General features: G+C 50.1%; 60 protein-coding genes and 1 riboswitch (2 of these 61 running past the window's edge). Of the genes, 57 read left to right on the top strand and 3 right to left on the bottom strand.

Annotation, left to right across the window (positions count from 1 at the left end; all coding sequences use genetic code 11):
- Positions 1–40, top strand: partial view of a hypothetical protein gene (locus MKY48_RS00065; RefSeq protein ID WP_339292085.1) — the 3' portion only. The gene continues 398 nt to the left of window position 1, outside the view; only the last 40 of its 438 coding nucleotides appear in the window; its start codon lies off the left edge, out of view; the stop codon is at positions 38–40.
- Positions 41–136: 96 nt separating this feature from the next.
- On the opposite strand, the gene MKY48_RS00070 is transcribed toward MKY48_RS00065, so the two are convergent.
- Positions 137–658, bottom strand: a complete 522-nt coding sequence (locus MKY48_RS00070) for a hypothetical protein (RefSeq protein WP_339292086.1) — start codon at positions 656–658, stop codon at positions 137–139.
- Positions 659–890: 232 nt separating this feature from the next.
- Between MKY48_RS00070 and MKY48_RS00075 the strand changes: the two genes are divergently transcribed.
- From MKY48_RS00075 to rsmI, 10 genes are all read left to right on the top strand, one after another.
- On the top strand, positions 891–1076 hold the full coding sequence (locus tag MKY48_RS00075; protein WP_339292087.1) for a sigma factor G inhibitor Gin: 186 nt from the start codon (positions 891–893) through the stop codon (positions 1074–1076).
- A gap of 139 nt (positions 1077–1215) precedes the next feature.
- Positions 1216–2883 carry an aminotransferase class I/II-fold pyridoxal phosphate-dependent enzyme gene (locus tag MKY48_RS00080; RefSeq protein WP_339292088.1) on the top strand — a complete coding sequence of 556 codons (1668 nt, stop codon included), beginning with the start codon at positions 1216–1218 and terminating at the stop codon, positions 2881–2883.
- An 89-nt stretch (positions 2884–2972) separates the two neighbouring features.
- Positions 2973–3617: a dTMP kinase gene (tmk, locus tag MKY48_RS00085; RefSeq protein WP_339292089.1), complete on the top strand. Its 645-nt coding sequence runs from the start codon at positions 2973–2975 to the stop codon at positions 3615–3617.
- A 64-nt stretch (positions 3618–3681) separates the two neighbouring features.
- Positions 3682–4011: a cyclic-di-AMP receptor gene (locus tag MKY48_RS00090; RefSeq protein ID WP_006207400.1), complete on the top strand. Its 330-nt coding sequence runs from the start codon at positions 3682–3684 to the stop codon at positions 4009–4011.
- A gap of 335 nt (positions 4012–4346) precedes the next feature.
- Positions 4347–4790 (top strand): YaaR family protein, encoded by a 444-nt coding sequence (locus tag MKY48_RS00095; protein ID WP_076326561.1) that lies wholly within the window; start codon positions 4347–4349, stop codon positions 4788–4790.
- Between the two features lie 81 nt (positions 4791–4871).
- On the top strand, positions 4872–5858 hold the full coding sequence (gene holB, locus MKY48_RS00100; RefSeq protein WP_076326557.1) for a DNA polymerase III subunit delta': 987 nt from the start codon (positions 4872–4874) through the stop codon (positions 5856–5858).
- A 56-nt stretch (positions 5859–5914) separates the two neighbouring features.
- Positions 5915–6715 (top strand): stage 0 sporulation family protein, encoded by an 801-nt coding sequence (locus MKY48_RS00105; protein WP_076326556.1) that lies wholly within the window; start codon positions 5915–5917, stop codon positions 6713–6715.
- A gap of 32 nt (positions 6716–6747) precedes the next feature.
- On the top strand, positions 6748–7116 hold the full coding sequence (gene yabA, locus MKY48_RS00110; protein ID WP_076326555.1) for a DNA replication initiation control protein YabA: 369 nt from the start codon (positions 6748–6750) through the stop codon (positions 7114–7116).
- A 200-nt stretch (positions 7117–7316) separates the two neighbouring features.
- Positions 7317–8084 carry a tRNA1(Val) (adenine(37)-N6)-methyltransferase gene (locus tag MKY48_RS00115; protein WP_339292090.1) on the top strand — a complete coding sequence of 256 codons (768 nt, stop codon included), beginning with the start codon at positions 7317–7319 and terminating at the stop codon, positions 8082–8084.
- Entirely contained in the window at positions 8081–8971 is an 891-nt protein-coding gene (rsmI, locus tag MKY48_RS00120) for a 16S rRNA (cytidine(1402)-2'-O)-methyltransferase (protein ID WP_339292091.1), read from the top strand. The genes MKY48_RS00115 and rsmI overlap by 4 nt, the downstream gene beginning before the upstream one ends.
- 272 nt (positions 8972–9243) lie before the next feature.
- Here the strand turns inward: rsmI and MKY48_RS00125 are convergent, their stop codons facing one another.
- The gene (locus tag MKY48_RS00125; RefSeq protein ID WP_006207408.1) at positions 9244–9498 is read right to left on the bottom strand and encodes an AbrB/MazE/SpoVT family DNA-binding domain-containing protein; all 255 of its coding nucleotides are present in this window, start codon (positions 9496–9498) and stop codon (positions 9244–9246) included.
- Between the two features lie 322 nt (positions 9499–9820).
- Between MKY48_RS00125 and MKY48_RS00130 the strand changes: the two genes are divergently transcribed.
- The 13 genes from MKY48_RS00130 (at position 9821) to MKY48_RS00190 (ending at position 22446) form a co-directional block, all read left to right on the top strand.
- Complete coding sequence (locus tag MKY48_RS00130; protein WP_076326552.1) at positions 9821–11110, top strand: HD domain-containing protein; 1290 nt, start codon at positions 9821–9823, stop codon at positions 11108–11110.
- Positions 11111–11205: 95 nt separating this feature from the next.
- Positions 11206–11970, top strand: a complete 765-nt coding sequence (locus tag MKY48_RS00135) for a TatD family hydrolase (RefSeq protein WP_098741212.1) — start codon at positions 11206–11208, stop codon at positions 11968–11970.
- Positions 11971–12175: 205 nt separating this feature from the next.
- Positions 12176–12390, top strand: a riboswitch (cyclic di-AMP (ydaO/yuaA leader).
- A 271-nt stretch (positions 12391–12661) separates the two neighbouring features.
- Positions 12662–13849 (top strand): 3D domain-containing protein, encoded by a 1188-nt coding sequence (locus tag MKY48_RS00140; RefSeq protein WP_098741213.1) that lies wholly within the window; start codon positions 12662–12664, stop codon positions 13847–13849.
- Between the two features lie 188 nt (positions 13850–14037).
- Positions 14038–14589, top strand: coding sequence for a ribonuclease M5 (gene rnmV, locus MKY48_RS00145; protein ID WP_098741214.1), 552 nt, complete (start codon positions 14038–14040; stop codon positions 14587–14589).
- Complete coding sequence (gene rsmA, locus MKY48_RS00150) at positions 14586–15470, top strand: 16S rRNA (adenine(1518)-N(6)/adenine(1519)-N(6))-dimethyltransferase RsmA (protein ID WP_098741215.1); 885 nt, start codon at positions 14586–14588, stop codon at positions 15468–15470. The genes rnmV and rsmA overlap by 4 nt, the downstream gene beginning before the upstream one ends.
- Before the next feature lie 113 nt (positions 15471–15583).
- A complete protein-coding gene (yabG, locus tag MKY48_RS00155) occupies positions 15584–16486 on the top strand; it encodes a sporulation peptidase YabG (protein WP_339292092.1) in 903 nt (300 codons plus the stop codon).
- Positions 16487–16776: 290 nt separating this feature from the next.
- The gene (locus tag MKY48_RS00160) at positions 16777–17052 is read left to right on the top strand and encodes a Veg family protein (protein ID WP_006207415.1); all 276 of its coding nucleotides are present in this window, start codon (positions 16777–16779) and stop codon (positions 17050–17052) included.
- Positions 17053–17285: 233 nt separating this feature from the next.
- On the top strand, positions 17286–17468 hold the full coding sequence (locus MKY48_RS00165) for a small, acid-soluble spore protein, alpha/beta type (RefSeq protein ID WP_076326546.1): 183 nt from the start codon (positions 17286–17288) through the stop codon (positions 17466–17468).
- A gap of 178 nt (positions 17469–17646) precedes the next feature.
- Positions 17647–18501 carry a 4-(cytidine 5'-diphospho)-2-C-methyl-D-erythritol kinase gene (gene ispE, locus MKY48_RS00170; protein WP_339292093.1) on the top strand — a complete coding sequence of 285 codons (855 nt, stop codon included), beginning with the start codon at positions 17647–17649 and terminating at the stop codon, positions 18499–18501.
- 109 nt (positions 18502–18610) lie between these two features.
- Positions 18611–19438 (top strand): pur operon repressor, encoded by an 828-nt coding sequence (purR, locus tag MKY48_RS00175; protein ID WP_339269195.1) that lies wholly within the window; start codon positions 18611–18613, stop codon positions 19436–19438.
- A 183-nt stretch (positions 19439–19621) separates the two neighbouring features.
- Positions 19622–19906: a septation regulator SpoVG gene (gene spoVG / locus MKY48_RS00180; protein WP_006207419.1), complete on the top strand. Its 285-nt coding sequence runs from the start codon at positions 19622–19624 to the stop codon at positions 19904–19906.
- Between the two features lie 110 nt (positions 19907–20016).
- Positions 20017–21411 (top strand): bifunctional UDP-N-acetylglucosamine diphosphorylase/glucosamine-1-phosphate N-acetyltransferase GlmU, encoded by a 1395-nt coding sequence (gene glmU / locus MKY48_RS00185; protein ID WP_339269197.1) that lies wholly within the window; start codon positions 20017–20019, stop codon positions 21409–21411.
- An 81-nt stretch (positions 21412–21492) separates the two neighbouring features.
- Positions 21493–22446, top strand: coding sequence for a ribose-phosphate diphosphokinase (locus tag MKY48_RS00190; protein WP_006207421.1), 954 nt, complete (start codon positions 21493–21495; stop codon positions 22444–22446).
- A gap of 152 nt (positions 22447–22598) precedes the next feature.
- On the opposite strand, the gene MKY48_RS00195 is transcribed toward MKY48_RS00190, so the two are convergent.
- Positions 22599–22799, bottom strand: a complete 201-nt coding sequence (locus MKY48_RS00195) for a hypothetical protein (RefSeq protein WP_006207422.1) — start codon at positions 22797–22799, stop codon at positions 22599–22601.
- 106 nt (positions 22800–22905) lie between these two features.
- Between MKY48_RS00195 and pth the strand changes: the two genes are divergently transcribed.
- The 33 genes from pth to MKY48_RS00360 all read left to right on the top strand — a co-directional run.
- Positions 22906–23469 (top strand): aminoacyl-tRNA hydrolase, encoded by a 564-nt coding sequence (gene pth / locus MKY48_RS00200; RefSeq protein WP_339292094.1) that lies wholly within the window; start codon positions 22906–22908, stop codon positions 23467–23469.
- A gap of 128 nt (positions 23470–23597) precedes the next feature.
- On the top strand, positions 23598–23828 hold the full coding sequence (locus MKY48_RS00205) for an anti-sigma-F factor Fin family protein (RefSeq protein ID WP_339269200.1): 231 nt from the start codon (positions 23598–23600) through the stop codon (positions 23826–23828).
- A gap of 186 nt (positions 23829–24014) precedes the next feature.
- Positions 24015–27542: a transcription-repair coupling factor gene (mfd, locus tag MKY48_RS00210; RefSeq protein ID WP_339292095.1), complete on the top strand. Its 3528-nt coding sequence runs from the start codon at positions 24015–24017 to the stop codon at positions 27540–27542.
- Positions 27526–28611, top strand: a complete 1086-nt coding sequence (locus tag MKY48_RS00215; protein WP_076326540.1) for a peptidylprolyl isomerase — start codon at positions 27526–27528, stop codon at positions 28609–28611. Before mfd ends, MKY48_RS00215 begins: the two co-directional genes overlap by 17 nt.
- Before the next feature lie 327 nt (positions 28612–28938).
- Positions 28939–29481 carry a stage V sporulation protein T gene (gene spoVT / locus MKY48_RS00220; RefSeq protein WP_071221080.1) on the top strand — a complete coding sequence of 181 codons (543 nt, stop codon included), beginning with the start codon at positions 28939–28941 and terminating at the stop codon, positions 29479–29481.
- 204 nt (positions 29482–29685) lie between these two features.
- Positions 29686–31365, top strand: a complete 1680-nt coding sequence (locus MKY48_RS00225) for a polysaccharide biosynthesis protein (protein ID WP_339292096.1) — start codon at positions 29686–29688, stop codon at positions 31363–31365.
- 92 nt (positions 31366–31457) lie between these two features.
- Complete coding sequence (gene mazG, locus MKY48_RS00230) at positions 31458–32972, top strand: nucleoside triphosphate pyrophosphohydrolase (RefSeq protein ID WP_339269207.1); 1515 nt, start codon at positions 31458–31460, stop codon at positions 32970–32972.
- Between the two features lie 166 nt (positions 32973–33138).
- Positions 33139–33411 (top strand): HU family DNA-binding protein, encoded by a 273-nt coding sequence (locus MKY48_RS00235; RefSeq protein ID WP_009591918.1) that lies wholly within the window; start codon positions 33139–33141, stop codon positions 33409–33411.
- Positions 33411–33689 carry an RNA-binding S4 domain-containing protein gene (locus MKY48_RS00240; RefSeq protein WP_076326537.1) on the top strand — a complete coding sequence of 93 codons (279 nt, stop codon included), beginning with the start codon at positions 33411–33413 and terminating at the stop codon, positions 33687–33689. Before MKY48_RS00235 ends, MKY48_RS00240 begins: the two co-directional genes overlap by 1 nt.
- A 218-nt stretch (positions 33690–33907) precedes the next feature.
- Positions 33908–34189 carry a sporulation protein YabP gene (yabP, locus tag MKY48_RS00245; RefSeq protein WP_009591926.1) on the top strand — a complete coding sequence of 94 codons (282 nt, stop codon included), beginning with the start codon at positions 33908–33910 and terminating at the stop codon, positions 34187–34189.
- Complete coding sequence (gene yabQ, locus MKY48_RS00250) at positions 34186–34755, top strand: spore cortex biosynthesis protein YabQ (protein WP_098741226.1); 570 nt, start codon at positions 34186–34188, stop codon at positions 34753–34755. Before yabP ends, yabQ begins: the two co-directional genes overlap by 4 nt.
- Before the next feature lie 11 nt (positions 34756–34766).
- On the top strand, positions 34767–35117 hold the full coding sequence (locus MKY48_RS00255; RefSeq protein WP_098741227.1) for a septum formation initiator family protein: 351 nt from the start codon (positions 34767–34769) through the stop codon (positions 35115–35117).
- A 114-nt stretch (positions 35118–35231) separates the two neighbouring features.
- Positions 35232–35720 (top strand): S1 domain-containing RNA-binding protein, encoded by a 489-nt coding sequence (locus MKY48_RS00260; RefSeq protein WP_009591896.1) that lies wholly within the window; start codon positions 35232–35234, stop codon positions 35718–35720.
- Positions 35721–36065: 345 nt separating this feature from the next.
- Complete coding sequence (gene spoIIE / locus MKY48_RS00265) at positions 36066–38576, top strand: stage II sporulation protein E (RefSeq protein ID WP_339269213.1); 2511 nt, start codon at positions 36066–36068, stop codon at positions 38574–38576.
- A gap of 167 nt (positions 38577–38743) precedes the next feature.
- Positions 38744–39484 (top strand): vWA domain-containing protein, encoded by a 741-nt coding sequence (locus MKY48_RS00270; RefSeq protein ID WP_076326532.1) that lies wholly within the window; start codon positions 38744–38746, stop codon positions 39482–39484.
- Positions 39468–40388: a serine/threonine protein kinase gene (locus MKY48_RS00275; protein ID WP_339269215.1), complete on the top strand. Its 921-nt coding sequence runs from the start codon at positions 39468–39470 to the stop codon at positions 40386–40388. The genes MKY48_RS00270 and MKY48_RS00275 overlap by 17 nt, the downstream gene beginning before the upstream one ends.
- Positions 40389–40436: 48 nt before the next feature.
- Positions 40437–41867, top strand: a complete 1431-nt coding sequence (gene tilS, locus MKY48_RS00280; RefSeq protein ID WP_339269217.1) for a tRNA lysidine(34) synthetase TilS — start codon at positions 40437–40439, stop codon at positions 41865–41867.
- A 68-nt stretch (positions 41868–41935) separates the two neighbouring features.
- Complete coding sequence (gene hpt, locus MKY48_RS00285) at positions 41936–42475, top strand: hypoxanthine phosphoribosyltransferase (RefSeq protein ID WP_076326696.1); 540 nt, start codon at positions 41936–41938, stop codon at positions 42473–42475.
- Positions 42476–42574: 99 nt separating this feature from the next.
- On the top strand, positions 42575–44650 hold the full coding sequence (ftsH, locus tag MKY48_RS00290; RefSeq protein ID WP_076326695.1) for an ATP-dependent zinc metalloprotease FtsH: 2076 nt from the start codon (positions 42575–42577) through the stop codon (positions 44648–44650).
- Positions 44651–44879: 229 nt separating this feature from the next.
- The gene (gene nadA / locus MKY48_RS00295) at positions 44880–45818 is read left to right on the top strand and encodes a quinolinate synthase NadA (RefSeq protein WP_098741232.1); all 939 of its coding nucleotides are present in this window, start codon (positions 44880–44882) and stop codon (positions 45816–45818) included.
- 38 nt (positions 45819–45856) lie between these two features.
- Positions 45857–47473 carry an L-aspartate oxidase gene (nadB, locus tag MKY48_RS00300; RefSeq protein WP_339269221.1) on the top strand — a complete coding sequence of 539 codons (1617 nt, stop codon included), beginning with the start codon at positions 45857–45859 and terminating at the stop codon, positions 47471–47473.
- Positions 47463–48338 carry a carboxylating nicotinate-nucleotide diphosphorylase gene (gene nadC, locus MKY48_RS00305; protein WP_339269223.1) on the top strand — a complete coding sequence of 292 codons (876 nt, stop codon included), beginning with the start codon at positions 47463–47465 and terminating at the stop codon, positions 48336–48338. Before nadB ends, nadC begins: the two co-directional genes overlap by 11 nt.
- Complete coding sequence (locus tag MKY48_RS00310; RefSeq protein WP_339269225.1) at positions 48335–49099, top strand: type III pantothenate kinase; 765 nt, start codon at positions 48335–48337, stop codon at positions 49097–49099. The genes nadC and MKY48_RS00310 overlap by 4 nt, the downstream gene beginning before the upstream one ends.
- A 57-nt stretch (positions 49100–49156) precedes the next feature.
- Positions 49157–50041, top strand: coding sequence for an Hsp33 family molecular chaperone HslO (hslO, locus tag MKY48_RS00315; RefSeq protein WP_339269227.1), 885 nt, complete (start codon positions 49157–49159; stop codon positions 50039–50041).
- Positions 50042–50061: 20 nt separating this feature from the next.
- Positions 50062–50997, top strand: coding sequence for a peptidyl-prolyl cis-trans isomerase (locus MKY48_RS00320; protein WP_339273342.1), 936 nt, complete (start codon positions 50062–50064; stop codon positions 50995–50997).
- A 427-nt stretch (positions 50998–51424) separates the two neighbouring features.
- The gene (gene cysK / locus MKY48_RS00325) at positions 51425–52360 is read left to right on the top strand and encodes a cysteine synthase A (RefSeq protein ID WP_339269229.1); all 936 of its coding nucleotides are present in this window, start codon (positions 51425–51427) and stop codon (positions 52358–52360) included.
- A 271-nt stretch (positions 52361–52631) separates the two neighbouring features.
- Positions 52632–54296, top strand: a complete 1665-nt coding sequence (locus MKY48_RS00330; RefSeq protein ID WP_339269231.1) for an anthranilate synthase component I family protein — start codon at positions 52632–52634, stop codon at positions 54294–54296.
- 1 nt (position 54297) lies between these two features.
- Positions 54298–54879, top strand: a complete 582-nt coding sequence (gene pabA, locus MKY48_RS00335; RefSeq protein ID WP_098741239.1) for an aminodeoxychorismate/anthranilate synthase component II — start codon at positions 54298–54300, stop codon at positions 54877–54879.
- A complete protein-coding gene (locus MKY48_RS00340) occupies positions 54876–55763 on the top strand; it encodes an aminotransferase class IV (protein WP_339269234.1) in 888 nt (295 codons plus the stop codon). Before pabA ends, MKY48_RS00340 begins: the two co-directional genes overlap by 4 nt.
- The gene (folP, locus tag MKY48_RS00345; RefSeq protein WP_339269236.1) at positions 55760–56620 is read left to right on the top strand and encodes a dihydropteroate synthase; all 861 of its coding nucleotides are present in this window, start codon (positions 55760–55762) and stop codon (positions 56618–56620) included. The genes MKY48_RS00340 and folP overlap by 4 nt, the downstream gene beginning before the upstream one ends.
- Before the next feature lie 39 nt (positions 56621–56659).
- The gene (gene folB / locus MKY48_RS00350; protein ID WP_006207454.1) at positions 56660–57022 is read left to right on the top strand and encodes a dihydroneopterin aldolase; all 363 of its coding nucleotides are present in this window, start codon (positions 56660–56662) and stop codon (positions 57020–57022) included.
- A 7-nt stretch (positions 57023–57029) separates the two neighbouring features.
- The gene (gene folK / locus MKY48_RS00355) at positions 57030–57578 is read left to right on the top strand and encodes a 2-amino-4-hydroxy-6-hydroxymethyldihydropteridine diphosphokinase (RefSeq protein WP_076326683.1); all 549 of its coding nucleotides are present in this window, start codon (positions 57030–57032) and stop codon (positions 57576–57578) included.
- Positions 57530–57671, top strand: partial view of a helix-turn-helix transcriptional regulator gene (locus MKY48_RS00360; protein WP_076326682.1) — the 5' portion only. 65 nt of this gene lie beyond the right edge of the window; only the first 142 of its 207 coding nucleotides appear in the window; its start codon is at positions 57530–57532; the stop codon falls past the right edge of the window. The genes folK and MKY48_RS00360 overlap by 49 nt, the downstream gene beginning before the upstream one ends.

Below are 57671 nucleotides of genomic sequence, written 5' to 3' on the forward strand. Positions count from 1 at the left end.
AGCCATACAAGGATTGGAAAGCAATAAAGCCAATGAATAAAGACCTCTTCCTGACTTCGGAATGAGGTCTTTATTCATTGATGAACGAAAAATAGGGTTTATAGCGCTATGTAGTGATGGACGCAGAACTCTAATATTATTGCTGGTAGTAGGAGATGTCCTGCTCATTCATTTTCAACATGCCATCTTTACGCTGGCCGCTTAGACGCAGCATGGTATAGCCGCGCGGGAGAAGGAACCACAGATGCCAGACCAGAAGCGCGATGGCAAAAGGCAGCGGTGACCAGAAGGCCATGATAGCGCTTAAGACAATCCCTACCCAACAGGTATAGAACTGCACTAAATTAAATACGCGACGGCTGACGTGTTGATCCGGTATATAACCAAGCCAAGGCAACCTCAGACGGAAGCGCCAACGTTTCCGGTAGCTTGTTCCCAATAGGACGAGCACGGTATGCCCGACGACATATTGGATCCATAACATAAGCGGAAAGGCGATTAGCAGATAGAGCAGGAAATACGGTGACACCCAAAATGTCCCTGCAGCCGCAGCAAGCCAAGGCAGAGTTAAGTAGAGGATGAGCAAGCTTTTGGAAAGTTGGATTTTCTTAATTAATCGATAGTGATAAAAGGTGGCTTGACCATGTGGATCTGCCATTGGGCTATACTGTCCCCCTTTAAGTAGAAGTAAATTACGATAGACGGGAAATTTAAGTCTTTTATGTTTTTATCGGACAAAATCATATTTTTATTAAGCTGAAAAAAAAGGTACAGACACAAGGCCACCAAGGGGTACATATATATAAAGCGTAGACCGATATCCTATGAAAAGGTTTAAAATAATAGAAACTGTGTCATACTAATAGGAAAAGGATCAAGGTGGGATGGTTATGGAAGAATTGACCGAACACGAGTGTATCATATGCAATCAGACGAAGACAGAGGGGATTACCATTGTTTCGCAATTCGTATGTGAGGAATGTGAATCCGAAATCGTTCATACCAGCGCGGAAGATGCCAAATATCATTTTTTCATCCGTCAATTAAAACAAATTGCCATGCCGAAAAATGCATAGGCGCGGGTACACGCGTCAAATGGGCCTGAATAAAAGGCCTTTTTTTGTTTAGAGGGGACTTTCCGTGCTTGGAGACGTAGGCGTAGGTTTCAAATTGCGTTAAAATAGGTTAGAGAATGTAATCCGAAGGGATATATCAATGACTACACATAGAGAGCGTGCCCCACTAGCAGAGGCTATAATGTTGTATCGTGAACGTGGGGCTTCATCTTTTCATGTACCTGGTCATAAAAATGGCAGGGCATATGCGGGAGAAGGTAAGACTACGGAGATGCTGCGAGAGGCCATGCGGATTGATGTGACGGAAATTACCGGAACCGATGATTTATTTCATCCTGAAGGCGTTATTCAGGAAGCGCAGGAACTGGCCGCAGATTGTTTTGGTGCAGAGGAAAGCTTCTTCCTAGTGGGCGGGAGTACAGCCGGCAATTTGGCATTAGTTCTGACGGTTTGCCGTGAACCGGGCGATATCGTGCTTGTACAGCGGAACGTACATAAGTCCGTGTTGAACGGATTGATGCTGGCCGGTGCAAGGGCGGTGTTTCTTCAACCGGAGCTGGACAAGCAGAGCGGTTTAGCCGTTGCTCCCTCTGCAGCTACACTCGTAGCGGCTCTTGAGGCTTATCCAGAGGCCCGGGGGGCGATCATCACGATGCCGAACTACTACGGGATGGGGAGCGACTTAAAGCCGCTAGCGAAAGCTTGCCATGAGTTCGGCATTCCACTACTCGTGGATGAAGCGCATGGAGCTCATTACGGACAGCACCCCCAGTTGCCTATGAACGCTTTGTCATGCGGCGCGGATGGTGTGGTTCAATCCACACACAAGATGTTAGCCGCCATGACGATGGGAGCCATGCTGCATGTACAGGGCGGGCTGCTCGACCGCAGCCTGCTGCGCCAGCGGCTGGCTATGGTGCAGAGCTCCAGCCCCTCGTACCCGCTTATGGCTTCGCTGGACTTGGCGCGGCGCCTGCTGCACACACAGGGCGCAGACGCCTTCACGGCTGGCCTGGCCGCCGTGAAGGCCTTCCGGCGCGGCCTCGCGAAGCTGCCGCGGTTCGGGCTGCTGCAGCCGCCGCAGCCCAGGGGCCACGCCGCGGGCACAGCCGCAGCGGCGTATACCCGCCAGGACCCGTTCAAGGCGGTCATATATGACCGCACCAGGTCCCTGAGCGGGTATGCACTCCAGCGCGAGCTCGAGGCGCGCGGCTGTGTGCCGGAGATGAGCGACGAGTTGCACGTCGTCTTATTGTTTACGCTGGGATCCACTCGGGAAGATGCGAATCACGTCTTATGGGCTCTTGTGCATATTGTAGAGCAGGGGGAGAAGACAGAAGGGATCGGAACCGAATCAGGCACTACGGCAGAGAGCACGGAATTACTGATCCGGACATTGCGGGATCAGGGGGATTTCGTGAATTATGAGCCGCGAGTAGACCACAAGAAAATGGATTCTATCCATTTCGATGTCGATGCTAACTTGTTAACTGAAGCAAGACCAGTCTCCGATGTTTCCACGTGGAACAATTTGCCCTCGGAGATTCCTTATTCGGCCCCAATTCCTTTCTCACTGAAGCCGATTGACAGGGAGAGGTTAGAATCGGTGCCGTTAGAGAAGAGTGCTGGGCGTAAGGCAGCGGAGATGGTTATTCCCTATCCGCCAGGTATACCGATCTTATACCCAGGTGAAGAAATCTCAGCGGGAATGAAACAGAGGCTCCTGGCATTAAGGAATGCAGGGGCGAAATGCCAGGGGATATCCGATCCAGCGCTGCAAACCATTGTCGTTTATAAGGAAACGTGAAGGAAGAGACTCCACTATACGTTGGTAAATATACCGGAGCGTATAATATCGAGCTCCACGATCAACAAATGATGAAAGCAGGATACGCTATGAATAATCGCAGACCACTATTTATTACCATCGAAGGAGGAGACGGATCCGGTAAAACGACTATGATGGGCAGACTCGCCGCTTTTATGCAGAATCATTCGATCCCGTATCTGATTACACGCGAGCCCGGCGGCATTGAGATTGCGGAGAAGATCCGCTCTATTATTCTCGATCCGCAGCATACCGCGATGGATGCACGTACTGAAGCATTGTTGTATGCGGCTGCCCGCCGCCAGCATCTTGTGGAGAAGGTGGAGCCAGCTTTGAGTCAGGGCTTGACTGTGCTGTGTGACCGATTCGTGGACAGCAGTCTGGTTTACCAGGGATATGCACGCGGACTGGGCATGGAGGAAGTATGGAACATCAATCAATTTGCGATCGATACCCGCATGCCGGATCTAACGCTGTTGTTCGATGTGGAGCCGAAGATTGGCATGGCACGGATCACGGCGAATGCAGAACGGGAATTAAATCGGCTGGATATGGAGAACATGGCATTTCACGAGAAGGTTAGGGAAGGCTATCTATTGGTAGCAGAGCGTAATCCGGATCGAATTCGCATTGTAGATGCTTCCAAGACGCCGGCTCAGGTGGAAAGAGAAATGATTCGTTACTTGGAAGACGCGATATTAAAGGATTTTTGAGGTTGTTTGTCAAATAAGTAGTGTTAAGGACATATGATGTCCAAATAAACAAGGAGGGTTTACCATGAAATTGATTGTTGCGATTGTCCAGGATAAAGATAGCAACCGTCTCTCCGCCGCATTGGTCAAAGCTAATTTTCGGGCAACAAAGCTTGCAAGTACTGGCGGCTTCTTGAAGGCGGGGAACACCACCTTTATGATCGGGGTAGACGATTCACAGGTTGAAAGTGTGCTCAGCGTCATTCGCACAAGCTGTAAGGTTCGTGAACAGCTGGTCACTCCGGTAACCCCAATGAGTGGTACAACCGATTCCTACTTGCCGCTTCCGGTCGAAGTACAGGTTGGTGGCGCAACGGTGTTTGTCCTCCCTGTAGAACGATTCGAGCATTTCTAAATTCATTTTCTGGATCTGCGATAGATACGTAACGGATGTTTTTATTGGGATATTTGACGGCTGTGTTCTCCTGTAACCCAAGTCTTCTGAAGCACTTCTGTATCATAATAAAAATAGTTACCGTAGATCGCTGCACTCGGGAGATGCTTTTAATAGATGGATGATCTCGATGGATTCCGGAAAATCACCCAATTCATCGATAATTATCGATGAATCGCTTGACAAGCAAACCATTTCAAGGTACGTTCACGTGAGGCATAGGTTTGTTCGATATGAACGTACCAGGTGCCTCCGTTTTATTAGATGCAAAGAATACGCAACAGGCGGTGGATCAGATGAAAATCAATCCGGGCTTTCGGCCCATGAAAAGTGAACTCACGGTGCCGGATGGCAACGCCAGACCGATTCAGCAGCGATCGTTCTCGGATATGATGCAGCAGCAGGGAGAACGCGCGACCCATGAAGAGTTGAGTCGTCAAATGCGTGAAATTGCAATGCAAGGCGATCGTTTGGCAAAAGTGATGACCGTTCGGGAGCTAAAAGCGTATAAATTGATGGTTCGCCGATTTCTGGAGGAAACGGTTCGTCGCGGTGTGAAAATGAAGGAAACGCGCGGCTGGGACCGCCGGGGACGCGGCAAGCGTTATAATGTAATTGATGAAGTCGATTCTGCGCTGCTCGCGATGGCGGATGAACTGCTGGATACGGAGCAGGGGAGAATTGATCTATTGAACAAGGTTGGAGAAATTCGAGGCATGCTGATCAATCTTGTATTCTAATCGCAAGAAGCAAGGAAGCGGATCGTGATTCATGACTGCTAAGTCTGGAGGATCATGAGGATTGATAGAAAGTGAGGACTTATGTCTTTTAATGATATCGTAGGTCAAGAGACTGCGAAGCAACTGCTGCAAAATGCCTTGCGCCGTAATGCGGTCAGTCATGCCTATCTGTTTAGCGGCCCCCATGGTGCCGGACAGATGCAGACGGCGCTTACGTTTGCCAAGGCATTGTTTTGTACGGAACTTGAAGACGATGCCTGCGGGCAGTGTTTGGAATGCCGCAAGGTAGATCATGGCAATCATCCCGATCTGACGTTGGTTGAGCCTGATGGAGCCAGCATTAAGATCGATCAGATCCGTGATCTTCAGCGTATATTCTCCTATCGATCGGAGAATCGAAATCCCAAAGTCTATATTATTGACCGGGCGGAGAAGATGACCACGCAGGCAGCCAACAGTCTGTTGAAATTTCTGGAGGAACCCCAGGCGCCGGCTGTAGCTATTCTGATTGCCGAGAATGGACAAGCCCTTCTGCCTACCATTCAATCGAGATCCCAGCAGGTTCCGTTCCGGGCTTTGGATCCGCAGATGATGGAGAAGGTTCTTGTAGGGGAAGGTTATCCTGCCGCACTTGTACGCTGCGCAGTTCATCTTTCGTCAGGACTTGATGAGTGCAGGAAAATATTGAGTGAGAATTGGTTTGCAGAAATTAGAAACCTAGTGTTACAATTAGGTAAGGAGTCTTTGAACCGCAGTGGCTCAGCAATTATCACAGCGAGTCAAAAAGTGTTCAAAACCGAGCTCTCTGATCATCTGGACCTATTGTTCAGTATGTTTCATTTATGGTTTAAGGACATGATCCATGTCCAGTATGGAAGGAAAGAGTCTCTCGTTTTCATAGATCAGGCAGAGTATATCTCTGGTCATGCATCAGCCCGCAGCACAGCACAGTGGGTGTCATACATGGATTTGGCCGCAGAGTGTCAGAAGAAGTTACGCTATAATGTCAATGGACAGCTCAGTTTAGAGCAGTTATTGATGGGTTTGGGCGGTAACACTCCGGCGTGAGCACACCCCCAGGCCCGCAGAATGGCCATTATGTACAGGCACAAGGGGGTTTATTTTTGTACAGTGTAGTAGGTGTCCGCTTTAAGAAAGCGGGCAAAATATATTACTTTGATCCGCTCGACCTGCCCGTGGAGAAGGAACAATCCGTCATTGTGGAAACCGCGAGAGGCATTGAGTATGGTCAAGTTGTGATAGGAAAGAAGGAGGTCGGTGAATCGGACGTTGTCCTTCCACTCAAGAAGGTCATTCGGATCGCTGGTGATTCTGATGCCCGTGTGGTTGAAGAGAACAAACAAGCGGCCAAGGATGCATTCACCACCTGTTTAAATAAAATTCGGGATCACGAACTGAAAATGAAGCTGGTTGATGTGGAATTTACGTTTGACCGCAACAAAATCATTTTCTACTTCACGGCCGAAGGCCGTGTGGATTTCCGTGAACTGGTCAAGGATCTGGCCAGTATATTCCGTACAAGAATCGAACTTCGCCAGATTGGAGTTCGTGATGAAGCGAAAATGCTCGGCGGTCTTGGACCTTGCGGACGCGTACTGTGCTGTTCCTCATGGCTTGGTGATTTTGAGCCGGTATCGATCAAGATGGCAAAGGATCAAAGCCTATCGCTCAATCCGACTAAAATTTCCGGGCTATGTGGAAGATTGATGTGCTGCCTGAAGTTTGAGCATGATAATTATGAAAGCGTGAAAGAAGAGCTTCCATCCGCGGGGAAATTGGTCATTACTTCGCTTGGAGAAGGCAAAGTAGTCGGACTGAATGCGGATAAGCGGACGGTTCATGTTCAGCTGTTTGAAATTGGAAAGGTTAAGGAACTTCCAATGGACGACGTTGTCATCAAATAGTCCAATAGAATGTTTATTTTCGGGGTGTAGACTTGGAGAAGAAAAACATTTTTGTGCTCATTCAAGAGTTGGAAACACAGATGGGAAATATACACAGTGAACTGGGTGGACTTAAGCTGGTCATCAAGGAACTGCTGGAAGAGAACCATCGCCTCAGTCTTGAAAATGAACAGCTCCGGAAAATTTTAAAGCGGGAAGTCAATCCGGCAGAATTGGAAAACCCAGTGGCTTTACAACCTCAGCCTCATGTGAAGGATGAGGCACATGAAGATGTAGTCGGCGAGGGGTATGATAACCTGGCTCGGCTGTATCATGAAGGCTTCCACATCTGTAATGTCTATTATGGACATCTGCGGACGGAAGGGGATTGCCTGTTCTGCTTGTCTTTTTTGAATAAATAAGAAGCCGTAGGAGAAACTGCCTACGGTTTTTTTCTAGAATGGAAAGGTTATACTGTAAGGATCGCGATTGAACAAATACCGGCTGCTTGTCATGCAATGTGGAGAGCAGCCTTTTGTGTATTTCATTTTATCAGGTACTATGTAGAGAGCCGATACACAAAAACGCGTGTTTGGAATTTTGGAGATAAAGGGTTGAAACTATGAAATTGAAAGAAGTGTTTTTGCAATCATCCGAGCGGATTGATGATCTGCTCACCCATGAGCTTGGCATCATCCAGAGTGAGGAGGTATTCAGCTTTTCCATGGACGCCGTCCTGCTCGCCAGGTTTGCCAGCATACCGCGCAGGGGCCGTATTTTGGATATGTGCACGGGAAACGGGGTTGTTCCAATCCTGCTGTCGACTCGTACTGGTGCGCTGATCGAGGGGATTGAGATTCAGCCCAGACTTTCGGACATGGCCAGACGGAGCGTCGAGATGAATAATCTCCAGGAACAGATCACGATCCATGAGGGCGATCTGCGGGAACTATACAAGGAACAAGGATATGGAGCGTACGACCTGATTACGGTCAACCCGCCTTATATGCCGATGAATGGCAGCGACTTGAAGCTGAATGAGCACCAGGCGATTGCCAGACATGAAATCCACTGTACGCTTGAGGAAGTGATTGAATCCTGTGCAAAGCTGCTTCGCCAAGGCGGAAAGATGAGCATGGTCCATAAGCCCCTACGACTAGCGGAGATCATCACCTTGATGAGCAAATACCGGATTGAGCCCAAAGTCATCCGATTTGTCCATCCGCGCGTGAATATGGAAGCAAACATGGTGCTTATCGAGGGTATTCGGGACGGGAAGCCGGAGGTTCGGCTGAAGCCCCCGCTGATCGTATATGATGAGCAAGGAAACTACGGACCAGATTTTATGGAAATTTACTATGGAACACATAAGGATGAGACGAAAGAATGAGAAATCTTGTGCAACAGAGTTATGCCGATCAGGGAGAGGGAAGCCCGGGTTCTCTGTATTTGGTGGCAACACCGATTGGTAATTTGGAGGATATGACCTATCGCGCTGTACGCATCCTCCAGGAATGCGATATTATCGCGGCAGAGGATACACGGCAGTCACGCAAGCTGCTGACCCATTTCGAAATTCCGGCTAAGCTGCTGTTTAGTTATCACGAGCATAATAAGGCGGCCAGTGGACCTGAAATTATACGTTATATAATAGAAGGAAAAAATGTGGCACTCGTCAGCGACGCCGGTCTGCCGGCGATTTCGGACCCTGGCAGTGATCTGGTTACACTTGCGATTGAAGCGGGAATTTCGGTCATTCCGATCCCGGGGGCCAATGCCGCCCTTTCCGCCTTAATCGTGTCGGGTTTGCCGACCGAACGATTCACGTTTATCGGCTTTTTGCCGCGGGAGCGTAAAGATATCATTCAGCAGCTGCAAGCTTTGCAAACGGCGCAGGGAACGCTATTATTTTATGAATCTCCGCATCGCGTGAAAAAGACGCTGGAGATCTTGCAGGAGGTACTGGGAAATCGGAAGGTGACCTTGGCTCGTGAACTGACTAAACGCTATGAGGAATTCTTGCGCGGGAGCATTTCCGAATGCCTGGACTGGCTCACGGAGCATCCGCCGCTGGGGGAATATTGTTTGGTGGTCGAAGCCGGTAGTGCAGAAGAGGAGCTGAAGGAGAAAAATGCCTGGTGGCAGGAGCTTTCGCTGGAGGAGCATGTGGAACATTATGAGCGGGAAGGACTAAGCCGCAAGGATGCCATGAAAAAAACCGCGGGTGATCGCGGTGTATCGAAGAGGGATATCTATAATGCGCTCCTGACGGAATAGTGATAATACTTAACTTGGTGCAGGGGGATAACAAAATAGCCCCACAAAGTGGAGCCTATGCTTCGATGCTTATTCCAAATACTTTGCGGGGACCCCAAAACCAATAAATGAGAATAAAGAATGGCTTTCGCTTCGCTGAAAACTTATAAATTCTTTAAGCTCAAAAAAAAAGACCCTCCTGCGGCCGGGTTCATAGCCGAGGAAGGCACCAAGGAGATATGAAAAAGGTTAGAATTAACAAAATGTAATAATGCTATTATATACTAAAAATCTTAATTTGTCACAGGTGTAGGGATTTCCGAGATACATTCATGGCAAACAATTTTACCTTTGAAGTAAGTGACATTCTCAGCGTTACCACAGAAGATGCAGGCAGGCTCATATTTCTTAAGCATGATGCGTTCGCCGTCTACATAAATCTCCAATGCATCTTTCTCACCAATTCCGAGCGTACGGCGTAATTCGATCGGAATGACGACCCGTCCAAGCTCATCGACTTTCCTTACAATTCCTGTTGATTTCATCATAACTTATAAATGCCCCTCTCGCCATAATTTAAAAAAGTCATAATTCGACATAGTTCTAGTTTTTATGTTATTTATAGTACCAACGATTCCCAAAACAGTCAACCTATATTTTTGAAAAATCGGAACCTGTTTACGAAAGTATAGTGAACAAAACCCTTATATAGCAACGTAATTACCATAATCGAACCAATTATTGCTGCGTTTTTTGATTTGTCGATTTGGAAAGCGCAATTTTCCCTTATTCGACATGGTTCGACATTAGATGTCAAAAGAAGTGTTTATCGGCTAAAACCCAATCGAAACGATAAGGAGTTGAGATGGAATGTATTCACCAATTTCGGAAGAAAAAGTGTTTAAGGATCCCGTCCACAATTATATTCATGTGCAAGACGACATCATCTGGCGATTAATCGATACCCCGGAATTCCAGCGACTCCGCCGGGTTAGACAGCTTGGGACCTCTTTTCTGACCTTTCATGGGGCCGAACACAGCCGATTCTCCCATTCACTGGGAGTCTATGAAATTACGAGAAGAATCATCTCTCAATTCGAACGGAGGGGGTATTCCGATTGGCCTGCCGAGGAAAGGCAAGTTGCGCTCTGCGCGGCTCTGCTGCATGATTTGGGGCATGGCCCTTTCTCTCATTCTATAGAAGAAGCTTTTCATATGAATCACGAGGATTGGACATGCCGGATCCTGCTCGGGGATACTTGCGTCAATCAGGTACTGCGAGAGCTCGGAGCGGATTTCCCCGAGAAAGTGGCTTCCGTGATTAACAAAACCTATGATAAGCCGATTGTGATAAACCTGGTCACTAGTCCGCTGGATGCAGACCGGATGGATTATTTGCTAAGGGATGCGTATTATACGGGAGTTAATTATGGAACGATTGATATTGACCGGATCTTGCGGATGCTGCGGCCATACCGCGATCGGGTCGTTGTGAAGGAATCGGGCATGCACGCCGTGGAGGATTACCTGATGTCACGGTATCAGATGTACTGGCAGGTATATTTTCATCCCGTCACTCGAAGCTCCGAAATCATCCTGCGCCAAATCTTTCGCCGGGCAAAGGAACTGCATGACAGCGGATATGCCTTTCGGTTCATGGTCGAACCGCTTCCTGCGTTGTTTGCGGGCCATATTGACGTGAGTCAATACCTGCGTCTGGATGAAGCCCTGATCCAAACGGCCTTTCTGCAATGGACGGAGGAGGAAGACAAGCTCCTTAGCGAATTATGCGGTCGTTTCATGCACCGAAAGCTCTACAAATATGTAGAAATCGACAATATTGATCTGGAAACCATCGACCGGATACGCCAAGCATTCCGTGCCGTGGGATTACATCCGGAATATGACCTGGAGATTGATTTCCCAACCGATCTTCCTTATGATAAAGTTCATTCCGATATGCCGCTTAATGAGAAACAGATTCTGCTTCTGGATCGGCATGATGAGCTGAAGGAAATCTCGGAGGTTTCCGATATTGTACGCTCGATCAGCGGTATTCATAAAGGACGGTACCATCTTTATTATCCGGAAGAGAAAGTGACTCCGCTGCTGGCTCAGATGCCGGAGAAGATAGCCGATGTTTTCAAGCAACAACATTAACCTAGAGGAATAGTCAAAGCTGGGTACATTTGCAATTTACCCAGCTAATGGAAGATATACGACACAGAAACGACAGGAAGGAGAGTGTGGATCTTATGTTGTTCGACACGCACACTCATATGGACGCTCCCCAATTCGACGAAGACCGGGAGGAAGCAATTCAGCGGGCGCTTGAAGCCGGCGTGACCCGGATGATCAATATCGGATTTAACCGGGAGACGATCCCGACTACGATGAAACTGGCAGAGACTTATGATTTTATATATGCGGCAGTGGGCTGGCATCCTGTAGATGCGATTACCATGGAGGATCAGGACCTGGATTGGATCGCCTCTTTATGCAGTCATGAGAAAGTGGTGGCTATTGGAGAGATCGGCCTGGACTATCATTGGGATACGTCTCCGAAAGAAGTGCAGCACCGAGTGCTTCGGCGTCAGATCGGACTTGCCCGGGAACTGAACATGCCGATTGTCATTCATAATCGGGATGCGCATGAAGATATTATCAAAATTTTACGGGAGGAAAAGGCCTCCGAAGTGGGCGGTGTCATGCATTCCTTTTCCGGAAGCTGGGAAACTGCCAAAATATGTCTCGATATGGGATTCCATATTTCATTTGGCGGGCCGATTACCTTCAAGAATGCAAAGCAGCCCAAAGAGGTATTGGCGCAGGTTCCGCTGGATCGATTATTGATCGAAACGGACTCCCCTTACCTGACGCCTCATCCCTTCCGTGGGAAACGAAATGAGACCGCTTATGTGAAATTGGTGGCGGAGACCGCAGCCGAGATTAGAGGGTTGTCTTATGAGGAATTGGCCCAAATTACCACCAAAAATGCACTGGAACGATTTGGTATTTAACGAAAAAGAGAGCAAAAGCGATGAAAAAGGGAGCAATCGCGATTAATTAAAGTTTTTTAATCAGAAAAGGCGTCAATATTACAATAATTTAACCTTTTACATGAGAAAATGTGGTTGAATGTTGCTTTACAACCTGCATGTAAACAGGATATCATCTTTTCAGTGATAAGAAGCTGCGATGTGCAGATCGTAGCCGAATATTTCATGAACCGTCTCGCTTAATCTCCGAAATTCTGGAGAACGGGGGAACCGATACCGCCGTGCATACTGGTCTGAATGCACGCAGCTGTATTTGATTTCTTTTTCGGGTCTTTGGGGTGAATTTGAAGGATCTCGCCATGAGCGGGTATCCGGATCTAGGGCGTCTCTCTTACGTCCGAACCCGACAGCTAACTCCGTAAGCGAAATAAGAGGGGAAATCTCGTGCATACCATTTCCATGATTCTAATCATCAGGAAGCCACGTTAGAGCCTCTAGTACTCTTTCATTGGCTTTCTTTTATTTTTGAATAATGGAGAAGGGATCATCATACTCTTGGTAAACAAGGGGTGGTGGTAGATGGACGAAATGACGGGAATTGACGCAGGGTGTAGATAGATAGCAGGGCGCCTTGTGAGAAAAATTGCTATAGTCACGTCAAATGCATTCATGCGTTTACCTAGACGGCGGGACTATGAAGGAGGATGGAATAGTGGGCATTTTTCAACCTGAAGAAACCCATGAATCACAATCATCCAGCATGTCTTACGCATTGAGATGGAAGCATGACAATTTGCGTCAACTGATGTTGCTCGGTGCCATGGGTGCCGTTACGGTATCACTTCTCATATCGTTGGTCGTACATGATCAGGCAGGCAAGGAGGTTCAGCTTGTCGTCGATGGTCGTGTCACCACAGTAGAAACACGTGGATCATTGCTGCAGGAATTGCTGGATGAGCAAGCGATCACGTTGAGTCCTCAGGATCAGATTTCGATGCCTTTAAACGGCGCGATCCAGGATGGAGATCGGATCATCATTGAACGGGCAATTCCAGTTAAAGTTACAGTAGGCAGCACAACTAAAACCATATTTACATCCCAGGATACGGTTGATCATGTACTTAAAGAGGCTGGTATTACGATCCAGGGTGAAGATATAGTACAACCGGCACAGAACACGAAGCTGACCAGCAATATGAATATCCATGTCGTCCGCGTCACGAAACAAAAAGTTAAGGAGACGGAAGACCGGGAATTCCGTGTGATCAAAACAGCCGACCCATCGCTTGAAAGAGGGGATAACCGCGTAATTCAGCGGGGCGAGTCCGGTCTCATGGTGAACCATTATGAGAAGGTCTACCACAATGGCAAGCTGGTTTCGAAGACGAAGGTCTCCCAAAAAGTCGAGCGCAGAACGAAGGATAAAATTATTGCCGTAGGCACGAAAAAGGTGGAGAAGCCCGTCATTGTTCAGGCGGCCGCCACCGATGTGAAAGCCACACCGGCCAAATTGTCCGGCACGAAGAAAGTAACAACCGCCAAGGCTGTTGAGAACAACGTGGTTTCTCGGGCAGGCGTTGATTTTAAATACAACAAGGTATTGAACAATGTGTCGATGACGGCGTATTCTTCTGAGCAACAAGGAATCGGTACACGCACTGCATCCGGCACACGCGTTACAGAAGGGCGCACCATCGCCGTTGACCCTAATATCATCCCGATCGGATGGTGGGTCTATATCGAAGGCATTGGCTTCCGTCGTGCAGAAGATACGGGCGGCGCCATCAAAGGCAACAAAATCGATGTTTATTATGATTCACTCAAATCGGCCACGAGTTTCGGCCGGAAGAGCGGCCGCACCGTTTATGTGATCGGTCCGGTTAAACCTGAATTGAACTAGACGCATGAATTCCAATTTACAATGCCATTCTAATGCTATACTATTTAGCTTATAATATATAATGATGAAGAAGAGGGAGTATTTCCTCTTCTTTTGTTTTGTTAAGAACGGAGTATACAGAGCTAAGATGGTTGGGAATCTAAAGTTGTACAAGCGTGGCTTTGCTTGGGAAGGAAGAGAACAAACGCATGATTAAAGAAGTGATTGTTGTGGAAGGCAGAGACGATACCGTTGCCATTAAACGGGCCGTAGAAGCGGATACGATCGAAACGGGCGGATCAGCGATCAACAAGCAAATCCTGAAACGCATAGCGCTTGCTCAGGAGCGCAGAGGCGTCATTATATTAACGGATCCTGACCATGCAGGGGAGCGGATCCGCAAAATCGTGGATCAGGGCGTACCCGGCTGTAAGCATGCCTTTATCCCGGAAGCGGATGCTACCCGCAAAGGGGATATCGGCGTGGAGAATGCCTCGCCAGAGGCGATACGGCGTGCGCTGGAGCGGGTCCATACCTCCTTCGAGGGTGGAGAGAGCCTGATTAGTCTGGAGGACATGCTGGAGGCCGGATTATCGGCTCATCCGGAAGCGGCGGCAAGGCGTATGACGATGGGTAATCTGCTGGGGATCGGTTATTGCAATAGCAAGCAGTTCCATAAACGACTGGCCATGTTTCAAATATCACGTGAAGAATTTCTGGCCGCACTTGCACAGTTGGAAGAAGGGGGCGTAAGCCAATGAATCGGATCGAGGATATATCAACACCAAGACGAACGAAGGAGATCATCTCACGGCATGGATTCTCTTTCAAGAAGAGTCTGGGTCAAAACTTTCTTATTGATCAGAATATTCTGTATAAAATTGTGGAAGCTGCAGGACTGGATGAGGATAAGGGAGCCCTTGAGATCGGCCCTGGTATCGGTGCATTAACGGAGAAGCTGGCGCAGACGGCAGGGACCGTCACCGCGGTCGAAATTGATCAGCGCCTGATTCCCATCCTGAGGGAGGTCCTGGAGCCCTATGAGAATGTGAAGGTGCACCATGGAGATGTACTGAAGGTGGATCTTCATGAGCTGTTCCGTCAGGATTTTGCGGGCGTATCGAAGGTAAGTGTGGTTGCGAATCTGCCGTATTATGTGACGACACCGATTCTCATGAAACTGCTGGAGGAAAAGCTGCCGCTGGAGAATATCGTGGTGATGATTCAGAAAGAAGTGGCAGAGCGGATGGCAGCGGCGCCGGGAAGTAAGGATTATGGCAGCCTTAGCATTGCCGTTCAATATTACAGTGAGCCTAAATTGGTCTGTATTGTGCCGCATACGGTGTTTATTCCGCAGCCGAATGTCGCTTCGGCCGTGATTCGCCTGGCGGTCCGGGAACAGCCTCCTGTTAGTGTAGAAGACGAAGGATTCTTCTTCGAGGTGGTTCAGGCTTCTTTCGCACAGCGGAGGAAGACGATTGCCAACAATCTGAAGAGCCGGTTCTTTCCGGGAGAAGGCCGTGAACGGCTGGAGCAGCTGCTGCAGGAAGCGGGCATTGAGCCCTCACGGCGCGGTGAGACCCTTAGCATTGAAGAGTATGCCCGGCTCAGCAACATATTGTACAACGCGGATATTCGTTAATACAGCCATTAGAGAGCCCATAGGGCCCGCGAAGGCCTTAACGCGATAAATTGATGTTTCGCAAGAACCAATAGTCACAGTGGCCCATACCATAGGGTAGGGGTGATGTTGTGATGAACTTGGGAGACTTGGTCGTTCGTAAATCCTACGGCGGCGATGTAACGTTCCGGGTAGAAGGCATGCGGCAAAATAATAATATCGTCATCAAAGGGACAGAATTCCGGTTACTTGCCGATGCTCCCATTGATGATTTGGTCACGGTCCCGCATCCCAACTTAAGCGAACGTACAAAGCAGGCGCAGATCAAAGCCAATGAGTCGCTGGACCGTCTGCAGAAGCACAGACAGGAGCAGAGTGAGCGTCAACTGGCCAGCCTGCGCAATATTGAAGGCGGACAGCTTGCGGATAAAGGATATTTTGACGTGCCGGGCAAGGTGCTTCATTTGGATGGAGATCCCCAATACCTGAAGAAGAGTTTGGCCTTGTACAATCAGCTTCGGGTCCCAGCGGAAGGCCATTATATCAATGAGTCGGGGATGGCCGATTCATTATATCGTCTTCTTCCGCGGGTAAGACCTGATATCGTGGTAATTACAGGTCATGATGGAGTTCTGAAGAGACGACAGCCATACGATTTATATAGCCTGGACAGCTATAAGAATTCACACAACTTCGTCACGGCGATTCAGGTAGCGCGTCAATATGAGCGGAATCTGGATTCCCTGGTCATTGTGGCTGGGGCGTGCCAGTCGCATTTTGAAGCTCTGCTGCAGGCGGGAGCCAATTTTGCCAGCTCGCCAGGGCGAATCCTCATCCATGCGCTGGATCCTGTCTACGTTGCCGCTAAGGCAGCCTATACGTCAGTCAGGGATACCGTCAACATCCATGATGTCGTTCATCATACGATCAGCGGCAGTCAGGGCGTGGGCGGAATCGAGACGAGAGGCAGCTACCGGATCGGTCTGCCCAAGCTGCAGGATTTGTCCACGTTGAAGGTTACGCCTTCGGTCAGTTAGCTCATATTGCGTTCTAAAAGAGGTGTAGTAGGCCGTTGTAGAAAGAACAGAGAAGAACCCCACAAGTTGGGGTTTTTTTATTTTTTGTTTCAATTCTTTAAGAAAGTTGTCAAAAAAAATACATAAAGCTTGTCAATTTAGCGCATATTAAAGCAAATGCACACGAGAAATCCAGGGTCAAAAAAAATACGTTGACAATATATTTTTGATGCTGATATAATTAATGTTTTTGAATTGACAAATGACTGAATCTTTTGTATAATGGACAAGGAAAGAGGTGGTCGTCGACAATGGCTAAAAACGCGCTGTTGGAAATCAAACGCAGTCTCGATGCCCATTTAGGGCAAAAAATTACGCTTCGGGCTAACGGTGGCCGTCGGAAGACCGTCGAGCGTACTGGTGTTTTGGAAGAAACGTACCCTTCTGTTTTCATTGTGAAGCTGGATCAAGACCAGCAAACTTTTAAACGTGTGTCCTACAGTTATGCCGATATTCTGACCGAAACCGTGGAAATCATGGTAACCGGTGATGACAACGAGATGCGAATCACCTATATCAAGTCATAACGATATGTCATGAGAGAGCAGTCTCCACTAACAGGGAGGCTGTTTTTTGTTGCCATCGATCCGGGGAATGACAAGCGGGGGTTGAACACATACTAAGGCTGCGTGAGGCCTTCTTCATTCGTTTCATATGCGGTGAAGGAGGTTAGCTTGCAGGGGTTCGTAAAACGCCACTGCAATCGCGCCGGATGCTGTTCATGCCATACTCAATTACATTTTCCAAGGAGGCGGGATTGATGAGCAGGAGAAGACGAAGCATTATGTCCGATCAATTGAAGACCGAATTGGCTAAGGAATTGGGATTCTACGATACCGTGGAAAAAGAAGGCTGGGGAGGCATTAAGGCCAAGGATGCCGGCAACATGGTAAAGCGGGCGATTGAGCTCGCCGAGCGGGCAGCCAGCAAATCCGATCTGTAAGAGAAATACCATAATGCGGCAGGGGCTTCCGGTTAAGCGGAAGCCCCTGTTTGTTTACCCCATCAAACGGTCCCATGACTTCAAAGCCTGAGTTTGTTAATATAGAGGCATTAGATGTTTTTCCTCGAATATGTTAAGTTCAAGCATATGGGGAAAAGCTAAGGATAGGTGAACGTTCTTGAAAATATACGAAAAAGCACCGGCCAAAATCAATTTGATGCTGGATGTACTTCATAAACGTCCTGACGGCTTCCATGAGGTAGAGATGGTCATGACGATGATCGACCTCGCCGATCGGCTCGAAATGTACGAACAGAAGCGGGACACCATCATCATCACTTCACAGGCAGGGTACATACCGCTGGACGAGAAGAATTTGGCCTTTCAGGCAGCAAGACTAATTAAAGAGCGCTATGACGTGAAAAAGGGTGTGCATATTCACCTGGACAAAAAAATTCCCGTTGCCGCTGGACTCGCAGGAGGCAGCAGTGATGCAGCGGCAACACTGCGCGGCTTGAACCGCCTCTGGGGACTGGATATCCCCCAGGAGGAGCTGCTCGCGCTGGGCGCAGAGCTCGGCTCGGATGTGCCGTTCTGTGTAACCGGCGGCACCGCACTGGCTACAGGGCGCGGCGAGGTACTCACGCCGATCCCAAACCCGCCGCAGTGCTGGGTGATCGTGGCGAAGCCGCCGATCAATGTGTCGACGGCGGAAGTGTACGGCCGTTTGCGCAGCGAGCAGATTCAGCACCATCCATCGGCTGAACGCATGGTCGAGGCGCTTACGCAAGGCAGCTTCCAGCAGATGTGCCAATCGCTGGGTAATGTGCTGGAGGAGGTTACCTTGAAGATGCACCCGGAAGTTCAGCAGCTGAAGGAAGGAATGCTCAAATTGGGAGCTGACGGTGCGCTCATGTCCGGAAGCGGTCCAACGGTCTTTGGTCTCGTCTCCAAGGAATCCAAGGTAGCCCGGATTTACAATGGCCTGCGGGGATTCTGTAAGGAAGTGTATGCCGTTCGCCTACTGACTTAGAAACGGTTATGTTTGACAATTGGGGGTCGAATTTCAAACAAAGTTGTATAAATACGTACAAAGGTGTTATATTTAACATATAATATTCGGATTTAGCGAGGAACCCTAGGTGAAAAAATTAAAACGAAGCGAACGATTGGTCGATATGACCCAATATTTACTATCTAAACCGCATACACTGATTCCGCTGACAACGTTCGCTGAGCGATATGGAGCAGCCAAGTCATCCATCAGTGAGGATTTGGCAATCATTAAGGACGTGTTTGAGAGCGAGGGGCTCGGAGAGCTTCAGACGCTAGCCGGCGCAGCGGGAGGAGTCCGCCACATTCCGAAGCTGCGCAAAGATCATGCCTTGCGGTTTGCGGAGGAGCTGTGTCAGCAGCTTCAGCAATCGGATCGGATTTTGCCGGGCGGTTATTTGTACATGTCTGATCTGCTCGGACAACCTTCGCTGATGAATGAGGCGGGCAAGATCATTGCCACGGCGTTTGCCGACCGGGATATCGATGTGGTCATGACGGTGGAAACCAAAGGGATTCCGCTGGCCTATGCGACAGCGGCACAATTGAACCTGCCGGTCGTACTAGTTCGCCGGGACCATCAAGTGACGGAAGGATCGGCCGTAAGCATCAATTATGTATCGGGCTCACATAAGAGCATTCATACCATGTCATTATCCCGCCGGGCGCTCAAGGAACGCTCTCGCGTGCTGATCGTGGATGATTTTATGAAGGCAGGCGGGACCATTCAGGGAATGGTCGATCTGCTTGGTGAATTTAATGCAGAAGTCGCAGGTGTCGGTGTGCTGGTAGAGTCAGGAGCGGTGGAAACCGAGGAAAGACTTCTGGAGGACTATATTTCACTAGCCATCTTAAGCGATGTGGACTCCAAAACGAAGAGAATTACCGTAAACCCTGGCAATTACTTCGAAAAATAGAGTCGCGATATTTGTCGATATAATAGCGTTTTCATTCGAATTAGCCCGAAGTCTGTCGAAAATATCACATTCTAAAAAAAATTCCTGTTTTTAGGACATTTTGTATTAGAAAAAAGAAGGATTTATGGTTTGCTGTGTGGAATTATACACCAAGTCTCTGATGGAAAAAGGTGGTGAACACATATGCAAATTACGGATGTCAGACTCCGCCGTGTTAACTCTGAGGGGAGAATGAAGGCAATCGCATCCATTACCATCGATAATGAATTTGTCGTTCACGACATTCGCGTCATCGACGGAAACAATGGAATGTTTGTTGCAATGCCGAGCAAACGCACTCCTGATGGAGAATTCCGCGACATTGCCCATCCCATTTCTTCCGGTACTCGCGAGAAAATTCAATCGGCTGTATTGGCCGAGTATGAGCGAGCGGCTACTGAAGAAGAAGTGATTGAAGAAGGCGCTTAAGATTTACAATTGGGGTTCAAGGAAAAGAGAGCCATACCTGTGGCTCTCTTTTCTTTTTTTGTAGAATGATATATATTCAGTAGTGAGTTCAAGAGGAGGAGGCATGGCCCTTGAAAAGATTTGCTATTGTGCTCGCCGCTGGGCAGGGCAAACGTATGAAATCCAAACTATATAAAGTGCTGCATCCTGTTTGTGGCAAGCCGATGGTCGGACATGTATTGCAAACTGTACAGCAGGTAAACTGTGAACGCAGTGTTGTGGTCGTAGGCCATGGTGCGGAAACGGTTCGCGCTTATCTGCAAGACGCAGCCGAGTATGTACTGCAGGAGCAGCAGCTCGGAACGGGTCACGCTGTGAAGCAAGCCAAGGAATTACTTGGTGGTGAAGAAGGATCCACGATTGTCATTTGTGGGGATACTCCGCTGGTGACGTCCGAGACACTGGAAAATCTTTTGAAGCTTCATGAAAGCAACAATGCGGCCGCTACGGTGCTTACCGCGCATATGGATAACCCGAAAGGCTACGGCCGGGTCATTCGAGGCGAGGATGGCAGCGCACTTCGGATTGTTGAGCAGAAGGATTGCAGTCCGGAAGAGGACGCAGTCACTGAAATTAACACCGGTACCTATTGTTTTGACAATAAAAAGCTATTCGCTGCACTGGATAATGTAACCAACCAGAATGCGCAGCAGGAATATTACCTGACCGATTGCGTCGGCATTTTGAAACAAGCCGGCGAGACCGTGCTTGCTTATCAGACCGATGATTACGCGGAATCGATTGGCGTTAATGATCGCCTAGCGCTGTCGGAAGCTGAAGGCTTCATGAGAGAGCGCATCAACCGCAAGCACATGTTGAACGGTGTTACGATCATTGACCCGGCTTCAACCTATATCGGAGCTGATGTTAAGATTGGTTCAGATACAGTGCTTTATCCCGGTACCGTCCTGAAAGGGAATACAGTGATCGGTGAAGATTGCGTGATCGGACCGGATACCGATATCGAGGACTCTGTTATCGCGGATGGCGCAAGCGTCAAACATTCGGTGCTCAGCAGCGCTGAAGTTGGCACCCGGACCTCCGTAGGACCGTTTGCTTATCTTCGTCCAGGCGCCAAGCTGGGGGATGATGTAAAGGTGGGCGACTTCGTCGAAGTGAAGAACGCCACGATTGACAACGGCTCTAAAGTATCCCATCTCAGTTATGTTGGTGATGCCAAAGTCGGCAAAAACGTTAATATCGGCTGTGGTGCGATTACAGTCAACTATGATGGTTATAATAAGTCCATTACCGAAATTGAAGATGATGCATTTATCGGCAGTAATGTGAATTTGATTGCACCGGTGAAGGTGGGCAAGGGCGCATTCGTTGTTGCAGGCTCTACCATTACGCATTCCGTTTCGGACAATGATCTGGCCATCGCCAGACATCGTCAGGAGAACAAGCCAGGGTACGCAGAGAAGATCCGGGCACGCGCCATCGCCAAAAAGAACAAGAAATCGTAATTATCCCTGCTTCCTTAACCAAGATATGAAGCGGTGATCGGATACCTAATTCAACGAACCAGCACGGAGGGTTTTTATTCTATGACTTATCTTGATTCTAAATTAAAAATATTCACGTGTAATTCCAATCCTAAACTTGCCCATCAGATCGCCGATTATATCGGCATTCCGATGGGGGAATCGCATACAACCAGCTTTAGCGACGGCGAGATTCAAGTAAAGCTCTCCGAAAGCGTACGGGGCTGCCATGTTTATATTGTGCAGTCCACTTGTTTGCCGGTGAATGATAACCTGATGGAACTGCTGGTTATGGTGGATGCGCTCAAGCGGGCATCCGCGAAGAGCATCAACGTGGTTATTCCGTATTACGGATATGCCCGTCAAGACCGCAAAGCGCGTTCGCGGGATCCGATCACCGCTAAGCTGGTTGCGAACCTGATCGAAAAAGCAGGAGCTCATCGCGTCATTACGATGGACCTGCATGCGATGCAGATTCAGGGATTTTTCGATATTCCGGTGGATCATCTGCTCGGCGTACCGATTCTTGCCCAATATTTCCGTTCAAAGCAGATCGAGAACCCGGTCGTTGTATCTCCGGATCACGGCGGTGTGGTTCGCGCGAGAAAGCTTGCTGATTTCCTGAATGCGCCGCTGGCGATTATTGATAAACGCCGACCGGAGCCGAACGTCAGTGAAGTCATGAACATAATCGGGAATATCGAAGGCAAGACCGCTATTCTGATTGATGACATTATCGATACCGCCGGTACGATTGTGCTGGGTGCCAATGCGTTGATGGAAGGCGGCGTGAAGGAAGTCTACGCGTGCTGTACACATCCGGTTCTCTCGGGCCCTGCCCATGAGCGACTGGAAAACTCCCCGCTGAAGGAAGTTGTTGTAACAGACACCATTCCGATCACCAATCCGAACCCGAGCAGCAAGCTGACGGTGTTGTCGGTTGCTCCGTTGATGGGTGAAGCGATCATCCGGGTTCATGAGGAATTGTCGATTAGTAAATTGTTTGAAATAGAATAATAAACCGTGTAAAGGCAGGGTTACATCTCCTCATGAGGAGATGTAACCCTTGTCGGCTATAACGACTTTGCCGTCTTGGTTAGCAAAAGCAGAGGAACAGTCGGAAAGAAAACGTTTTCATAAGTCCAGCCTGTTAATAGAGATCAAGCTTGTTAATATCCGGGCCTAGAGATAAAAGTGAACGTACTCCGGTTGTACAGCGTTCCCTCAAGCTCGACAAAGTAGGCGTCGACTGCCGTGATCAGACCCACGTCTATGTGACAACCCAGTTCATAGACTTGAACAGGGATGCCATGCTTCATATGGTATTGAAAATGGCTGTGGTGCGTTAATTTCTGTTCGAAAGCTTTCAATGCCGATTCACCTTCTTATGAGGCATAACGCCGATAGGTTTTGTTCATATTGTACTCAGAAATGCGCAAAGAAGAAAGTATAAATCGTGAAAGGAATCAACCTGTGATGAAATGGATTGTCGGACTGGGCAACCCCGGTTCAAATTATGAGAAGACACGCCATAATGTTGGATTCATGGCGCTGGATGCACTGGCAGAGCGACACGGTATGAAGTTCAACCAGAATAAATGCAAATCGGTCATCGCCGAAGGGATGATTGGCGGCATCAAAACCGTCCTGATCAAACCGATGACGTTCATGAATCTTTCGGGCGAGGCCGTGCGTGCTTATATGGATTATTATAAAGTGAGTCTTGAGGACATGATTGTGGTCTATGATGATTTGGATACCGTGGTCGGTAAGATCCGCCTGCGGTATCAGGGCAGTGCCGGAGGACATAATGGCATTAAATCCATTATTCAGCATACCGGGACTCAGAGCTTCAACCGTGTTCGTATGGGCATATCGAGGCCTGAGCCGGGTTATGCGATTGTGGATTATGTGCTCGGTACTTTTCCGAAGAAGGAACGAGAACAGCTGCAGAGCATGGTAGAGGAGACCTGTGACGCGCTGGAATTCAGTCTGGATCATACCTTTGAACAGACGATGGCGAAGTTTAACAAGTCTTAGAAAAGCATCATAGAATGGAAGTATCCAAAGAGATGATTCCTAAGTCATAGGGCAACCGTAACATCGAAGTCTTAAACGAGGAAAATCCGGGCATACTGAAGGTATACACGACCTTCAGGAGGCATATGATGGCGATAACCTATGTTTGCAGACATTGTCGGGCGTTTCAGGGCCGCATCGATTCCAATTACGTATCCGAAGCTCGTCTCGGATTTGATTCCTTGACCCCTGAGGAACGCAAGGATATAATAGCCTATGATTTTAACGGAGAAATGATGGTCCGGGTAACTTGCGATCATTGCAGAGAAGCCCTCGAAGCCAATCCCGAACTTAGCCTTTTGGCAAATCCCCTGCAATGAGCGTATAATGGGGTACACGACGTTTTTTTGGTAGAAGACATACAGCGGCAGGCTTTGCCGCTGCTCTAGCCTTGGCAGTTTTGCTCAAGGCTTCTTTTCGGTTATAATTTTTTGGCAATCGTCTAAAATTCCATGAGAAATAGAGTCTAGGAAATTCATTTCTTTTGCATAAGAGAGGTGCCCCTTTTGTTACAAGCACTTATTGATGTATTTTCGAAGGATTCGGACTTCAAATCCATAACCGCTGGCGTCCAAGCCGGCATGAGGGAGCAATTGATCTCCGGTCTTTCTGGGTCGTCCAGGCAGATCTTAATGGCCGCATTGCACCAGGACCAGCAGCGACCGCTGCTCGTTGTCACTCATAATATGTTTTCAGCCCAGAAAATTGCAGATGATTTACAGGAAGCGCTCTCACCGGACCAAGTATTGTTATACCCGGCGAATGAACTGGTAGCGGCCGAGTCGGCCGTTTCAAGCCCCGAGACTCTGGCGCAGCGGATTGATGTACTCGTCCGTTGTGCCAGAGGCTTCCGGGGTATTGTCGTTGCGCCATTTTCCGGCGTGCGTCGTCTGCTTCCAGCTCCTGAAGTGATGTCTGATGCACGAATTGTACTTCATGACGGCGGGACACTCGTACTGGATTCCTTCCTGAACCAGATGATCGAGATGGGATATGAACGGGTGGAGCGCGTCGAGAGCCGCGGCGAGATGAGTGTCCGCGGCGGTATCATCGATTTTTATCCGATGACAACGACCATGGCGTACCGCGTCGAACTGTTTGATGAAGATATCGACTCCATTCGTACCTTCGACCCGGCAGATCAGCGCTCGATTGACAAGGTCCGGGAAGTCACCATTACACCATGCAAGGAAATTATTGCAGATTCAGAGCGGCTAAGCCGTACAGCGGATACGGTGGTCCGTCTGCTGGAGACACAGCTCGAGCGCATGAGTGATCGTCAGGCCAAGCTCCGTCTGCGGGATGAAATACACCGGGAAGTTGAGATGCTGCGCGAGCGGATATATTTCCCTGAAATCTATAAATATATCTCCCTGTTGTATCCGGAGAAGACCAATCTATATGATTACATGCCGAAGGATACGATTCTGATTATGGATGAGCCTGCTCGTCTGTTAGAAACAGCCAAGCAGCTGGAGCGGGATGAAGCGGAATGGAATTTGCATCTGATGCAGAATGGCAAATCGCTGCCGGATCTGCCGCTTTCACTGGATACGGAAGAACTGATCTATCAGCACCCCTATCAAAGTCTACTGATCTCGATCTTCCTGCGTCAGGTGCCAAGAATGCAGCCGCAGAATATCGTCAATGTGATTACGCGCGGCATGCAGGATTTCCATGGCCAGATGAATGTGCTCAAGGCTGAGATGGAGCGCTGGAAGAAGTCGGGTGTTCAGGTCATGATGCTGGCAGGCGATGCGGAGCGGATGGACCGCATGCGGCGGGTACTGCTGGACTATGGCATCGAAGAACCGGTTATGTTTGAGGGGCATCTGCAGAATGGCTTCGAGATGCCTTCGGTTCATGCTGCCATTATTACAGAGAGCGAAATGTTCTCCTCGAAGCAGCGCAAAACACGCAAAACCACAAAGAATATGGACAACGCCGAGCGCATCAAGAGCTATACGGAGCTCAAAGTCGGCGATTATGTGGTGCATCAAAACCACGGTATCGGGAAATATATGGGGATCGGGACGCTCGAAATCAACGGAATCCATAAGGACTACATGCATATTCTGTATGCCGGGGGCGATAAGCTGTCCGTTCCGATTGAGCAGATCGATCTCATCCAGAAATATGTCGGTTCGGAAGACAAGGAGCCGAAGGTTTACAAGCTGGGCGGAAATGAATGGACGCGGGTTAAGAACAAGGTTCGCTCTTCCGTTCAGGATATCGCCGACGATCTGATCAAGCTGTATGCCGAGCGTCAGACTGCGCCTGGGTACGGATTTGAGAAAGATACGTCGGAGCAGCAGGAATTCGAGGACATGTTCCCATATGATGAAACACCTGATCAGCTTCGAGCGATTACCGAAATCAAAAAAGACATGGAGCAGAACCGGCCGATGGATCGGCTGCTGTGCGGTGATGTCGGTTACGGGAAAACGGAAGTGGCCGTTCGCGCTGCGTTTAAAGCAGCGATCGAAGGGAAGCAGGTTGCGGTGCTGGTACCGACGACGATTTTGGCCCAACAGCATTACGAGACGTTTCGGGAGCGTTTTGCCAATTATCCGATCAACATTCAGGTGCTGAGCCGTTTCCGGAGCCGTAAGGAGCAGAATGAGACGATCAAGAAAGTAAAGCAGGGCTCTGTCGATATTTTGATCGGGACGCACCGATTGCTGTCGCAGGATATTGTGTTCAAGGATCTGGGACTGCTGATTGTGGATGAAGAGCAGCGGTTTGGCGTTACGCATAAGGAGAAATTGAAGAAGCTGAAGACCAATGTCGACGTACTGACGCTGACGGCAACGCCGATTCCGCGTACGCTGCATATGTCGATGCTCGGCGTTCGGGATTTGTCGGTGATCGAGACACCGCCGGAGAACCGTTTTCCAGTGCAGACTTATGTCGTAGAGCATAGCCAGACCCTGGTGCGGGAAGCCATTGAGCGAGAGCTGGCCCGGGGCGGTCAAGTTTACTATCTCTACAATCGGGTTCAGGGCATTCAGGAGATGGCAGCCCAGATATCCATGCTGGTACCGGAGGCCCGAGTGGGTGTGGGACACGGGCAAATGTCGGAAACGGAACTGGAAAAGACCATTCTCGACTTCCTGGACGGCGAACACGACGTATTGGTTAGTACGAGCATTATTGAGACAGGTGTGGATATCCCGAATGTAAATACGCTTATCGTGCATGATGCGGACAAAATGGGCCTCTCCCAGCTGTATCAGCTGCGCGGACGCGTCGGACGTTCCAACCGGATCGCTTATGCTTATTTCACGTACCAGCGGGATAAGGTGCTGACCGAAGTGGCCGAGAAGCGGCTGCAGTCCATTAAAGAATTTACGGAGCTTGGCTCCGGATTCAAGATTGCGATGCGGGACCTGTCGATTCGCGGTGCGGGCAATCTGCTCGGAGCGGAGCAGCATGGCTTTATTGCTTCCGTCGGGTTCGACCTGTATTCACAGATGCTGGCGGAGGAGATACAAAAACGCAAAGTCAGCATGCTGGGCGAGCCGCCATTGCCATCGAAGGACTGGAACACTTCCATCGATCTGGGGATTGATGCTTACTTGCCGTCAGATTACATTTATGACAGCATCCAGAAGATCGAAATTTATAAAAAAGTGGCTGTCGTTTCGTCTATCGACGAATCGGCGGAGCTTGAGGATGAACTGCTTGACCGCTTTGGCGAGCTGCCGCTTGCGGTAAGTAACCTGCTTGCTGTATCCCGCTTGAAGGTATATGGTCGTACGTACGGGATCGACTCCATTATCCAGCGCGGCGACGATGTGCTGCTGCAGTTTTATGAAGGGCAGGATAAGACGGTTGATACAGCAGGACTCGCGCAAATTGGAAATATGTTCGAAAGACGTGTACAATTTGAACAAGGGCCGACGATGGTCATTCGAATCAAAGGCAAGGGACTTTCCGATCAACAACTGTTAGAATTGCTGGAGCAATTCCTGGAGGCCGCAAAAGGGCCATTCAACCTGAAGGGAGAACTACAAAATGCCGTCAAGAAATAACAAGGCATGGAAGACGTTTATGGTATCCATCACAGCAGTGCTATCCATGTCGATGATCGCTGCGTGCGGTAACGACAAGACTAAGGGAACCGAAAATGATAATAGCAAAGTTATTGTCAAATATAAGGGTGGAGAGATTACCGAGAAGGAATTTGATCTGGAACAGCGCATGATTCAGTTCATGTCCCCGGAATACGCCCAATTTTTACAAATGGATGAATTTAAAGAGTATTTGGCGAAACAGGGGGTAGCCTATGAATACCTGTACGCCAAAGCTGACGATAAAGCGAAGGAAGCTGCCGGGAAGCAAGCGGACGATTTGCTAAAGCAGCAGAAGAGCGGAATGGGCGAGGAGCAGTTTAAAGCTGCTCTAGAATCGCAGAAATTGACGGAAGACGATCTCAAAAATTATATGCTTCGCGTCATGACCGTTATGGAATATGAGAAGAATCAGGTAACCGAAGAGAATATCAAGAAGGAATTCGAGGCGAACAAGAAGGATTACACCAACATTAGCGTTCGTCATGTCCTGATTGGTTTTAAGGATGCGGAAGGCAAGGAAAGAGCGGAAGGCGAGGCGCTCAAAATTGCCAAGGAAGTACAGTCCAAGCTGAATAAAGGCGAGGACTTTGCTGCGGTCGCTAAGAAATACTCCGAGGATCCGGGCTCCAAGAACAGCGGAGGCCTGTATGAGAACAAACCGGCAGGCACTTGGGTACCGCAGTTCAAGGAAAAGGCGCTAACGCTTGAGCTTAATAAGATCAGCGATCCGGTAGAAACTGACTACGGTTACCATGTCATGAAAGTGGAGAAGCGCGAGGAAGTGTCTTACGACAAGCTGCCTGCCGATCAGAAGGAAGGCATTCGGAATGAGCTTGCTTCGGCGAAGATCGACAACTTTATGCAGAATGAGCTCAACGACCTGATTGAGAGCATGAATCTTCCGAAGAGTGAGAACGCGGACAAGCCTGCCGAAGGCACAGGAGACCAGAAGAAAGACGGTACCACTGACAAACCTGCCGAAGGTGATCAAACACCGGATGCAGGCAAGGAAGACACGGGTAAATAAGCCCGCAGACAAGGTCCGGCAATTGATATTGTAATGCGCTGCGGGTAATGCTGGATATTACGGCTAGCGCATGATGAAATGGTGGGATCTTCGAATCCATAACGTGCGAAATCGCGCGTTATGGATTTTTTCTCCCCTGACATCCGTCTCTTTCGAATGATATTTATTTTTGGATTTCGCAACCAACAGAGGGTAGATGATGTATAAGGAATTGGGAATGGATGAATACTATGGTCAGACATTAACTCTTATATACCTGGGGACATCCTCTTCCCGAATGGAACAGTAGTTGAAAAATCTTCTTATGAAAGTGGGGCAACAAGTGACATGAAAGCTACTGGTATCGTCCGCCGTATTGATGACCTCGGGCGCGTGGTCATTCCAAAAGAAATTAGACGCACACTGCGGATTCGCGAAGGTGACCCGCTGGAAATTTTCGTTGACCGGGATGGAGAAGTCATTCTGAAGAAATATTCACCGATCGGTGAATTGGGCGATTTTGCGAAGGAATACGCAGAGTCCCTTTATGAGAGCACAGGTCACATCACGATCATATCGGACCGTGATACATTTATCGCCGTAGCAGGCGGCTCCAAGAAGGAGTATTTGGACAAGCCGATTGGCAACCTTCTGGAAAACTGCATGGAAAATCGCAAGACGGTGCTGGAAAGCAACAGTGGTACGTATGAGATCAGCAAAGACAATCCGGAAACTTTATCCGCTTTTGTCGCTGCACCTATCATTGCTGGAGGAGACCCGATTGGCAGTGTTGTGCTGCTGAACAAGGACGAATCCGTGAACATGGGTGAGATGGAAGTGAAGATGTCTGAAACCGCCGCAGGCTTCCTCGGCAAGCAAATGGAACAATAAGACAAGGACATGAATCCTTGGATGGAGACTCCCGCTGAACGTTGATCACAGGGTCAATCGGCAGCTGGGAGTTTTTGTTGTCCGGTTTCTCTTTTTTGTACCCCTCTCCCGCCCTTGGTTATAATGGAGGTACACATGGCAGCATCTGCGCAGATGTTTGTTCTGTGATACGAAAAAAAAGAAACTAGGGGATTGGAAGAGGATATGAAACCAGATCAAACAGGGGCAAGGCTTCTGCAGGGAGCGTTTATTCTCAGTGCGGCCGCGCTTCTGTCCAAGCTGATTGGCACACTGCAAAAAATACCGCTGCAAAATATGGGTGGGGATGCCGTCTTTGGCATCTACAATACGGTTTATCCGTTCTATATGATGATCATTACGATAGCGGCGGTTGGCTTCCCCGCGGCGGTCTCCAAATATGTGGCAGAATATGAGGCCGAAGGGCGCACTGAGGACGGCCATCGCCTGCTGCGCCTGTCTTCCGTCTCGTTGGTGCTGTTCGGTCTATTTCTCGGCTTCCTGATGTATGTCTGTGCTCCGTGGATCGGGATGTGGATCGGAAGCAGTCAGGTTGTGCCCGCCCTCCGCGCAGGTGCGTTGGCGCTGGCATTCGTGCCTTGGATGTCGGTCCTGCGCGGTTATTTTCAAGGGCTGCACAATATGGTGCCAACGGCAATCTCCCAGATTACGGAGCAGGTTGTCCGTGTTGGGGTCATGATTGTGCTGCTGCTCTACATGATCCGTGCCGGTGCCGATCCCGACGTAATTGCCGCCGGAGCGCTGCTCGGATCTGCTGCCGGTGGCGCCGCCGGTCTATTGGTGATGGGAATATACTGGCGCAAGCATGTCCGGTCAACTCGGGGTGAAATACAAGGAGAAGTAAGTCAAGGATTCGGAGCGGCGGGTATGAACGAAACGGGGATGCGTGCCGATGTAACTAGAGAGGGAGCAGGTGTTCTACTTGGCCGCCTGCTTGCTTATGGAATCCCCGTCTGTCTTAGTCTGCTCGCTGTTCCACTGATTGGACTGGTGGATACCTTCACGGTGCCCCGGTTATTGACATCCGGTGGACTGGGCGAAGCAACGGCCATGGCGGAGTTTGGGGTCTATAACCGCGGATTGCCGCTTGTCCAGTTGGTTACGATGCTGGCTGCTTCGTTGTCGGTTCTGTTTATCCCTGCGCTGGCGGAGGCCAAGTTCAAAGGAGAGTCCGCCCGGGTTGCAAGCCAAACCCGCATGGCCCTCCGTTGGTTTTGGCTGATTGGAATGACGGCCTCCGTAGGCCTGGCAGTGCTGGCTGAGCCGATTAACGTCATGCTGTACGAGGATGCTGCTGGGACGGTGACGATGCAGGTGATTGCCTTTACGGCTGCTGGGGGTACGCTAAGCACGATTACTGCTGCGCTGCTTCAAGGGATCGGTATGGTCAAAGCACCGGCGGTTCATCTGCTGGTTGCGGCTGGGCTCAAGCTGCTGCTCAACCTGCTGTTGGTGCCGCAGTTCGGCATTACCGGCGCAGCCATCGCCGGCGTGGCTGCGCATCTGACCGCCGCCGTGCTCAACCTTGCGCTGCTCTCGCGAAGCGCCGGCACCCGCCTTGACGTCGGCGGCATGTTCGCGAGGACGCTGCCGGTCCTAGCCGCGGTGGCACTGGCCGCCTGGGGCGCAGGTGAGGCAGCCGGCGGCATCCTGGCGGCTGCCGGCTTCGCCCCGGGCCGCCTCACCCACGCGGCTGCGAGCCTGAGCGGCGTCGCGGCTGGCTGCGGCGCCTTCCTTATCGGCGCCGCACTCACGAAGCTCCTCACCGAGGAGGAGCTTCGGATGCTGCCAAAGGTCGGAAGACCGCTGGCGGCCTTCTTGCGGGCCCTGCGCGTGCTGCGCTGACCCGGGCTGACGTGAGATGTTTGATCTTCTGTGATATAGTAGTGTACGATAATGACGTCGACAAGGCGGACGAAGACGAAAGGAAGTAGCGTATGAGTGCATCCATTACGGTGGTCGGCTTGGGTTCTGGCAACCCAGATCGATTGACGATAGGTATCATAAAAACCATGCAGCGGGCATCGAAGGTGTATGTGCGTACATTATCTCATCCCGTCATCGCTGCGTTGAATGAGTTCCAGATTCACCCGGAATCGTTTGACCATGTGTATGAAGCGCATGACACCTTTCCCGAGGTGTACGAATCCATTGCATCCGCGCTAATCAACTTGGCTAAGGCTGCTGAGGATGATCGTGAGCTTGTCTACGCGGTGCCCGGGCATCCGATGGTAGCGGAGGCAACGGTTCGGTTATTACGGGAGCGCTGCCCGGGAGAGCATGTGACGCTTACGGTGCTCGGCGGTGAGAGCTTTCTGGACGAGGCCTTCGTTCGCCTTGGTTTCGATCCCATTGAGGGCTTCCAGCTTCTCGATGCAGCTGAGCTACGTGCAAGTGTCATCCAGCCGCAGCTCCATACCCTGATCGGCCAGGTGTATGATATGTTTACCGCTTCGGAAGTTAAACTGGCGCTGATGGAACTGTATCCGGACGAATATCCGGTCATTGTCGGCCATGCGCTGGGCGTTGAGGGCGAGGAAGTGATCCAGCGCGTGCCGCTCTACGAGCTTGATCGCATCGACGGGTATGGAAATCTTTCGCTGGTCTACGTACCCCGAAGCGATGACAGCCTGCTTCGACAGCGAACGTTTGCCAGACTCCATGAGATCGTTGGCATTCTGCGCAGTCCTGAGGGCTGTCCATGGGACCGTGAGCAGACCCATGAATCCATCCGCAAAAATCTGATCGAAGAAACCTATGAGGTATTAGAGACGATTGATGAGGATGATCCTGAGCATATGCAGGAAGAACTCGGGGATCTGCTGCTGCAGATTATGCTGCATTCTCAGATGGAAGAGGAGCTCGGTACCTTTACGGTGTATGATGTCATTCAAGCGTTGAATGACAAGTTGATCTTCCGTCACCCGCATGTCTTTGGCGAGAGCAGCGCCAAAGATGCGGAATCTGCCCTGCAGAACTGGGAGCAGATGAAAGCGGAAGAGAAGCGCCGCAAAGGGCTCTCCCCAGAGAAAGCTTCGGCACTGGATGGCATTCCGCGGGATCTTCCCGCCTTGATGAAGGCGTACAAGCTCCAGAAGAAGGCATCCAAGGTTGGTTTCGATTGGGATAATATCGAGGGCGTGTTCCAGAAGATTGAAGAGGAACTCGGTGAACTGAGGCAGGCGGTGACCGAGGGCCAGTCTGATGAGGATACGGCGCTTGAGCTCGGCGATCTGCTGTTCGCGGTCTCCAATGCGGCAAGATTTATTGGGGCGGACCCGGAAGAAGCGCTTTCGAGAACGAACCGGAAGTTTGTCAGTCGCTTCAGCTACATAGAGGAGCAGCTTACCGCCCAGGGGAAAACCTTGCAGGAAAGTACCCTGGACGAGATGGAAGCCCTATGGCAGGCAGCTAAATCGGGATCGACACAAAGCGGCGGTATCGATGTGTGAAAAAGGCAACTTTTCACGTAAAAAATAAAAAAATAGGGATTTGCGGCAGGAATTCCGCAAGGCATCCAGAATAATCATTAATGGTGAAATCTTGCAGATTGCAAGGCGGTTTAACCGAATAACCGTAAAATCTTATATTTTTCTGATAATTGGGAGGATTTAATTCATGAACAAAACAGATCTGATCAACAACATTTCCGGTAAAAGTGGATTGACAAAAAAAGACGTAGAGAACGTCTTGAACGGCTTCCTTGGTGAAATTACTGAAGCTTTGGCTAATGGCGATAAAGTTCAATTGATCGGCTTTGGTACATTCGAGACTCGCAAGCGCGCTGGACGTACAGGCCGCAACCCGCAAACAGGTAACACAATCGAAATTCCAGAATCCAACGTTCCTGCGTTCAAGGCAGGCAACAAGCTTAAAGAAGCCGTAAAATAATGCGTGTCGATAAATTCCTGAAAGTATCGAGGTTAATCAAGCGGCGTACCGTAGCGAAAGATGTATCGGATCAAGGTCGGGTGCTGATCAATGGCCGTGAGGCCAAGCCGAGCAGCACGGTTAAATTGGGCGACGAGATCACCGTCCAATTTGGTCAGAAGCTGGTGACCGTCCGGGTCGAGCGTCTTACCGAGACAACCCGTAAAGATGAGGCGACCAGCCTCTATACCTTGGTCAAGGAAGAACCGATCGTTAAAGATCGCGGATTGGACTGGTAATCAGCCCGAGCCGTTCCATCAAACGTCCCTCTCACCATATGGTGTGGGGGACGTTTTTTATGTTTATCATGGGTGTATAAACGTTGGACCTCCCGCTCTCGTTCTTTCTCCGTGCATTCCTTGCAGCATCACGATCATTCCTGAAGCGGTTACTCTTCTTCCGGTTCTAAAGGCAGGCGCCTTCCCATAAGCTATTGTTAAAAGGAGGGGTACATGCCATGATCGACCAAGGGAAGGGCAAGTTTCATGACCTGCGGATGCAGAACCGGAAGCTGCTGGACATTACGGGTGTCCAAAATGTGGAGAGCTTTGACAGTGAAGAATTTCTGCTTCAAACCGAGCTTGGGCATCTCACCATTCGGGGGCAAAATTTACATATTAAAAATCTCAGCCTGGAAGAGGGGCTTTTGTCGATTGAAGGTCAGGTGCATTCACTGATTTATTTGAATCCCGGTTCGCAGACCAAGAACAAGAGTCTGCTGGGTAAGCTGTTTAAATGAACCCCAGCGTACAATGGATCACGCTGCTCTGGATGCTCTTCTCCGGAGCAGCGATGGGAGTCGCCTTCGACAGCTACCGGGTGCTGGCAGGGCAGCTCCGTTTCCCGCAATGGTCCAAGCATACCCTGGACTTCCTTTACTGGATTGCGGCAGCCTTCTTCATTTTTCGCATGTTGTATGTGACCAATGACGGTCAACTGCGTTTTTATGTGTTTGTGGGCCTGTTTATAGGGGTTTGGATCTATTTTTTATTATGGAGTGTCATAACCCAGCGTTTTGTGGTAATGTTAATTCAAGTGACAAAAGGCTTGCTGTCCTTTTTGTACAAGCTGTTCCGTATCTTATTGTGGAATCCGATCAAAGGAATCCTGATGCTCATCTTAGGATTGTTAAGGTTTCTATGGAAGTTTCTCCTGTCGCTGTTGCGTTTAGTCCTTAAATGCCTCATGCCTTTTTGGCGACTCTTGAAATGGATGCTGAGACCGATCACATCCAGAGTCAGGCTGCCGGCATGGTGCAAGCAATTCGCGGACAAGGTTATCAAGGCGTGGAAGCGCTGGTTTTAGGAGGTATGGTCATGGGAAGATTTGCTGATCCATCGAAGCAGGCTCCCCAACAAACCAAGACAAAGAACAAAGGCGCACGCCGGCGTAAAAGAATGTTTGTGGCGATGATGGCGCTGTTTTTGATCTGGGCAGGTTCAACGCTCTGGTCCCAGAATGACCGCATCCGTAATCAGAACGAAGCGCTAGCTCAAAAGCAAGAGGATTATAAGTCCGTTGAACAGTCGCTAATCCAGATTACTCATGAAGTGGAGCGATTGAAGGACCCTGAATATATCGGGCAGATTGCCCGCAAGAAGTTTGGACTGTATCTGCCAAATGAGACGCCGATCATTCAGCCCCAAAATTCGGGCGAAGAGCCGTAATTAGGCATGACAGACGTCTGTTGACCTTGTTTAGGTCATTATCGTATAATCAAATCACCGCAGCGCGATTTATAAATCGGACTGTATATTTTTAAGGGAGGATCATTTTATTCTATGGCAATTGAAGTGGGCACCAAGTTAGAGGGCAAGGTGACAGGCATAACGCATTTTGGAGCATTTGTGGATCTGTCAGGAGGTGTCACGGGTCTCGTTCACATCTCGGAGATCGCCGACAACTACGTTAAGGATGTCAACGATCATTTGAAGATCAACGATGTCGTTACCGTGAAGGTGATTAATGTCGACAAGGACGGCAAGATCGGTCTTTCGATCAAGCAGGCCGTCGACAAGCCGGCTTCCGAAAGTCGTCCACCCCGCGCACCGAGACCGGAACGCAGTGGAGGCGGCGGAGAACGATTCGGAGGTGGCGGTGGTGGAGGATTCAACCGTGAACGCGGTGGACGCCCGTTTAAGCCTGCGGCCAACAAGCCTTCATTTGAGGATAAAATGTCACGCTTCCTGAAAGACAGTGAAGAACGAATCTCTTCGCTTAAGAAGAATACGGAAGGCAAACGCGGTGGACGCGGAGCCAAACGTATGTAATTCGATAAAATATAAACTGACCGCAGAGGGAAACCGCCTTCTGCGGTTTTTTTGTCGTTGTATCCAAGGGTACGACAGGTTCCTACGCAATTTACGGCGCTTCCGTGTGGAATGAACACGGGATGTCTGCCTCAATTCGGGAAATGATCTGCAAGAATGCTCCAGGTTTGAGTCGTGTAAACACCGCTGGGCGTGGGGGATGAAGGCTCTTTTCCCGAACGTTCGCAAGGCCCGTTGATTTTGTCGGAAATTTCTTTGGGGCTTGTCCGGTGTTCTGACAAACTTTCCTGAACAGGGGTTTTATAATGGGACCAACAAATTCGTGAAGAATGGGGTGCCAGCGTAATGGATAAAAGAAATCTGGTGATGTTTCCGGGTACTGAGGCAGTTAAAGGGGGAGCGGGTTCCATTCGTGCCCGTGTAACAGAACGGTTAGGGCAGCTGCCTTTTCTACAGCGTCCCATCCACTTCCTGGCCGCTAAGAAGTGGATGATCCTGCTAACCTTCATGGGTTTTCTGCTCGGACGAGCGATGATTCTGGGAGAGCTGTCTCCATTTGCAATCGCTTATTTTGCAGTCATTGCCTTTATGCGCCGTGATTATTTGCTGCCGGTAGGCGCCGCTATCGTTGCAGGAAGTTTATTTGCGTCCTTTCCGGTGGCATGGATGGTACCGGCAGAAATCTTGATCTTTTACTTTATGATGCGGGGATTGGAGACCTATGATCGGGCAGAATTGTCGTATGCACCGTTGATGGTATTTGTCTCCACCTTCTTCGTGAATCTGTTCAGTGTTCTCATCGGACCGAGCATTACCTGGTATTCCATGATGATGCTCACCTTGAATGCCGTGCTCAGCTTTGTCCTGACATTGGTCTTTATTCAAGCGATTCCCGTGCTGACGCTTCGTAAAAAAACGCATGCTCTTCGAAATGAAGAAATTCTATGTATTATCATTTTGCTGGCGTCGGTCATGACAGGTGCCGTTGGCTGGACGATCCAATCTCTGTCGGTAGAGCATGTCTTATCCCGATACTTAATTCTGCTGTTTGCCCTAGTCGGGGGAGCTCCGCTAGGCGCCTCGGTTGGCGTAGTAACGGGCCTCATCCTCAGTCTTGCCAACATTTCGGCATTCTCCCAGATGAGTTTGCTCGCCTTTTCCGGGATGCTCGCAGGTATGCTAAAGGAAGGGAAGAAAGGCGGTGTTTCGCTGGGAATGCTGCTGGGGGCAACTATTCTCTCCATCTATTTCAGCAATCCTGGAGAAGTGATGATCTCCACTTGGGAAACCTGCGTGGCTATCGTGTTATTCCTCATTACGCCCAAGAGTGTGATGCAGGCTATAGGCAAATATGTGCCTGGCACGCAGGATCATACCCGTTCACAGCATGAATACGCCAAGCGGGTCCGGGATCTTACAGCGGACCGTGTGACCCAATTTTCCCGGGTGTTCCGGCAGCTCTCGCAAAGCTTCGGACAGACGTCCGGGGTTATACAGCCTCCGGGCAAACAAACGGAGGAGATGAATCATTTCATGAATGCCGTGGCGGAGGGAAGCTGTGCCACATGCTTTAAACGGAATCAGTGCTGGGATATGAAGTTTTACCAGACTTATAAATATATGACCGATATGATGACCTCGATCGAGGAGAATCCTGAGATGGAAGCAGACGATCTGCCGCCGGAATGGAGCCGGATCTGTGCCAAGAAGGAGGAGGTGCTTGGCATCCTCAAGCAGCAGTATCATCTTTACCAACATGATATGCAGTGGAAACGCCAAATATACGATAGCCGTCATCTGGTAGCGGAACAATTATCCGGGGTTTCGCAGGTCATGGAAGACTTGGCCCGAGAGATTAAGCGGGAAAGCCAGACCATGCACATTCAAGAAGAACAGATTCGGGAAGCGCTTCAGCAGCTGGGCTTATCGGTTCAAGGCATCGATATCATCAGTTTGGATTCCGGGCAGGTCGAGATTGAGATCATTCATGCATACACCCGGGGTTATGACGAATGCAGGAAGATTATCGGACCGCTGCTGTCCGACATTCTTGGGGAGCATATCGCCGTAATGGAAGAGACCTTGACCCATCCAAGAGATGGATTGGCCACCGTGCGATTCGGCTCAGCGAAAACATATGAAATTATGACGGGCGTAGCCGCAGCGGCTAAGGGAGGGGATATTTTATCAGGTGACAGCTTCAGTACGGTCGAGCTGGGCAACGGGACGTTTGCGGTAGCGCTTAGTGATGGTATGGGCAACGGGGAAAGGGCACGGCTCGAGAGCAGCTCGGCTCTGAATATATTAGAACAGCTGCTTCAATCCGGGATGGATGAGAAGCTGGCAATCAAATCGGTCAACTCGATTCTAATGCTGCGTTCGCCGGATGAAATCTATGCTACGGTCGATATGGCCCTAATCGATCAATATACGGCTCAGACCACCTTTATGAAGATCGGTTCGACGCCAAGCTTTATCAAACGAGGCAATGATGTCATACCGGTCTCGGCCAGCAATCTTCCGATTGGGATCATTCAGGATATCGAAGTGGACCTAGTCTCATTACAGCTGCAGGCCGGTGATGTTCTCATTATGATGACGGATGGCATATATGATGCGCCGGGTTATGCGGTAAACAAGGAGTTATGGATGAAACGAATGATTCAGGAAGTGAACAGTGAGGATCCGCAGGAAATTGCCGATTGTTTGTTGGAGAAGGTGATTCGTTACCAGCAGAATCAAATTCATGATGATATGACGGTGGTGGTCGGGCGTGTGGATCACTTTCATCCGGAATGGTCGAATGTGCATGTTCCGGGCTTTGCCCGAATGGAGCGGCCGCGAACGGTTAGCTGATGCGTTAGATAAATCAAGCGATTACCCGGGAAATGGAGGCCCCCGGAGATGGTAAATCTTTTTACGTCTATTCTTCCTATATATCGTTTGAACTCTCTTGAATGTGGAAATGATAGAGATAGAAGTCAAATCGATAGGAATGGATGAGACGGAGGCGATCATTTATTATGAAGCAAATTCTACTGATTACGGACGGGTGCTCTAACGTTGGGGCCAGTCCAGTTCTGGCCGCAGCCCATGCGCTCCAGGATGGTATTGTTGTGAATGTGGTGGGGGTTCTTGATTACGGGACGATCGGTGAGCTAGGGGGATTGGAAATTCAGGAGATAGCCAAAGCGGGAGGAGGCATACACCGGATCGTAGGCACACCGCAGCTGGCGCAGACGATACAGATGATGACTCGGAAAACGGTGGTTCAGACGATCCAACAAGCGGTAAATAAGGAGATACAGCATATTCTGGGGGGCGGGTCGCTGGAGGAGCTTCCGCCGGACAAGCGTTCGCAGGTCGTGGAAGTGGTGGATGAGCTGGCTGAGACATCATCACTGCAGGTCGCGCTGTTAATCGATGCAAGTGCAAGTATGAAACCCAAGCTGGCTGCCGTTGAGGAAGCGATACGTGATTTGATGCTGAGTTTGAAAGCGCGCGCAGGCTCAAGCGAATTGTCCGTATTCCATTTTCCTGGAAAACACAGCGGCGAGGATATCGTGATGGACGTGAATTGGACCTCAGATCTTGACGGCGCCCGGGGAATGTTCAGCCGCTTGCAGATGAGAGGGGCGACGCCGACTGGACCTGCCTTGTTAAAGGTGATTGAATTTTACCGATATGGTACACTAGAAGGTAATCAATCATGGCAGGGTCATTCCAGCCAAGAGGAAGGGATGCTCGGTGACTACGTTGTCTAACCCGGGTTATCCGCCAGGAACCGTAATTAAAGGCAAGTGGCGGAACAGCCGGTACATCGTGGAACGTATGCTCGGCAAAGGGGCTAACGGCAAGGTGTATCTGGTTCACCGGGCAGGAGTACGCGGGCGTTATGCTTTGAAAGTAGGGTATGACGCTCTGGATCTTCAATCCGAAATTAATGTGCTGAATGCGTTAAAAGAACAGATGCCGGACCCGTATCTCGTGGAGGCGGACGATCATCATGACGGCAGTGGCGAAGTGTCCTTCTATGTTATGCGTTACATTGAGGGGAGTCCGCTGCATCATTTTATTCGCAAACGCGGTGCCGACTGGATCGGATTGATCGGACTGAAGCTGCTCGAGAAGCTGTCCGTGCTGCATGCATCCGGTTATGCATTCGGTGATTTGAAGCCGGATAATGTGATGGTTTCGGCATACGGAAGAGTGGAACTGATCGATTACGGAGGCGTCAGCCCTTTCGGACGCAGCGTAAAGCAGTTTACGGAATGGTATGATCGGGGATACTGGAATGCCGGAAGCCGGACTGGCGACGTAACCTATGATTTGTTCTCGTTTGCCGTGATGTGTATCGGCCTGCTGGATGAGAAATCATTACGGGAGGCGTCTTGTCAGCTTCCCCAGACCCGTAGTGTTGCAGATCTGCAGCTGGTGCTGCGAAGAAACCTTGTGTTCAAACCATACGCTGTTTGGCTGAACAAGGCTTTATCGGGGGATTTCGTGGATTCACGGGAAGCGTTGAACGAGTGGAGAAAACGAATATACGAAGGTTCGGGGAGGAACGTGCGTCCTAATCCAGGACGAACTCCGCGTTGGCTGAAGAACGCGTTTGGTTTATCGTTAGTCATCATGGCCCTTGCTGTTTATTTTTTCTTCCGCTCATGAAGCTGAATTGTTACCTTGTTACTGGGAGTTCATAAAGGGGACCTGGAAGTGAAACAGGATTATTTACGGACATTCGTCCAACATGTCGAGCGTACAGCCGCAGAGTTTGATCTGTGGTCAGAAGGCGATAGCATCGTGGTCGCTGTTTCCGGCGGGCCTGATTCCGTTGCGCTCCTGCACGTGCTGCATGAAATTTCTTTGCACCGGACACCGCTCCGATTGATCTGCGCCCATGTGCATCATGGGTTTCGGAAAGAGTCGGACCAAGAGGCGGAGATGGTGCGTGAACTGGCGGAGCGGCTCGGACTTCCATTTGAAACGGCGTTCATCGATATTCCTGCTTATATGGAAGAGAGCGGTAAGGGTGGGCAGGAGGCTGCAAGAGAGAAGCGTTATGAATTTTTGCTGCAAACGGCTCATAAATACAACGCGCGCTCCGTGGCACTGGCTCATCATGCTGACGATCAAGCCGAGACGGTGCTCATGAGGCTTCTGCGCGGGAGCGGCGTGTCCGGACTTGCCGGAATAAAATTTAAGCGCACGGAAAAAAAAGTGGAACTTATCCGCCCGTTCCTTCGTATGTACAAGGCGGATATCGTGGAGTTGTCCCGCGTATGCGGATTCCAGTATGCGGTGGATCACAGCAATCTACAGACGAAGTACCGCCGTAATGCGATTCGCCTGGAAGTATTGCCTTTTCTGGAACGATATAATGGGCAGTTCTCCTCCTCACTCAATCAGCTGGCCGAAATAGTCCAGCAGGAGGATGATTTTGTGGAGCTTGAAGCTGCGAAGCAATTTCGGAGTATGGTACAGGAGAACGATGGGAGGCTCGCTTTCGACGCGCCTTCCTTTTTGGGCTTACATGTCGCTTTACAACGGCGTTTGATTAAACTAATATTAAATTACCTGCCCTCAGACCAGGAAAACACCGATTTTGTCAAGATTGAAACGGTGCGCCATGGCATTCTTAACGATCAGCGAAGCAACTGGCGTCTGGATCTGGGTGACGGCATTACCTGTGTTCGTGAGTATGGAGTGATCCAGTTTTGGCCTAAGCCTCCGAATGAACAGGGACAGTACATATACATTCTTGATTCTCCTGATGTTTCGCAGCAGTATGTTAAGGAAATCGGAAAAATGCTGAAATTGTCGTCAATGACAGGAAGCGAAAGCCGGAACGGCTCCAGACCATCAGCCTTTGTGGCGGATTTTGATGCGGATGAGCTGAGGTTTCCCTTAACCTTGCGTAACAGACAGCCGGGGGACAAGATGAAGATCATGGGATTAAACGGAAGCAAAAAGGTGAAAGATATTCTCATTGATGAGAAAATCCCACCGTCTGTCCGTGCCCGGATTCCTATTCTTTGTGACGGTTCCGGCAGCATCGTGTGGATTCCAGGTGTACGACGTTCCGTTCACGCCGCTTGCGGGCGGCACACATCACGAGTTCTCCGGATGGAGCTATCGGATGCTTAAGGCAAGTGTAAAACGAAGAATGGCCCGTTTCACGCTTTCATAGTATAAACGTAGGAGGTCCACTTAAGTTGCAGAATGACATTCAGGAAATACTCATCAGTGAAGAAGAGATTCACGCAAAGATTAAGGAACTTGGTTCCAAACTCAGCGCCGAATATGTGGGACGCAATCCACTCGTTATTTGCGTTCTTAAAGGTGCATTTATTTTTATGGCCGACTTGGTTAAATCCATAACAGTACCTCTTGAGTTGGATTTCATGGCTGTATCCAGTTATGGGGCATCAACCAAATCCTCCGGCGTGGTGAAGATCATTAAAGATCTGGACGCATCCGTTGAAGGCAGGGATGTGCTGATTGTGGAGGATATTATCGACAGCGGTCTTACGCTGAGCCATTTGATTGAGCTTTTGAAGAGCCGCAAGGCAAACTCGGTGCGCGTTGTCACGCTGTTTGACAAGCCGGCACGCCGTACGGTGGATTTGCAGGCCGATTACACCGGATTCGTGCTGCCGGATGCTTTTGTTGTCGGATACGGGCTCGATTATGCCGAGCATTACCGGAACCTCCCCTACATCGGGATTTTGAAGCCGGAAATCTACAGCAGTTAAACCGCGGCAATGGGCTGCTATCACAGTTCAGGGCCCTTTGTTGAGATGGCCAGACAGGCTGTGGTAAAATATCTTATGTGTCTTGAGAGGAGGTAGGGGATGAGTCGGTTCATCCGGAATTCTGGTTTTTATTTGATTCTATTTTTAGTCGTGGTGGGCATAGTACAATTCGTTACTAATGGCGGCGAGCAAGCCGATGCCCCTAGTTATAATCAACTGCGGCAGGAAGTCAAAGCTAACAACATAGAGGAAATGACGGTACAATTTGACGGTTACGCTTATCTGGTGACCGGTAAGTATAGGGAGATTTCCGAAGAGAAAAAATCGGAGAATTTCTCAACCTATATTCCTGCCACGGATGCAGCGATGCAAGAGCTGACTGCAGCCAGTGATAGCAACAACGTCAAACTGTCCGTGCAGCCAATGGAAGGCCAAAGCATTTGGCTGACATTGCTTTCATCCTTTATTCCGCTCATCATTATGTTTGTTCTGTTCTTCTTCCTGTTCAATCAGGCCCAAGGCGGCGGCGGCAAAGTGATGAACTTTGGTAAGAGCAAAGCCCGCTTATATAATGAAGAGAAGAAACGGATTACATTTGAGGATGTAGCCGGAGCAGATGAAGAGAAGCAGGAACTTGTTGAAGTTGTTGACTTCTTGAAAGATCCGCGCAAGTTTAACACGGTTGGCGCTCGCATTCCGAAGGGCGTTCTGCTTGTCGGTCCTCCGGGAACAGGTAAGACGCTCCTGGCTCGTGCCGTTGCTGGTGAAGCAGGAGTGCCATTCTTTAGTATTTCCGGTTCCGACTTTGTTGAGATGTTTGTCGGTGTCGGTGCTTCTCGTGTACGTGACTTGTTCGAAAACGCGAAGAAGAATGCACCATGTATCATCTTTATTGATGAGATTGATGCTGTGGGTCGTCAGCGTGGCGCCGGACTTGGCGGCGGTCATGACGAGCGTGAGCAGACACTCAACCAGTTGCTGGTTGAAATGGACGGTTTCGGAGCGAACGAAGGCATTATCATCGTTGCTGCGACCAACCGCCCGGACATTTTGGACCCGGCGCTTCTTCGTCCGGGACGTTTTGACCGTCAGATTACCGTAGATCGCCCGGATGTGAAGGGCCGTGAAGCCGTACTGAAGGTTCATGCACGCAACAAACCATTGACGAAGGATGTTAAACTTGACATCATCGCCAAACGTACAACCGGTTTTACAGGTGCCGATCTGGAGAATCTCCTGAACGAGGCTGCCTTGCTTGCGGCTCGCCGCAACCGTAAAGATATCTCCATGCGAGAAGTGGATGAGGCGATTGACCGTGTTATCGTCGGTACGGAGAAACGCAGCCGCGTGATCAGTGATCGCGAGAAACGTATCGTAGCTTACCATGAAGCAGGTCACACCATTGTGGGTTACTTCCTCGAGCATGCGGATACGGTGCACAAGGTAACGATTATTCCTCGTGGCCGTGCCGGTGGATATGTCATCATGATGCCGAAGGAAGATCGGATGCTCGTGACGAAGCAGGAATTGCTGGATCGCGTAACCGGTTTGCTCGGCGGCCGTGTTGCTGAGGAACTGTTCATCGGTGAAATCGGAACCGGAGCATATAGTGACTTCCAACAAGCGACGGGCATTATCCGCAGCATGGTTGTGGAATACGGTATGAGTGAGAAGCTCGGACCGATGCAGTTCGGTACATCCCAAGGACAAGTGTTCCTTGGACGTGATATCGGACATGAGCAGAACTATAGTGATCGAATCGCTTATGAGATCGATCAGGAAATGCAGCGATTTATTAATGATTGCTATGAGAAATGTAAAGAGATCCTGAATAAGCATGCAAAAGAGGTTCACCTGATTGCGAACACGCTCCTCGAGATGGAAACGCTGGAGCTTGAGCAAATCAAGAATCTCATTGAGACCGGATCAGCTGAAGGCAACGGCAGTGGCGACGGTGAAGGAGAAGGTTCTACCGAGAATGGTGAACCGATCATCGACAACATTGGCGACGTGAAAGTTCGTATCCAAGGGAAAGAAGACGGCGAGCAGCCGACTTCCACGGAAGAAATTCCGAACAACCCGATGGATTCGAATGATCCAGGGCCGGAGCGAAAAGATTCCGAGCGCAAGGATCCTCCAGGCGGATCGGACAACGGTAACAGCAGCTTAACGTAATATTCGCTGATAAAACATCGAATACCGAATAAAATTGAAGAACCGGAGAACGATAATTCGTTTTCCGGTTCTTTTTGTGCTTTCTATCACATTGACAGGGGGCAGAACGAACGTGTACATTAGTTGTTAAATAAGGATGCGCATCCTTTCACAAAGGTGGAAACCATCCTGAAAGTCACATGGTCATCAGCGGCGAACCGCCGGACTACATAAAGGGAGAGGGTCGATCATGGAAGCTTTGGCACTGGAGCGTAAAGCAGAACAGAACCGTGAACTGCGTGAGCGGTTAATGCAATTGAAGAAGGAACGTAATGCAATCATTTTGGCTCATTATTATCAACGGGACGAAATACAAGAGGTCGCTGATTTCCGGGGGGATTCCTTCCTGCTCGCGCAGAAGGCAGCACAAACCGATGCTGAGGTCATCGTATTTTGCGGTGTGCATTTTATGGGCGAGAGCGCTAAAATTCTGGCACCGGGCAAGACGGTTCTTATACCGGATGAGCGGGCTGGCTGCCCTATGGCGGATATGGTGAACGTGGACGGACTTCGGAAGCTGAAAGCGCAGCATCCGAATGCGAAAGTGGTCACATACATCAATTCATCGGCTGAGATCAAAGCCGAAACGGATATCTGCTGTACGTCATCCAATGCCGTTAAAGTGATTCAGTCGGTGGATTCGGATGAAATTATATGGGTGCCTGATAAAAACCTGGGACATTATGTTCAGCAGCATACCGACAAGAAGCTTATTATCTGGGAAGGGTATTGCAACACGCATGACATGCTGACGGTTAAGGATGTTGTCGAGATGAAGGCCAAATATCCTCATGCGGAATTTGTGGTGCACCCGGAATGCCGTCCTGAGGTTGTTGCGATGGGCGATTTTGTAGGGAGTACCACCGCTATTCTGGAATATTGCAAAAATTCATCTGCCAAGGAGTTTATTGTAGGCACAGAGGATGGAACCGGATATCAGCTTCGATTGGATAGCCCGGATAAATCGTTCCACTTCGCTACGAAGTTCCTGGTGTGTCCGAATATGAAAGTGAATAACCTCAAAAAGCTGGTTAAAGCGTTGGAAACGATGAAGCCGCAAATTTATGTGCCGCCGGTCGTTGCAGAGAAAGCCAGAACTTCATTAGAGCGCATGTTACAAGTTAAGTAGCATGCGCTACTCTTTCGTGAAAAGACAGGTGAGGCATCGTGATACCGCAGTATTTAATTGATTTTGAGCTGAACGATCTTCCGGTCATTGAGACGGATGTCATCGTGATCGGTTCAGGCATTGCGGGTTTATATACGGCGATCATGGCAAGCGCGACTCAGAATGTGCTATTGATTACGAAGAAATCGCTGCTTGAAAGCAACACGCGTTATGCACAGGGAGGGATTGCAGCCGTAACAGCAGAGGATGACTCTCCGGCCTACCACCGGCAGGACACCCTCCTGGCAGGGGCGGGCCTATGTTCTTCTACCGCGGTGGATGTGCTTGTCAACGAGGGCCCGGTCGGTGTTCAAGAGCTGATTCGGCTCGGTACGATGTTTGATGTGGAGAATGGCGAGCTCGCACTCACCCAAGAAGGCGCGCACAGTCATCGCCGGATCCTTCATGCCAACGGGGATGCAACCGGATATGAAATCGTGCGTGCCCTTTCCATTCAGGTTGAAATGCTTCACAATGTAGAGGTGTGGGACGATCATTTTGTCATTGACCTGATTACCGAGCAGGAAGAGTGTCATGGCGTTTTAGTACAGATGCCAGACGGCAAACGGGTATTCGTACGTGGACGGGCGACGGTGATGTGTTCCGGCGGCGCCGGTCAATTGTACCGGTATACGACCAATCCGGAGGTTGCCACAGCGGATGGCGTTGCCATGGCTTATCGGGCAGGCGCAGAAATTCGGGATATGGAATTTATACAGTTCCACCCGACGGCGCTTAGTTATCCGGGGGCGCCCCGATTCCTTATATCAGAGGCGGTTCGGGGTGAAGGTGCCGTTCTTCGGAATATACGAGGGGAACGGTTCATGCCCAAATACCATGAATTGCTGGAGCTGGCGCCACGGGATATTGTAGCACGGGCCATTGTCAGTGAGATGGAAGCAACGGGGTCTACCTTTGTTTATCTGGATATCACCCATGAGTCGCCGGAGATGGTCAAACATCGATTCCCAACGATTTATGAAACCTGCATGCAATATGGACTCGATTTATCGTCAGATTGGATTCCGGTCTCCCCGGCTGCGCATTATATGATGGGGGGCATCAAAACCAATCTGCATGGCGAGAGCAGCGTGAAGCGTTTATTTGCTTGCGGGGAGGTATCGTCTACCGGTGTTCACGGGGCGAACCGTTTGGCCAGCAATTCGCTGTCGGAGGCGATTGTGTACGGCAGTCGTATTGTCGAGCGCATTAAGAGTCTGCCGGAACCCTCAGGAGATCCACTTCATGTATCATTCCATCTCGGTCGCAAGGACACCCCGTCCCAGGCAATGGTGGAAAAGCGCTTGAAGCTTCAGAAGGTGATGGTACGTTATGCAGGACTTCGGAGAAATCGGGATACTCTATTAAGAGCAGCAGAAGAGCTCGGCCGTCAGCTGCCATTGTTCCATTCGATGCTTTCCAAGCGTGAGGAATACGAGTTTGCCAACATGCTCACAGCATCCTTACTTGTGGTGCAGGGTGCGCTGGGTCGTGAAGAAAGCCGGGGAGCCCACTACCGTGAGGATTTCCCGGAGCGGAATGACAGCGTATGGCAGAAACATATTGTCCATACACGGGATCAAGAAATGACGGAGGAATTAAGCGATGATGTTTAACGGATACAACGATGGCCTTCTCCAGAGTATACGGACTTGGCTGCAGGAGGATATTGGGTCGGGGGACATTACGACTCTTACCACCATTGAGCCGGGTCATGAATCCAAGGGCGTTATCCATGCCAAGGAGGCTGGAATCGTGGCAGGGATGCCGGTAGCAGAGCTGGTATTCGAAACGGTTGATCCGTCGCTGACGTTTACGGCATTGGTTCGGGATGGGGACGAGGTTGAAAAAGGAACGGTTCTCGCTGAGGTGGAAGGAAGCACTCATCGTATTTTGACAGGCGAGCGTCTCGCTTTGAATTTGCTTCAGCGTATGTCGGGTATTGCAACAAGAACACGTTCTTTTGTAGATGTACTTGAGGGATTGCCGACAAGATTGGTGGATACCCGCAAAACGACACCAGGCCACCGAATGCTCGAGAAGTATGCTGTTCGGGTTGGCGGCGGCGCGAACCATCGTTTCGGTCTGTACGATGCCGTTATGATTAAGGATAATCACATTAAGGGTGCAGGAGGAATCGCGCAAGCGGTCAGCCGGGCAAGAGCCCATATTCCACATACCATGACGATAGAAGTTGAAACCGAGAGCTTGGCGCAGGTGGAGGAAGCACTGGCTGCAGGCGCAGATATTATTATGCTGGATAACATGAGTCATGACATGATGGCGGAGTCTGTTCGAAGAATCAAGGCCAAGGTGCCTCATGTGCGGGTCGAAGCATCGGGGAACGTGACGCTGGAGACCGTACGCGGGATTGCCGAGACCGGGGTCGACGTGATATCCGTTGGTCGGCTGACTTATTCTTTCCATAGTCTCGATATCAGTCTGGATCTGAATGCGAAGAAAGGAGGGACAGAAGGTTGATTCTAGTTGTGGATGTAGGGAATACCAATATTGTACTGGGTGTGTATCAGGGGAAGAAGCTGCTGCATGATTTTCGAATCAGTACATCGCGTCAGTCCACCGTGGATGAATACGGTGTACTGATTCACAATTTGTTTCAAATGTCCAATATATTGGTAAGCCAAATAGAAGGCGTAATTGTTTCTTCCGTAGTTCCTCCTCTTGTACGTGTGGTCGAGGAGATGTGCAATAAATATATTGGCAAGGCGCCCCTGATTGTAGGACCGGGGATCAAAACAGGACTGAATCTGCGGTATGAGAATCCGCGCGAGGTTGGCGCTGACCGGATCGTGAATGCAGTAGCAGCCGTCGAGCAGTACGGGGGGCCGCTGATTGTGGTGGATTTCGGTACGGCGACGACGTTTGATTGCATTGATAAGGCAGGCAATTATCTTGGCGGAGTGATTGTGCCTGGTATTGGCATTGCTACTGAGGCTCTGGTACAGCGTGCTTCCAAGCTTCCTCGCGTAGAGCTCGAAAAGCCGAAAAAAGTAATTGGGCGCAATACCGTACATGCCATGCAGGCAGGCATCGTTTTTGGTTATGCGGGACAGGTTGATGGCCTGGTCAAGCGTATAAAAGCCGAGATGGGTACGGACAATGTTAAGGTTATCGCTACCGGGGGAATGGCCGAGCTGATTGCCAGCGAAACGGAGTCCATTGAAGAGATTTCTCCCCTTCTGACATTAGAAGGCTTGCGTATTATTTATGAGCGTAACTAGAACCGCTATAAAACCGTTAGATATTACAAACAACTAGAAAGACAAGGAGGCCTCAAGATGGGTAATCAAAAAGACCGTTTGCTGCGGGGAACAGCATTAAACGGGAAAGTACGGACATTTGCCGTTCGGACAACCGATTTGGTTGAAGAGCTTCGCCAAAGACATGATACGTTTCCTGTCGTCACAGCCGCTTTGGGCCGCACCGTGTCAGCAGCAGCGATGATGGGAGCTATGCTAAAAGGAGACGAGCGTCTTAGCATTCAAGTGCGAGGCGACGGACCGATCGGTTTGATTGCGGCGGAGAGTAATGCCAACGGCGAGGTCCGCGGATATGTCAAAAATCCGCATGTGGAGCTGACGAATATCCGTCCGGGTAAGATGGATGTTGCCGCTGCTGTAGGAACCACCGGCCATATTGATGTGATCAAGGATTTCGGGTTGAAGGAGCCTTACCGTGGCAGCGTACCGATTATTTCGGGCGAGCTCGCTGAAGACTTCACATACTATTTTGCCGTATCCGAACAGACCAACTCGGCGGTAAGCCTGGGTGTGCTGGTTTCACCGGATTATTCCGTGTCGAATGCGGGCGGCTTCATCATTCAGCTTCTCCCCGGCGTTACCGAGGATGAGATTACGGAGCTTGAGCTTGCGCTGAGCAAGATTCCACCGATCACCGAGATGCTGGAAGAAGGACTGGAACTGGAAGACATCCTGAAACGAGTAGTTCCGGATGTGACCATTTTGGAGGAAATGGACGTGTACTTCAGCTGTGACTGCTCGCATGAGCGAGTGGAGCGCGCTTTGATCAGCTTGGGGCAGGAAGAGCTTGAGCAGATGATCGAAGAGGATGGCAAGGCCGAAGTTTCTTGTCATTTTTGCAATGAAAAATATACGTTCGATAGAGAACAGCTAAAATCCGTGCTAGAGCGGGCCAAATCTTAACGTTGGGATGAGCGACCGTGATGACGAGACAAGAGAAGGGATTGTGGGCGACCGTCATTGTCTTGACAGCATGCGTATTGGGTATGGGGGGCTGGATGCTGTTTTCCGGGAATTTATCGCAAGAGGCTTCACCATCTTGGAAAGATGGCTCCCAACCAGTTGCATCCATCCAGGACAGGGCGATTACCGAAGACGAGTGGGTTGACGAGCTAAAGAAGCGTTATGGCCGCGAAATGCTGATGACCATGCTGAATCGGCACGCCGTGGCTCTGGAGGCCAAAGCGAAGGATATTGATGTTATGCCGGCGGAAGTCGATGCAGAAATCGAAGTCATGAGCCACAGCTACGGTTCTAAGGAACGTTTCTTATCGGAAATGGAAGATCAGCTTGGCATTACGGAGAGTGAACTAAAGACAGAGATGATGTATCGGCTGCTGCTTGAGAAAATTGCGACTTCCGACGTACACATCGAAGAGCAGCAGATCGATTCGTATCTGGAACAGTACCCTGACCAATTTCGCCCCAAGAAGCAGTTGAATTTATCCATGATCGAGGTCGCTTCGGAAAATGAGGCAGAACGGGTCATGGATCGGCTGGAGAATGGAGAAGCTTTTGCGGATCTCGCGGCTCAGGTATCTCTCGATGAGTATACTCGCGAAGACGGCGGGCAGATCGGCTTGGTCGAGGAGGATGATCCCTTCTTGCCGCCGGCACTGCTGGATGCAGCTTCAACGCTTGAGCCCTGGGATATTGCGGGACCGATCTCACTCACAGACACCTATGCCATTGTTTATGTGAAGGAAATTATCGAGCCTAAGGCCCCGAGCGAGGAAAGTGTCCGCGAGGCGGTTCGTAAGCAGCTGGCCCTAGAGCAGTCGGTGTCTTTATCCGAACTGGAGCGTCAGCTTCGCGAGAAATACGAGGCCCGGATTAGCGCTGGTACGGTCACGTTGTAAATAGAAGAAGAACATGGAGAAAGCTCGCTGTGGCGGAGTAAGATGTGGCTGCAGGAGCTTTTTTTGCGTTGAAGGTTGCAAAAGGTTTTATTCACTGAGGAATGGTGGCTTTCTGAGCGTGCATGGCTAGAGACGAATTCGTGTTTCCTCGTCCGGGAGGCGGAGGAAAATCCACCTAGAAATGTTGATTTTCGAGATGTGGGATATTGACAATGACACGTAACGTTGTTAAGATGAAGGTATAAAAACCTACCTTTTTACTCGGATATCAGCAACCTCAATAATCAAGAATTAGAGTCTATATGCTGGCTCTGCTTTTCTTTCAACATCCAGACACCACAAATTTAATGATTCGACATTAGAATGTATAACACCATTATGGATTTACTAGTTTATTCAGATTCATATTTAGAGGAGGGCTTCATTCATGGCAAAAGTCGTAAACAATGTGACAGAATTAATCGGTGGAACTCCACTCGTCCGTTTGAACCGGATCGTACCGGAGGATAGCGCAGAGGTTTATCTGAAGCTGGAATACCAGAACCCGGGTGCAAGCGTTAAAGACCGGATCGCGATCAGCATTGTGGAAGAAGCGGAGAAGGACGGGCGTTTGAAGCCGGGCGATACCATTATTGAAGCAACAAGCGGTAATACCGGTATTGGTCTAGCTATGGTGGCAGCTGCCAAAGGCTACAAAGCGGTTATCGTTATGCCTGAAACCATGAGCTTGGAGCGCCGCAACCTGCTGCGTGCCTATGGCGCGGAACTGGTACTGACACCGGGGTCGGAAGGAATGAACGGTGCGGTTAAGAAGGCGGAAGAAATTCTGAAGGAAAATGCCGGATTCTTTATGGCCGATCAATTCAATAACCAAGCCAACGTGAAAATCCACCGTGAAACAACAGGTCCGGAAATCGTTGAAGCGATCCAATCCATCGGCGGTTCCTTGGATGCGTTCGTGGCAGGTATTGGAACAGGCGGAACGATTACAGGGGCGGGCGAAGTGCTGAAAGAGCAATTCCCTGATATTAAGATCATTGCAGTTGAGCCTGCTGCATCGCCAATCCTTGCCGGAGGCAAACCAGGTCCTCACAAAATCCAGGGCATTGGCGCAAACTTCATTCCTGAAATTTTGAACCAAGAAGTCTACGATGAAATCGTTCATGTCGAGAATGATGATGCCTTTGAAACCTCCCGCCGTGTGGCGAAGGAAGAAGGCGTTCTTGGCGGCATTTCTTCCGGTGCGGCTGTATATGCGGCATTGAAGGTTGCCAAAGAGCTTGGTAAAGGCAAGCGGGTGGTAGCCGTGATCCCAAGTAATGGAGAACGTTACCTGAGCACGCCGCTCTATAACTTCGAGTAACGAGTAAGATGATATTGTAATATGCGCGCATGGTCTCACCTCATCTGGGTGAGATAATGCGTGACAAGGAAGGGGTCCTCAATGTGTTTTTATAGCATTGAGGGCTTTTTGCGTATACTAGTCCCAAAGATAACGCTTTATTGGAATCCACGGGATGACCGCTTCAAAAAATTATTGTTGGACGAGCTTCTATTTAGGGTTTTCAAGAGAAGCGGGATACAGTATACTGACAGGCAACAGTAAGGCTTTTGATGACTAAGGGAGGATCGGCATGGAGAGAAGAGTGGAGCTGGCCCAGTGGCAGGCATGGGCTAAAGAGGGCTGGTCCGTCGTTCCCTATCTGGTTCAATATAAAGGAGCAACAAGAGGGTTACCCCTGTCATGGAGACATGCATGGAAAGCGGCATCGCCGTATGCCTTTGTGCTGGAGAGCGGTAAGGGCGGACGCTATACGTATCTTGGATTGCGGCCAGTGTCCATTCTGCAGGGGAAGGGAAGCTATGGAGAGATCATAGAGCTGTCGGGGGATTCGCGAACGCAGGTAACGGGAAAGCCACTGCATCTGTTAGAGCAGTGGATGAAAGAATGGCGGGCTCCCCGTGTTCCGGGCTGGCCGGACTTTCGCGGAGGCTGCGCCGGTTTTCTAAGCTACGATGTAATCCGATCGATTGAGCAGCTCCCCAAGATGGCCAAAGATGAGCCGGGGTTCCTGGATTATATGTGGATGCGCATGGAAGAGATCTGGATCTATGATCATACAGATGACAGCATCTACTGTTCGGTACATGTCCCTCTGCCTTGGGCATTCGGGACCGGGGAAGTTTCGGAGGAAAAGGCGGCATCCGGTGCTTCTGTTGATGCATCCAGAGGTTCGGTGCTTTCAACCGATCAAGAGAAGCTATTGCAGGAGTTATATGATCGGGCTGTCGTAAGGGCTGAATCGATGCTGTTCCAATGGAATCAAATGTTCGGAACAGTCGTAGGGAACGGCTCGGAGTCCGAAGATGAGCACGTACGGCAGGAACGATGGAAGAAAGCGCAAGAGCTGTCCGGGCCGAATGTCGAGATTTGGGATCGGCTGGAGATTGATTTTACGCAGGAAGCGTTCGAGCAGGCGGTACGCTCGATTCAAGAATATATTCGGCAGGGTGATGTATTTCAGGTCAATTTGTCTCTGCGCCGTCATTTGCAACTGCATGCGGACCCCGCGGATATTTATGAGTGGCTGCGTATCCTGAATCCGTCGCCGTATATGGGGTATTTATCCTCGCCGGGCTTCAGCTTGGCTAGCGGCTCACCGGAATTGCTGGTGAAGCTGGATGGCGATGTCGTATCTGCACGACCGATTGCGGGAACTCGGCGCCGGGGAAGCAATCCGGAAGAGGATGCGGCAATGGAAGCGGAACTGCTTGGCAGCGAGAAAGAACGGGCGGAGCATATTATGCTGGTCGATTTGGAGCGCAATGACATTGGCCGCATTGCCGCATACGGATCCGTGCATGTTCCGGAGCTGATGACTGTCGAGAGGTACTCTCACGTGATGCATCTGGTGTCGCAAGTAGAAGGTCGGATTGCAGAGGGCAACCATGCACATGATGTCATTGCGGCAGCGTTCCCCGGCGGCACCATTACAGGCGCACCCAAAATCCGGACCATGGAGATCATCGAAGAGCTGGAGCCCGTGACGCGGGGGCCCTATACCGGCTCCATGGGCTGGATCGATTATAATGGTGATATGGAGCTCAACATTATTATTCGGACCCTCGCCGTAAAGGATGGGGTCGGCTATATTCAGACGGGTGCGGGGATTGTCATTGACTCCGATCCGTACCGGGAATACAGGGAGTGTCATAACAAGGCAAAGGCTTTGATTGCTGCACTGATATGCAGTGAAGAAGAAGCGGCAGTGTTGTCCGCGAATATAGGGGGGAACTAATATGATACTTGTCATCGACAATTATGATTCGTTTACGTATAACCTGGTTCAATATTTGGGTGAGCTCGGCGAGGAAGTGAAGGTTTACCGGAATGATGAGATCGACATCGCTGGCATCGAGGCATTGGCCCCGGACCATATCCTGATATCTCCGGGACCGTGCACGCCGAATGAAGCCGGCATCAGTCTGGATGTTATTTCGCATTTCAAGGGTGTGATTCCGATCTTCGGCGTCTGCCTTGGCCATCAGGCGATCGGGCAAGCCTTTGGCGGCAACGTGATTCGTGCGGAGCGCCTGATGCACGGGAAAACATCCGCGATCCAGCATACGGGCGGCTCGGTCTTCGAAGGCTTACCGGTTCCGTTCACCGCAACGCGCTATCACTCGCTGATCGTTGAGAAGGAAACTTTGCCGGATGAGCTGGAGATTACCGCCTGGACCGAAGAGGGCGAAATCATGGGGCTTCGGCATAAACAATATCCCATAGAAGGGGTGCAGTTCCATCCGGAATCCATCATTACGGACCATGGCCATCAAATGCTGCGCAATTTCTTGAAGCGTACAGCTGGCACCAAAGCATGAAGTATATTGGCATGAACGGCGGCATCGTTGAAGCTGCCGAAGCTGTCATACCTGTAATGGATCACGGCCTTCTGTACGGAATGGGGTTATTCGAGACCTTCCGCACTTACGAGGGGAAGCCTTTTTTAATAGAGCGGCACTTGAGCCGGCTCATGAACAGCTGCCGGGAGCTCGGGATCGTCCACAGGGCGGATGCTGAGAGGATCAGCCGCTGGATATCGGAACTGATGGAGGCCAATGGTCTCCAGGATGCTTATATCCGGTATACTGTAACGGCAGGAGAGGGATTGCTCGGTTTGCCTGCTGGCGATTATTTGAAGCCTTCCGAGATTTTATTCGCCAAAGAGCTGCCGGCCGTAAACGAAATGCTTTACGAGAAAGGCAGAGCCATGCGGAGGCTGTCCCTTCCGCGAAACACACCGGAATCCTCGGTTCGGCTGAAATCTCTGCATTATATGAACAATATACTCGCAAAGCGGGAATTGGCCGAATACCCAAGCCACTCGGATGGTCCGACAGAGGGGCTGATGCTAACGGCGGCCGGGGAAGTGGCGGAGGGCATTGTCAGCAATGTCTTTTTTGTCAAAGCGGGTCGTGTATATACGCCTGACATAAGTACGGGCATTTTGCCGGGGATTACCCGGGCCGTGGTGCTGGAATTGGCTGCCGATCTTGGGATGGAAGTCGAAGAAGGCCGTTACAGCTGGGAGTTTTTCACTGGAGCGGATGAAATATTTACGACCGGTTCTGTGCAGGAGATTGTTCCGGTTACGACGTTGATTGGAGCTGAAGGCGAGACTCTAGTTATTGGACAAGGATTAGCCGGTCCGATAACCCGTACATTACTGAGCGCATATAGAAGGAAAGCAGGGCAAAAGGCATGAAAACAACGATTTACGAACGTGAATATCGGCTGAGCAAGGATGCTGTGTTAGAGCTCGGTCAATCCACGCTCATTATGGGCATATTGAATGTGACACCGGATTCGTTCTCCGACGGAGGTCGTTATCACGACACGGAGCGGGCGGTCGAGCACGCGCTTCAACTGGTGGAAGAGGGAGCTGACATCATCGATATCGGCGGAGAATCGACGCGTCCAGGCCATGAGCCGGTTGGAGCTGAAGAGGAGCTCGCCCGCGTTATCCCGGTTATAGAAGCCATCCATCGGCATGCGCCGCATATTCCATTATCAATTGACACGTATAAAGCGGAAGTTGCGCGTCAGGCTATTGGAGCGGGCGCTCATATCATAAATGATATTTGGGGCTTTAAAGACGACACGGATATGCCCAAGACAGCGGCAGAGCTCGGATGCCCCGTGATTTTGATGCACAATCGCCGCGATCGGAATTACATCAATCTTATCGAGGACGTAAAGCGCGATTTGCTGGAAAGTGTCGAAATTGCGAGGGCTGCAGGTGTGCAGGATCAGCATATTTTGCTCGACCCGGGTATCGGGTTTGCCAAGGACTACGACGAGAACTTGAAAGTGATGGCCTCCCTCGATCAGCTTGTAGGGCTTGGGTTTCCGGTGCTGCTGGCTACCTCCCGCAAAAGGTTTATCCAGACCACACTTGGCGCCCCGGCGCAAGATGTGCTCGAAGGAACGGCTGCTACCGTGGCTTACGGGATTGCGCAAGGCTGCCAGATCGTTCGTGTGCATGACGTGTTGCATATGAAACGGACAGCGAAGATGTGTGATGCCATGACTTACGCTTCAACGGAGCTTACACGTATATAATTTTTTTCGGGACAAAGGATGGAAGGGCGGAGTTACGAGATGGATAAAATGATACTGAGCCGCATGGAATACTACGGCTACCACGGTGTGTTTGAGGAAGAGCGCAAGCTGGGTCAACGATTCTATGTGGATCTGGAGCTGGAGATGGATTTGAGCAAAGCTGCGAAGACGGATGACCTGACGTTAACGGTAAATTATGCCGAGATTCATGATCTCTTGCTGGATATTATGCGGACGGAGTCGTTCCGCCTGATTGAAGCTTTAGCGGAGCATATTGCATCTAAGGTATTGGACACTTATACTATTATCGATGCTTTAACGGTCCGATTGACGAAGCCGCACCCGCCTTTTGACATTCATTTTGAAGGTGTGACCATTGAGCTGCACCGGACCAGGAAGTGAGACGATCATGAATTCACACGCCACCTCTGAGTGTTCAGAGGCTTATATTGCTTTAGGGGCCAATTTGGGAGACCGCGAGGGCAACCTGATGGAGGCTTTAGAACGGTTGGACGAAGTACCTGGCATATCGGTAGAGCGCGTATCCAACTTGTATGAAACCGAGCCGGTCGGCTATGTGGATCAACCGATGTTTCTTAATATGGCCACAGCCGTGTCGACATCGCTGAGTCCCCATGAGCTGCTTGCCGAAATGCAGCGAATTGAAAAACAGCTTGGCCGGGTCCGTCATATTCATTGGGGGCCGCGGACGGTGGACCTGGACCTGTTATGGATGGAAGGACGCCGTCTGGATACGCCGGACCTTGTTCTGCCGCACCCCCGTATGCAGGAACGGGCTTTTGTGCTCAGACCGCTGGCCGATATCGTATTTGAGCTCGAACCTTCAGGTCTGTACCCTGTAGTGAAGACAGCACTTGAGAACCTGGAAGGAAAGGAAGGAATACAGCTTTGGAAAACAAGCAGCTGGCGCAGCGTATCCGCGCTTTCCGAAAATTGAAGGGTTTAACCCAGCAAGAGCTCGCCGAGCGAACCGGTATTTCACTGGCCGTCCTTGGTGCGATTGAGCGGGGGAACCGCCGTGCCGAGGAGC

Source organism: Paenibacillus sp. FSL W8-0187 (assembly GCF_037969755.1).
GTDB lineage: Bacteria > Bacillota > Bacilli > Paenibacillales > Paenibacillaceae > Paenibacillus_AQ.

Excerpts from the sequence above, each read along its gene's own strand:
- MKY48_RS00125 (WP_006207408.1), bottom strand. The coding sequence starts at position 9,498 with ATGATGAAATCAACAGGAATTGTAAGGAAAGTCGATGAGCTTGGACGG.
- MKY48_RS00205 (WP_339269200.1), top strand. The coding sequence starts at position 23,598 with ATGGCGATAACCTATGTTTGCAGACATTGTCGGGCGTTTCAGGGCCGC.
- folP (WP_339269236.1), top strand. The coding sequence starts at position 55,760 with ATGAAAACAACGATTTACGAACGTGAATATCGGCTGAGCAAGGATGCT.
- MKY48_RS00165 (WP_076326546.1), top strand. The coding sequence starts at position 17,286 with ATGAGCAGGAGAAGACGAAGCATTATGTCCGATCAATTGAAGACCGAA.
- MKY48_RS00095 (WP_076326561.1), top strand. The coding sequence starts at position 4,347 with ATGAAAATCAATCCGGGCTTTCGGCCCATGAAAAGTGAACTCACGGTG.
- ftsH (WP_076326695.1), top strand. The coding sequence starts at position 42,575 with ATGAGTCGGTTCATCCGGAATTCTGGTTTTTATTTGATTCTATTTTTA.
- MKY48_RS00080 (WP_339292088.1), top strand. The coding sequence starts at position 1,216 with ATGACTACACATAGAGAGCGTGCCCCACTAGCAGAGGCTATAATGTTG.
- yabG (WP_339292092.1), top strand. The coding sequence starts at position 15,584 with ATGAACTTGGGAGACTTGGTCGTTCGTAAATCCTACGGCGGCGATGTA.
- MKY48_RS00340 (WP_339269234.1), top strand. The coding sequence starts at position 54,876 with ATGAAGTATATTGGCATGAACGGCGGCATCGTTGAAGCTGCCGAAGCT.
- pth (WP_339292094.1), top strand. The coding sequence starts at position 22,906 with ATGAAATGGATTGTCGGACTGGGCAACCCCGGTTCAAATTATGAGAAG.
- rnmV (WP_098741214.1), top strand. The coding sequence starts at position 14,038 with ATGATTAAAGAAGTGATTGTTGTGGAAGGCAGAGACGATACCGTTGCC.
- MKY48_RS00320 (WP_339273342.1), top strand. The coding sequence starts at position 50,062 with ATGACGAGACAAGAGAAGGGATTGTGGGCGACCGTCATTGTCTTGACA.
- MKY48_RS00260 (WP_009591896.1), top strand. The coding sequence starts at position 35,232 with ATGGCAATTGAAGTGGGCACCAAGTTAGAGGGCAAGGTGACAGGCATA.
- spoVT (WP_071221080.1), top strand. The coding sequence starts at position 28,939 with ATGAAAGCTACTGGTATCGTCCGCCGTATTGATGACCTCGGGCGCGTG.
- MKY48_RS00190 (WP_006207421.1), top strand. The coding sequence starts at position 21,493 with ATGACTTATCTTGATTCTAAATTAAAAATATTCACGTGTAATTCCAAT.
- hslO (WP_339269227.1), top strand. The coding sequence starts at position 49,157 with ATGGGTAATCAAAAAGACCGTTTGCTGCGGGGAACAGCATTAAACGGG.
- mazG (WP_339269207.1), top strand. The coding sequence starts at position 31,458 with ATGAGTGCATCCATTACGGTGGTCGGCTTGGGTTCTGGCAACCCAGAT.
- cysK (WP_339269229.1), top strand. The coding sequence starts at position 51,425 with ATGGCAAAAGTCGTAAACAATGTGACAGAATTAATCGGTGGAACTCCA.
- yabP (WP_009591926.1), top strand. The coding sequence starts at position 33,908 with ATGATCGACCAAGGGAAGGGCAAGTTTCATGACCTGCGGATGCAGAAC.
- holB (WP_076326557.1), top strand. The coding sequence starts at position 4,872 with ATGTCTTTTAATGATATCGTAGGTCAAGAGACTGCGAAGCAACTGCTG.
- nadC (WP_339269223.1), top strand. The coding sequence starts at position 47,463 with ATGATGTTTAACGGATACAACGATGGCCTTCTCCAGAGTATACGGACT.
- MKY48_RS00225 (WP_339292096.1), top strand. The coding sequence starts at position 29,686 with ATGAAACCAGATCAAACAGGGGCAAGGCTTCTGCAGGGAGCGTTTATT.
- MKY48_RS00135 (WP_098741212.1), top strand. The coding sequence starts at position 11,206 with ATGTTGTTCGACACGCACACTCATATGGACGCTCCCCAATTCGACGAA.
- MKY48_RS00115 (WP_339292090.1), top strand. The coding sequence starts at position 7,317 with ATGAAATTGAAAGAAGTGTTTTTGCAATCATCCGAGCGGATTGATGAT.
- MKY48_RS00235 (WP_009591918.1), top strand. The coding sequence starts at position 33,139 with ATGAACAAAACAGATCTGATCAACAACATTTCCGGTAAAAGTGGATTG.
- MKY48_RS00270 (WP_076326532.1), top strand. The coding sequence starts at position 38,744 with ATGAAGCAAATTCTACTGATTACGGACGGGTGCTCTAACGTTGGGGCC.
- MKY48_RS00070 (WP_339292086.1), bottom strand. The coding sequence starts at position 658 with ATGGCAGATCCACATGGTCAAGCCACCTTTTATCACTATCGATTAATT.
- spoIIE (WP_339269213.1), top strand. The coding sequence starts at position 36,066 with ATGGATAAAAGAAATCTGGTGATGTTTCCGGGTACTGAGGCAGTTAAA.
- pabA (WP_098741239.1), top strand. The coding sequence starts at position 54,298 with ATGATACTTGTCATCGACAATTATGATTCGTTTACGTATAACCTGGTT.
- folB (WP_006207454.1), top strand. The coding sequence starts at position 56,660 with ATGGATAAAATGATACTGAGCCGCATGGAATACTACGGCTACCACGGT.
- tmk (WP_339292089.1), top strand. The coding sequence starts at position 2,973 with ATGAATAATCGCAGACCACTATTTATTACCATCGAAGGAGGAGACGGA.
- MKY48_RS00160 (WP_006207415.1), top strand. The coding sequence starts at position 16,777 with ATGGCTAAAAACGCGCTGTTGGAAATCAAACGCAGTCTCGATGCCCAT.
- MKY48_RS00215 (WP_076326540.1), top strand. The coding sequence starts at position 27,526 with ATGCCGTCAAGAAATAACAAGGCATGGAAGACGTTTATGGTATCCATC.
- nadA (WP_098741232.1), top strand. The coding sequence starts at position 44,880 with ATGGAAGCTTTGGCACTGGAGCGTAAAGCAGAACAGAACCGTGAACTG.
- spoVG (WP_006207419.1), top strand. The coding sequence starts at position 19,622 with ATGCAAATTACGGATGTCAGACTCCGCCGTGTTAACTCTGAGGGGAGA.
- MKY48_RS00130 (WP_076326552.1), top strand. The coding sequence starts at position 9,821 with ATGTATTCACCAATTTCGGAAGAAAAAGTGTTTAAGGATCCCGTCCAC.
- MKY48_RS00240 (WP_076326537.1), top strand. The coding sequence starts at position 33,411 with ATGCGTGTCGATAAATTCCTGAAAGTATCGAGGTTAATCAAGCGGCGT.
- rsmI (WP_339292091.1), top strand. The coding sequence starts at position 8,081 with ATGAGAAATCTTGTGCAACAGAGTTATGCCGATCAGGGAGAGGGAAGC.
- MKY48_RS00075 (WP_339292087.1), top strand. The coding sequence starts at position 891 with ATGGAAGAATTGACCGAACACGAGTGTATCATATGCAATCAGACGAAG.
- folK (WP_076326683.1), top strand. The coding sequence starts at position 57,030 with ATGAATTCACACGCCACCTCTGAGTGTTCAGAGGCTTATATTGCTTTA.
- yabQ (WP_098741226.1), top strand. The coding sequence starts at position 34,186 with ATGAACCCCAGCGTACAATGGATCACGCTGCTCTGGATGCTCTTCTCC.
- MKY48_RS00330 (WP_339269231.1), top strand. The coding sequence starts at position 52,632 with ATGGAGAGAAGAGTGGAGCTGGCCCAGTGGCAGGCATGGGCTAAAGAG.
- MKY48_RS00255 (WP_098741227.1), top strand. The coding sequence starts at position 34,767 with ATGGGAAGATTTGCTGATCCATCGAAGCAGGCTCCCCAACAAACCAAG.
- rsmA (WP_098741215.1), top strand. The coding sequence starts at position 14,586 with ATGAATCGGATCGAGGATATATCAACACCAAGACGAACGAAGGAGATC.
- MKY48_RS00090 (WP_006207400.1), top strand. The coding sequence starts at position 3,682 with ATGAAATTGATTGTTGCGATTGTCCAGGATAAAGATAGCAACCGTCTC.